We start from the raw sequence: 57,671 nt of genomic DNA, 5'->3' as shown, positions 1-57,671 counted from the left end.
GATACTGTTTATTATCTGGTAGTGAGCGGAAAAAATCATCCAGGTATTTCTCCACTTGTGCTTCTGTGAATATTGGCATAATTCTATTTTCTATTTTTATATAGATTATATATAAAAACTGTGTATGCCTATGCTGAAGCACAGCCATCCTTTTAATGGATATATACTTCTAAAACAGCCGAACTATGAAAGAACAGCAAGAATTAGAAGATGATGTTTATAAGTATGTAACTGACACAGCTACCTACCATATCCGATTCAATAAAGAGCCTAAGATGATGCATAAATGCGGTATACTATGCGCTAAGGATAAACTTGTAGAGGAAGTTCTAAATGCATTAGACCAGGTTAAAGAACCTGAAACTTATGATATCTTAGACATGAAGGCTTGTGTATATGATATCGCTGATTTCGGTGGTACAATATATTTTCTAAGCAGCTACACAGTGGAAGTGGAACTGGTGTCCATGAATAGTGCCGAGCAGTAGAACTTTTAAAACGGAAGTGGAAGTATGGAAGTGAGAATGTTGCTTCCATACTTCCACTTCTCAATTTAGATTGTTTTTCTGTATACAGTTCATTCAAGATATTAGTCTTTGTTAAACAGTACCTATCAGTTTATAATTAATCACTATAATTTAAAATCTGTAATTAGACATATACTGTATTTGTAGGATGGTAATACTTTTGTATTTTACGAATGTATTTAAACCAGATAACATCTTGAATGCTCCCTCCTACATCTAAAACAAATGAGTAAACTGACAGACCATGCTGCACCAGGTCAGGCATTAGGCTATTACTTTCAATTAGAACGAGCCTTATCTTGGTTATCCAAAGCTGATGCAGGTGCAACAGTTGGTATTGAAACCGAGGATGACGTTGTTCTGACTCTTATCTCTGGTGAGAAGATATACGAGCAAGATAAAAGTTCTACATCTTCTTATCCATTCCACCCTTCTCGAAAAGATTTTTGGAAAACTTTAAACATTTGGTTAACAGCAATAAAAGAAGGTGCAATTGATATTTATCAATCATCCTTCTACATGGTTACAAACAAAGTAGACGATAAAGCCTTAGCCAAAGAAATAGGAGATGCGCAGCAGGAAAATGAGATTATTGAATGCATCAACAAAATTAGAGAAGCAGGAAAAAGCCCATCGGAAACTACGAAGACAATGGTCAACAGTGTCCTCTCCTTTACAGATAAAGAACTTGCAGCATTGATATCAAAGATTAATTATGCAGATGGTTCAAAAGTGTTTGGAACTACCTTACGTGAACAGCTTATTTCTGACCTACACCTGGATAATGATGAATTTGCTGAGGGTATCATAAATGAACTATATGGATGGGTGTACAGCCAAGTAGTCGATGCTTGGAGAGAAAGGAAACTTGGGCTTGTAGAAAGAGATGCCTTTATACGACAAAAGAACAATGCAATAAAAACCAGAACCGAACAGCTTTTCAATGATAGTGTGATAGATGTGTCGAAAGTTGGCATAGGCGATACTGAAGCGGAAAGAGGTTCTGGATATGTCAGGCAGCTACAAATTATTAATTGTACTGATGATGAAATTATTGATGCCATTCATGATTACATCAGGAGTTCGATTAGAAAAACCTATTTATCTCAAAAGGGCTATTGCACTCCGAATCAGCTAAAAGAAATGGAAAAGCAACTTGCTAAACGCTGGAAGCATATTTCTAAACGTTTGGTGATAGAGAACAAAAAGAATAATCATTGTCATGAAGATTTGGGGCAACTTATTCTTTTAGAGACTCTAAATGAAAATGTTAAGATAGGTTCTGTTCAGACAACTGATTATGTTTTGTCAAACGGTACTTATCATTACTTAGCAAATAGCTTAGTTGTAGGTTGGCATCCTGATTATACTAAATTGTTAAGTTGAAAGAATGAATGAGTTTCAAATTGTTCAGAATCATGGAATAGCAGCTATTTCCCTGTATCATTTTATCAAGGAGTACTATGCAGCTAAAGATAAGATTGAGGGTCCCTCCCTATCTTATTTGATGCCTGTATTACCCATCGTTTTTAATGAAGAATCTAACAAAAGATTAAGTCAGAATCAAAAGCGTACAAGTTCATTTTATAAGTCTTTGGCTGATGAACGGGCAATACCTGTTGGTCTTCAGAGCAGGATGGAGGACATGTATAAGGATACGCTTGAGGCTATTGACATATGCTTCTATAAGAACATTATTGAATACAGCAGTGAAAGCAGTCAGTTCTATCCAAAATCAAGGATAGAAGTGCCAGACCTTGTATACGATGATAACAAAACGATAATTGCTTCTTCAAAACTGTTGGGCTTTTGGTTTGCTAAATTATCAATAGAAGAAATCTGTATTTCCCTTAATATCAACTTCTGATGGACTTTAAAATAACGAAAATAATACTGTACCCAAAAAACACTTCATTAAGAAGAAGGGAGATTGTGTTTGATACCTCTAAAGTAAACGTTCTGGTTGGAGACAGCCAAACAGGTAAGTCTGCTGTTATACCTATCATAGACTATTGCTTAGGGAGCGGTAAATGTTTTATTCCAGTTGGTCCTATCCGTGATTATACAGAGTGGTTTGCAATACATGTTCAAAGCGGTAATACGCAATTGTTTTTAGCCAGGCGTGAGCCAAGAGACCAGGCACAAACTGGCGATATGTATTTTGATGAAGGTGCAGAAATTAGTATACCAGAAGTCATTTCTGCCAAAAATAGGAATACAACACAGGTTGTAAACCGACTAAATCAATTGGCAAAGTTACCTTCTTTAGATTTCTCAGATGATGATGCCGATAAAAAACCATATGAAGGGAGACCAAGCTTTAAGGATTTTTTAGCCTTCTGTTTTCAACCCCAACACATTGTCGCCAACCCTTATACTCTTTTTTATAAGGCGGATACTTTGGAACATAGGCTTAAATTACAAACAATTTTTCCTTTAGCATTAGGAGCGATAACTAATAGTTCATTGGAATTAAAGAAGCGTATCAAAGCCCTTGAAGATAACCTAAAGATAAAAAAAAGAGAATTAGAAGAACGCTTAAAAGTACTTAAGGCGTGGGAGGTTGAGATAAGAACAAACTACGTAGCAGCACTTGAATTCGGTTTATTAAATGATGCACCACTACCATCAGAGGACTGGAAACTACAAGATTATGTTAGATACCTTAAAAACATTCCAGAAAATCTAAGAAAAACAAGCTTTCATAAGGTAGATGTTGGAGCAACCAATCAAGTTCTAAACTATATCAGCAGGCTGCGTAAAAACGAGGATGAAATCATTTTGGACATTCAAAGTAGAAGAGAAAAATTAGAAGTGATGAAACACTTCAACTATACTTCATCCTCCTTCAAAAAAGCATTCCAGACTCAGCAAGTTAGGCTTGAGGTCGTGAATAGTGGCTGGCTTTCAAACAATTTACAACAAGAACATGACTGCCCTTTCTGTGGTGCAAATTCTGATTCGGCTAAATTAGAAATTTCAAAATTAGTTGAAGTAGCAAAAGTAATTGAAACAAAGACCGAGAAGCTGGATAAGTCTAAAAGTCTTTTAGATAAAGAAGTAACTGTATTAGAAAAGCAAGTAACTGAACTTGAAAATCAATTAAACAGAGTAAGAAAGGAATTATCACAGTTAAGTAAGGAATATAGCAAACTGGAAGACTATAATCAAAAGATTCAGAATGTATTTAGATATGTCGGCAGGATTGAACAAAACCTAATAAATCTTAAAGAAACTGAAGTAGATGGTAGTTTGAAAGAAGCCATTGGTAAAATAGAATTGGAATTGAGCATTCTGAGTAAGCGTTATAGTACTACTTCAGTAAATAATAAACTCCAAGTTGCTTTAAAGACTATATCTAATAATATTATAAACTATAAAAAGATACTAAAAGTAGAGAATTACAGCAATCCTACGGAATTACACCTTAATGAACTTACTCTAAAAATATCATCAAAAAGTGGCAGAGAAGATTATTTATGGGAAATAGGAAGTGGCTCGAACTGGATGGGATATCATTTATCTGCCTTATTAGCACTTCATGACTTCTTCTTGACATTAAATCAAGACAATTATGTACCATCTTTCATGGTATTTGACCAGCCAAGCCAAGCTTATTTTCCAGAGACGATAAAATCTAATAAAACCGATAAGAATGAGGATACTGAGCAACTCTTTAGGTCCTCAGATGATTATGAAAGGGTAAAATCAATTTTTAAAGCTTTCTCTAAATTCAATAAAGACAACTCCAATAAGGCGCAAATTATCGTGCTTGAGCATGCAGATAGAGAAATATGGGGTGATATAGAAAACATGCACTATGTTGGTAATGAAAGATGGACGAAAAATAATGCATTGATACCTCAGGAATGGATTGAGTAGAAAACTATGTAATGCAACTTGTATGCGTAGTTCTGTAAATACTTAATCCCTTTCAGTATCAAACAATGAGCAACTAAAAATATAAAAGCCACATACGAGAGTGGAAGTATGGAAGTGGAATACTGCTTCTATACTTCCATTTTTTATTTTACACTACACACTAAGGTGTAGTTACTACACCCCATGAAACCTACTACACAAAAACCTCTATCCTGGCTCGTTAAGCCACTTTGTAGTAAGTAGTAAGTGTAGTATTTTATTTTAATAGTATGGAAAATGTAAATAAAATGAAGAGGTAGGGATATACATTCTATAATGTTGAAAACATACCTGCTACGCTACTACACCTACTACATGTAGCGAAAATTCCTCTCTATTGCTTCTAAACGCATTTTATGGTGTAGTAGCCTTACATCTCAGCCTACTACAACTTACCTACTACACTACTACGATAAAATAAACAACACCTCATCTTTAAACTTTTTCCTTTTTCAGAATACAATACTTGTCAGGGGGGCAGATTCTCTCTGATATATAATAAAAATGAAAATTGAAAAGATGGAAAAAGTAAACAAGAGCATAAATCACTCAGACAACAAGTACTTCACCTTAAAGATGAACAGGTCGAGTTTTCACCAGTTTGAAAGGCTTCGCACAGAGTTAAGTGAGCAACAGAACAGAATCATAACAAAAGTTGACTTGCTGGACTACCTGCTGGAAGTAGCGAAAAACAAAGCCACAGACTCATGAGACTATTTGTAGATGGCAGCATAAGGGAAGCGTCTGACCAGGAAGTACAGCAAACGCTTAATTTGGATATTCTTCAGCAACACATCTCCGTGTGGAAGCCCAATCTGAAACGCGATGGTTTTAGATTCGTGAACAACATGAAGTTCGCTGAGATGCTAAAGCACATCGCTTATCCAGAACTTCTACATCCAGAAATAAGGAAAAAGGTCGACATGGTAGCTACTGGTGAGTTAGCTAAGACAGAACTGTTTGGTTACTGCGTAGCTACATTTAAACCAGAAGAAAACGGATGGGTAAGGCGTCTGAAGAACAACCACAGCACCTATACAAAGCTGGTGCAGTTAGACCTTGACCTGAAGCACGAGCCTGGCTGTGATGCCGAATACGTGGAGTATGTGTTACAGAGCATCTATGAAGATACAGACCTTGGCAAGCATATCCTCCTATGCGGAAAGTCCATCAGCAGGAAAGGTCTTTACCTGTATCTGCAAACAGATACGGACGACACAGACGTGTTGGAAGTAGTCATAAATAAGGTATATGAGGGGTTAAACATTGGGTTCAAGTTTCAGAACCCTAAAAAGACGCTGGACACATCTGTAACGGACATTATAAGTCGTCTCAGGTATTACGCTCCTGACCAGGATGTGGTCGTGAATCCTGATGTACAGCCAATTGACACCTCACCTATCACGGTTAAAAAGAAGGTGTATAGCAGCACCTATGTATCGCAAGCTGGAAACACATTTAGGGAGTATGAAATCATTAGACAGAAGGAAAACAGGTTCCTGAAAGGCTACAACAAGATTACCTATATCTCAGGGTTCCACAATGATTTCCTGCGTTTCGCAAACTCATGCATTAGCATGGGTGTCAGCAGAGCTACCTTGGAGAAGTACACGCAGCAGCAGTATAGCCAGCTATACAATCAGGAAAAGAGGAAAAATTATTTGCCTGATTTAATGCGAGTTATAGATTGCGCTGAAAAATTTATACTTCGAACTTAAAACAAATTCAAAATCTAATCTACAATAATCGAAAGGTAACTTTCCCTTTCTGTGAAATAATAAAATAAAAAATAATGTAATAACAATGAGTACCAATAGTAAACAAATCAATGAATTAAGAAGCAACTTTAAACACTTTAGCCAGCCAGGAGCAGGTCAAAAGAAATCGCACCAAGAAGAGGAAAAGACTGAGCCAAAATTCAGCATTGCCAAGGCATTTCAATTAAACGAACAGGAGGAAGAGCATGCTTCCACTTCCTCTCAGCCTCGTTCCGAAATAGAAGCGGTTAAAGCATACATCCGCAGCAGCTACGACAGTATTCGTACCAATAGCCTGACGAAGAAGATGGAACTTACCTTAAATGGTAAGACCAAAGAACTGATTGAAAGAGACGTGAACGGATGGTTAGACCACCTATGGAGTTATGTAGCTTTCAAACACGTCGATGGCAGGAATGGCAAGGAAACTGTGAAAAATGTTAACATGACTAAGGACAAACTGTACACAATCATAGACAATGATAGCTTCTCACCTGAATATGACCCTATTCGAGAGTATTTTGAAAAGTTTGCACATCTGGCTGAGAACACGACCAGCACACCAGAAATTGACAAACTATTAAAATGCTTTACGTGCAACAATGACTTTGCAACTGTGGAGCAGTACTTCAAGTCCTGGTTTGCAGGTGTGTTCATCAACTACTTCTCTGAAAGTGATAAGTACGACAGCATTCTTATCATGCAGTCAGACCAAGGCGTGGGAAAAACAACAGCTATCGAACATCACCTTCTCAAGCCATTCAGGGACTATGTGGTGAAGAACTTCTCATGGAACATCAACAACAAAGACGAGATTTTGAAGTTAGCTACATCGCTCTTCATATTTGACGATGAATTATCGGCTACAAAGAAATCTGAGATTGCGGAGTTGAAGAAGATTACATCGCTTACCACCATAAACAATGTGAGACCTGTATACGCCAGAACAACCATGAATTACAAGCGCAGGGCATCATTTATAGGAGCAACAAACAGCATGAACATCATATCAGATGAAACGGGAGACCGCAGGTTTCTAATATTAGAGGTGCTGTCAATAGATTGGACAGCCATAGCCAGCATCAACTACGACTTGTTGTGGAGCGAAGCGTACAATTACTTCCATGTGCAGGGTAATAAGGTAAAGATTGATTCCAGTATGGTGAAAGCTAATAACCAGAAATTCAGGTTTATGTCAGCAGAAGAACAATATTTGGAGAGACATTTCAACTTTGATGAACCAGAAAACGAGTGGATGACGACAACCGAAATCATGGATTATCTGAAAGAGAAAGAACCGAACTTGAATACTACTGCCTATAATTTAGGTAAGGTATTAACAAGTAAAGGTCTTAAAAGTATAAGTAAAAGGATAAACGGCAAAGCAGCTTATCGTTATCCTATGCACAAAATCAATTGGGGAAATATGCAGCTTTCCGTTACAAAAGCCAAGGGCGATGATAATGCAACCACTCAGATGGATTTCGAAGAATTATTTTTTAGTGGAAATTCCGCTTCCGCATAAAACTTATTCTGTTTTTAATATATAATAAATATCATTGTTACTATGTTATTTATTATGCTGAAAAGACCTGTCTGATAATCAGACAGGTCTTTTTTTTTGCTTCCATACTTCCACTTCCAATTAAAGATTTAGAATTAAATTATTAATGTTTGTGCAGGGGATGATATTTTCTCTCGTACCTTTCTCAATAAGTCCTCTGTGGAGTTTTTAACGTATTTTCTAAGTATTTCAGAAGTAGTACTGCCAAGCATCAGAAGTATGTCTCTCTCAGTATATCCAGCTTGCCATAGGCGAGTACAAAAGCCTCGTCTGCCTGAGTGACTTGTTATCAGTTCCCATTTATGATAGTATTCTACAAACTCTTCTGCCAGCTTTTCCTTACGAATCGCAATTTTTAGCTGATTGATTTTGTGTTTTTCGAACAGGTCTTTCAGTATCAGTTTGATGTACTTATTAAATTTTACTTCAGACACCAGGTTGAGTTTATATTTATAAAATTTAAGTATTGTCTCAATTCGTTTATCTAACAGGAGCGGTATATTGTAATTTCCTTTCGTCTTTTTTGTAATGCCTTGTAGAATCCCGTTCTCAACTTTCCATAGACTGCGCTTAACATCAGAATACCTTAATCCTGTAAGATTCTGAAAAACACATATATCAATGTATTTCACAAATTCTGGTTTAACACTTGTTCTGTATTCCCATAGCAGATTAAGTTCTTCGCTTGATAGGTACACTATCTCTTTCTCTTCTTTTAAAACTTTAAACTTTTTATAACCTGGATTAACAGATATATTCTGCTCATTCTCACACCACCGAAGAAAACCTTTCAATTTCTTGACATGATTGCCAAAATTATTGTTGTAGTAATTATGTTTAGGCGAATAGAGTAAGTATTTAGCATAAGCGTTATAAAAGTTATAGTCAAAGACATCAAATCTCAATGGAGTATTAGTTTCAATTCCAAATTCCATTAGTGTCTTTGCCCACGTTTTTAGTTGTTTAATTGTGTTCTTGTTTGGTGTTATGAACTTCTTAGGATACTCTTGTAATAGTCGTTTGAACTCCATTTCATAATAGGATTCAGCCTTTACTCCATCAGCATTATACCCTCGCTGTTTGGCTGCTAAATCATTTAATATTTTAGTATGTTTAGCTATCAACTCCTGAGTTTGTTGAGCAGATAAATAATCATAATTTTCAGCAATAGATAACCTCTCGTTGTTCGTAGGGGCTGTAGTATTTAGTTTTTCTATCCTGTTAAAATACTTTTGTTTAACAACTTGAAACTCTGGAACAGCTAATGAAGCTGCTATTTCTTCTATCATAGACTGAGCGGTTCTGATAGCATTGTTAATCGAGTTGGAATTTTGAAAGTTTGGTTTTGCTATCCCTTTCTTACTATCAAATAGTTCAGGGTGTATTATTAATCCTGTTCTTATTCCATTGGCTTTTCTTTTAAAGGTATAGCGGATGTAGATTGGGGCTAAACCATCTTTATTGAGCTGGTTTGATTGTAAGTAAGCTTTGGTGGTAAACATATAGATATCAAAATAGTGTTAATTCTGCTATCAGATTAGAATCTAAATTTTGACAAAAACACTATACAACATACTATACAACATTTATAAATAGACTGCATGCCGAACATCTCATTTTTATACTCTTACCCCTCAAAAAATAGGAGTGAATGTTTCGTTTTGTGCGCATACTTCCTATTTTTGCACTCGCGCTGCACCCGTAGTTCAATTGGATAGAATATCGGATTTCGGCTCCGAGGGTTAGGGGTTCGAATCCTCTCGGGTGCACCTTACTGGACAAGAGCTTTTTTGGGCTCTTTGTCCAGTTTTTTTTTACACCTAATGTGCTGTTTATCTGATAGATAAGGTGGGCAACCTCGTTCACCCGAGCGGTTCGAACTCTTCCGTCGTCAAATACCAGATTATCCGGAAATATCGAACCGATCAGCAGGCGCTTCTCCCGATTGCTGCTGTTTTCGTACAGGTAGTCCAGGCGCAGCAATTGCTCTAAACCCTTCTTTAAAAGCCCCTTCAAGTCCGTTTCCCGCGCTAAAGCGCTTAGTTTTGCCTCCAGTTTCTCAATGGTGGCCGTGCACGCGGTTTTGATTTCACGAAAGTCGACCGGTTCGATTTGTGCGCTTGCCACCAGGTCCCGGGCATGTGCAATGCGCTGCTCCAGTTCTTTGACTCGTACCAGCAGTTGCTGCCGCTCGCTGCCCTGTGCTTTAGTCTGCGCTTGGAACGCCTCCAGGATCAGGGCATGGTAGAGGCCCTGAAACTCTTTTCGTGGCACGTACCGTTGCAACTCTTGGCTAAAGGCCTCATGCACCGCCTCCGCTTTTGAGCGGAACGGGCAGCCCTTGATGCAGTGGTAGTAGGCGTAGTAGGCATGCCTTCCCTTGGACTTGCTCGCTGTGAGCTTCCGCTCGCACATCGGGCAGAGCAGGTAACCACGGAGCGGAAACTCCTCCCGTGTCTCTACTTTTGGCCGGTAAGTCTGCCCACGCCCATCCAGCACCTCTTGCACCTGATAGAACAGGTCCTCTGAAATCAGCGGTTCGTGCAGGCCTGGTACAAAGCAACTTTCCTCATCCTTATACCTAGGGATGAAAATCTTGCCGCAGTACACTGGATTGCGAAGAAAGCGCCAGAAGTTGCTTTTCTGGCACTTAAGCCCTTTTGCTTTGGCCTCTTTCCAGACCTGCTCGGTATTGTAGCGGCCTGTGGCCAGCTCCTCAAACACCCACTTTATGATGGAAGCGGCGGGCTCTACGGGGGCAATGTACTTATTCCCGCCCTCGCTTACTCTGTTCTTGTAGCCAATGGGGGCAGTTGCCATCCAGCGCCCTTCCTTTTTGGCTTTGCGCATACCCCGTATCACGTTGAGGGCTCTGCGGTCGTTTTCCACCTCCGGCGCAGCCAGGTAGAAGGCAAGCATCATCTTATTTTCCGGTACCGAAAGGTCCAGCGGCTGCTCAATAGCCTGCGGCTCTACGCCCAGCCGCCTGAGAGTGCTAATCATCTGGTAGGCGTCGCCCGCATTGCGGCTGAAGCGGTCCCACTTAGTAAAGAGTACCAGACTCGTTTTCCTCTTCTGCTTCCTGAGGTCCTGGAGCAGGCGCTGCCAGGTAGGGCGGAGGAAGGTCTTGGCGGAATGGTCCTCGTAGAGGACCTGGCGTACGGTGATGCCCTGAAATTCACAGTATTTGCGCAGGCGCTCCTCCTGATCCCGCTGCGAATACCCCTTATCGGCCTGTTCGTCCGTGCTTACCCGGATGTATAAGTCAGCTGTTTCCATTTCTTATCGTGTTGATATATAGGTATATTAATAAAAAATGCCCTTATTTCCAAACAGGTGTAGGCCTGACGGAGGAAGGTGCCCGTAGTTCGGCTTTGGGTAAGAGAAAGTGTTTTGCTAGTACCTGAACGATTCAGATTTGAGTTGATGATATCCAAAGTCAAAAAGTGGAAGTGCTCCATTATACAACGCTGCCTGAGACTAATCAATCAACATTAGTTCAGAAAACAGGACTTGCATAAAGAATACCCATGCAGAAGGAAGGCGTGCTGGTAGGGAGAGTTGGCTCTAGGCCGCGGTGGCTTTGTTCAAGCATTAAAAGCTAGTGTGCGGGCGCGCTTAAATCAATTTCCAAACCAGCGAAGCAAAAGGCGTGGTAGGAGCCGGCCGGCTCTTGTAGCAAGCTGAGGCCGGGAATCGCTTCAACGCAGCCCCTTGGGCAACTAAGTAGATTACCCTATTAAGCCCTACCAATGAAGGGAGATGAAGGCTTACCTGGTGTCCCAGTGGTCAACTTTCCTTCCAACGACACGCCCGTGCTGTTCCGGCTGAGATCTGGTTGGCTAATTCTAACGGTTGTGCTATCTATTTTTGCAACTAATATGCCCGCTTCTGACATGGTACCTTTCTTGACGTCACCATGTCAGAAGCGGGCATATTTCTATTGTTTCCCTGCCCTCGACTTATGTCCTGTGCCTGAACTGGGCAAGGTGTGTTACTTGCGGATAACCAGGTGGCGGAGGGACGGGTCCTGCAGCAGCCGCTCCATTTCTGAGGAAACCAGTTCCTCCATATCCTGCTTGATCTGCCGATAGTTTTTCTGTACAACCGCCTGGTCCAGTTGCCGCACCTGGGGAAGAGGAAGGTAGCTTTCCTGCTCTCGCTGGAGTGCGGCGTGGTCGTTAAGGATTTCGCTGTGAAAGGCTTTACGCTCAATGCGACAGTCTGGGTCATCGGCCACCAGCCCCACGAACTCACCGGAGGAGAGACCTGCAATGCGGGAAGGGGGCAGGGCGGCCTCGAGCTGTGTGGAGCGACTTACAGAAGTATCGCTGCTATTAATTGACACGCTGGCCCTGTCTTGGAGGATACGGCCGATCCGCTCGGAGAGCTGCTTGGCCGTGTCGCCCGTGACCTGTCCGCTGACGACATTGCCCACAATGCCCGCTATCACCTCTGCCTGTTCCCGCCCGTAATCCTTGCGGAGTTGGCTCAGGTCCTGCAAGCCCAAGCAGGTGGCTACCCGGTTGCTGCGTGCCGTGGCAATTAGACTATCCATGCTGGAGAGGTACAGGGTGGGAAACTCGTCGAATATCAAGCTGCTGGGGCGCTTGTCCTTCTGGTTGACTTGCTTCACCAGGCGTGTGACATAGAGCGAGAGCACGGCTCCGTAGACCTGGATTTTCTGTGGATTATTGCCCATGCAGACGATCTTGGGAGCATCGGGGTTGTTGATGTCGAGGGTAAAGTCATTGCCTGAGAGCACGTAATAAAGCTGCGGGGAGGAAAGACGGGCCATAGCGACTTTGGCAGCGGCGATCTGCCCTTCGAGCTGCTCCATCACGTCGTGCAGGTAAGCGTTGACGAAGGGGTTGATGAGCACTTCGATCTCCTTTTCGGTGCGCAGGCAGGTAAACAGGCTGTCATAGTCGAGTTGCATGAGCTCAATTACGTGGGGAAGGGTACAGAACTCCCCGTCCCGATAGCAGCGCAGGTACCAGATCACGGCTGTGAGGAAATTGATAGGCGATTCTACAAAGAAATCTCCCTGCCGTCGAATCCACTCGCGGTTAAGCCCAAGCAGGATGGTGCGAGCGGCTTCAGCAGCATCGGTAATGTCACGCATGGTAGCCGGCTCCAAGGGGTTGCAGCGGTGGCTGCGGGACAGGTCATCGAAATTGATCGTGTAGAAGGCCGGCGGCACAGGGTCGTGTGGTCGCTGCCGCAGCCAGGTATTGTAGGCGATGCGCGAGAGGTCATCGAACTTAAAGTCATAGACAAACATGGTGAAGCCCTTTCGAATGTGCTGGGTGATGACGTGTCGAATGACGAAGTAGCTTTTTCCGGCCCCGGGCGTACCGAGCACGAGCAGCCCGCGGAAAGGATTAATGATGTTGATCCAGCTGCGGCGCAGTTTACCCCTGAGGGTATAACGGGCGGGTAGGTTGACCGAGTAGGCGTTTTCCAGCAGGCGCTCTTCCTGGGGAAAGGCCTCGTTGGCCCGGTTAAAGATATCCGGGCGCTGGAGGCGCAGGCGCACCACGCGGGCGAGCAAGGTGCCACCGGAGAGCATGAGCAGGTAACCGGTGGTGAGCAAGGCCAGGTACCCCAAAGCGGCCTTCGTGACTGGCCACGGGAGGTATAGGAAGAGGGAGCTGGCAGTGTAGAGCAGCAGCCCTGCGGCCAGGCAGGCCCAACCTGTTCGGGGGCGCAGTGCTTCGCTGGGGCGGCCCCGGGTGCCCAGGAGGGAAATAGCCAGAAAGCCCAAGGCCAGGAACTTGGAACGGTGAAAGCCGTCCAACAGGCCGCTGGCCAGCACCCTGTCCAGCAGGCGGTCGAGCAGGGGCCAGGTCAGCTGCCAAGCGGCAAAGGCACGGTAGAGGTGCACGTAAGCGTGCAGGATGAGCAGCGTGAGGCTAATCAGGCGGGTCATGTCGATGATCTTGCGCAGGGCCTGGGCGTTTTCTCCGGTTTGCATCAGTAGAAGTGTTAGGTGTTAGACTGTCCGCGTTTTTTGCGCTTGCGTCGCTGCGTGAGTTGCCGCGGCACATAGTCAAAGGCTTCAGTGGGCTGCAGAACCTCTCCCAGCGCACGGCCGGTTCCCGGCCAAAAGCCATGGAGTGTATCGGGCAGGGTTGGGCCCGGCGCCACACGCTGGGTCAGGCGGGCCGCCAACAAATCGCTGCCCGGCTGGGTGGTACAGCGCTCCAACACGGCTTTGGCACTGTAGCCTTTACCTAGCGTACTGCCGTTGAACACGCAGCGGGTGTGGTGGTCTACATAAGTTAGACCGTAGACCAGTCCTGCGGCGTTTTGCCGGAGCACCAGCTGAATTCCTTCTTGTTCCAGCACCCGCTTCAGGGCGGCAAGGGAGCCTGGGGGGCGGAGCAGGGCCAAGTCCAGCCGCTGGCGCAGCCGCAGCCGGTGGGGTTCCCGCAGGGCCTGGTTGAGGGCAAAGCGCTGCTCCAGGTAAGAAAGGGTATAGTTTCCCCGGAAGGCACTGGCTTTTAGGGGAACCCCAACACCACGACCCTGCTCGTCTACGATACGGTAAAGCAGGCCCCGGTGCCGATAAACACGGGAATTGGCGCTGCCCCGTTCGGCGGCCAGGCGGTAATCCCCCAGCACGGCGTTAAGCTCGGGCAGGGAAGTGTAGCGGTAGTGAGGCAGCACCGCATCCAGCACGGCCTGCATGGCCTGTTTGGTTTCGGTGCGGCCGTAGTGCACGATCCGGGCGGGCACCGCCTGAGAGGGCAGGTCCAGTGCGTGCCTGCGCTCCTGAGCACGGCGCAGGCCATAAGTCTGCTCCAGAGCCTGGCGGGCCTTTTCAGAGGCTTGGCGGCCAATGTTATGCATGTCGATGCGGCTGCCGTCGGCGCGGACCTTGGTCGAGACCAGGTGCAGGTGCGGGTGACCAGCGTCGCGGTGACGGTAGACCAGATAGGGTTGCTCACCAAAGCCGATGCGTTGCATGTAGTCTTGGGCCAGAGCGCACAGCACGTCCGGGGAAAGCTCTTCGCCTGGGGCGAAGTTAAGGGAAATGTGTACACTGGGGCGGGTAACGCGCTCGTTCAGGGCAGTCTGCCGCTGCAGCAGGCGGAGCTTCTGCGCCAGGCTCAGCTCCGCTGCCGCTTTGGGGTAGTTGGCCGCCAGAAGGCACTCGGCCACCCCCGCTGTTACCTTCTGCTCGTTGTAGTACACAACGCGGCGTAGGGAGGTCCCGGTTTTAATCACTGCAACCATCGGTCTGCGAATTGGTTGATGCGGTCCTGGATTTCCCCGGTTTTTGCCAGCAGGGCTTCGCGCCCGGCGTCCCACACCAGTAGCCAGCCCTGGAACTCGGAAAGCTGCCGCAGCGTGTGCAGCTTTTTCACGGCCTGGTTGAAGTTGGAGCCCAGGCTGCTCAACTCCCGGCGCAGGCGCACCAGTTCGGCCATAAACTCATCCAGCGACTGGTTGCGCTGGAGCACTGTCACCGGCCGTCCCAGCAGCTTGCGCCGTGCCAGCTCACTCATCTTGCGGCAGGTGGACTGCTGCAGCTGCGCCTGCAGCTGGCGGTACTCCTGCTCGCTCAGGCGAAGGGTGAGCCAGCGGGTTCTTTTTATAGGTTGTTCACTCATGGGCTTACTATATACAGGTTCTTTTTCGCTTACCGGTAAACCACCGCCCCCGACTCTGGAGAGAAGGGCGGCAAAACGCGGGTGTGTCACAACCGGACATCTTGCCGATTGCGGCAAAGCAGGCAATCCCCTCTGGCTTTGGATAGGCTTTAACTCCTAAATGTATCTCCCAGGAGCACCCGGTCAGTGCTTATTTAGGCACGGGGGCGCAGTTCGGTTCCCCGGTGCACGAGCCAATCGTTGAGGTCCTTTTCCCCGTCATAGCGCGGACGCTCGTCGCTGACATGCGCTCCCAGAGAGAGGGCCTGACGCGTGCAGCGCTCCCCGGCGGCGTCATTGTCCAGGTAGAGGTATACTTGCCTGTAAGAGGTCAGCAGCGGGCGTGCCCGGGCAAAGAAGGCGACCGAATTGAGCACCATGGCGTCACAAGGATCAGCCTGTGGGCACAAGTGCTGCCAGGAGAGAAAATCCAGAAAGCCCTCGAAAACCACCACCTGGTGGGAGCCCCGGCAAAAGGTGGTGATGCTTTTAGGGGAGCTGCTGAGTTTGATATGGGGGCTGCGCAGCTCATAGCCCCCGGCATCGTTGCCAAAGCCGATGGCCCGGTGGCGCTTGCCATACAGCTGGTAAGTCACCTCTATGCAGAAACGCCGGGCCACCTCTAGGGGAATATTCCGTTGCTGCAGGTAACGGCAAAGGGCAGGGCAGGAGAGCGAGTGCCGGGCCACGACCCGCAGGCTAGGGGCTGGTATTGCCGGTGCCGCAGCGACCGGCCGGGGCAGGACGGGCGAGAGATGGCAGTGGGCCAGTTCCTGCAGGCAGTGGCGCAAGGGGCCGCCGTGGTAGCGGAGGGCGAAGTCCACCAAATTGCCGCCTTCCCCCATGCCGTGGTCATACCAGCGGTTCAGGTGGCGGTTGACCTTGAAGGAAGGCACCCGTTCCTCTCGTAAGGGGGAGCAGTACCAGTAGTCCTGGCGCCGGATGCGGGCAGGTGTGTGGCCAAGCCAGGCCAGGTAGGCGACCATGTCCAAATCCCGGGCCTGGCGGCAGGAAAGCACTTGCGTGGGTTTGTCTGTCATATCTTAGCAGTCGGTAAAGGTGTCCTGAAGATAAGCAGGGGACTGCGGCATTCCCATCCTCCACAGTTTTGAAGGAGGATGGAAGTGTCCGGGCCACTCACCGCTGCAGCCAGCGCCGGAAGAGAGGAGTTTTAAGCTGGCTGACGATAACCGGGAAGGGAGGTGGGGCGTGCAGGGTAAGCTCGAGTTTGCCATAGGCGGCGGGTTTGTAGCGCTGGCAGGCTTTGTAGTGGACTACCAGCCGCCGGTTCACCCGAAAGAAGCAGATTGGGTCGAGGACTTGCTCCACCTCATGCAGCGACTGGGACAAGAGGTAATCCTTCCGGTCATAGGTACGCAGGAAGGTATGGCGCCCGTCACGGAAAAAATAGCAGATCTCCTCCACGGGCACAGGCACGCGGTGGATGGCCGTTTGCACGAGGAACACGGTCTGAAAAGGGCCGGGTGCTGGCGGGGAAGGGATAGGTGGCTGTGCCGGGGAGAAGGGGTGCCCTGGCCGGTGTGGGACTGTCAGGCGATAAGCCTGATACGCCAGGGGCAGTGTCAGGGCCAGTCCTCCTGTGCGCACCAGCAGTCGCAAGGTCGGGGTGTCGGGTAGCAAGGTACCCACTGCGGTGAGCAAGGGCAACAGCAGGCTGAGCAGTCCAAACGCATGGCGGAAGGAGACCGGGAAAAAGGGCGGGGTTTGTTTGGAGAAGTGTTTCATAGCGCGAGTGGGTATGGTGTAGAGGTTGATTCGGCGGCAAATAGCAGCCAGCTGCTGACCTTACCAGACCGGATGCGCTGAGGCGTTGGACCGCAAAGTAGCTTGCTTGATGCTATATTGAGATATACTAATTTAAGTATGGTTTGTTAGAAGGAGAGCCGGGGGCTTTTCCCGCCACGTCCGTGAAATTCCCCGTTCCCGCTGAAGGCGCCTTTCACAGAGCGGCCTGCCCACCCCGCCGCTCCGGAGAAACAGAGGCCTGGCCCGGGCCACCTGCCGCAGCCGGAAGGCCCTGCGAACGGTTCTAGCAGGGAGGCGGCGCACGCTTAGAAAGCCCGGCCCTGGAGGGAAGCCAACACAGTGCGCAGGGGCATAACCGCCGCGCAACAGGGGGAGAAGCCCCTGGCGCGCCAGGCGGGAAGGAGTGAACTTTACTCTGGCGGCGGGGGAGGTTTCTGGTGAAAAGGTCGGGCAGCAGGGGGCCGGTGTAGGCGTTCCCTGCGAAGGGCCGCTGTGAGAAAAAAGACAGAAGATGGAGACAGCGCACGTGTTGGAAGCCTTGCAGCAGGCATATGGCCCCTTGCCAGGGGCCTTGCAGGAGTACCTAGGGCAGGTGCTGATCCCCAGGCGATACCCGAAAGGGCAGGTGTTGCTCCGGCCGGGGCAAACACCCCCTTATGCCTGGTTCCTCGGAAAGGGGGCCGCCAGGGCCTACCTGCTGGAGGAGGGCAAAGGGGAAGAGGTGACCCTCTGGTTTTGGCTTCAGGGGGAAACCATGGTGGCCTTGGACAGCTTCTGCCGGCAGGTGCCCGCCACCTTCTACTTGGAGCTGTTGGAGGAAAGTATCCTTTACAGGCTTTCATTTCAGGAGATAGAAGGCATGGCCGCGCGTTTTCCGGCCTTCCGACGGCTAGAGCGTGCCCTAGTGGAAAAGGCCTTGTTTCGGATCACCCGCCACCTGCTGGACCGCAGCCGCTTACCGGCTAGGGCGCGCTACGAGAAACTCATGCAGCAGGCTCCCCAGCTCTTTCACCGGGCCCCGGTCAAGCACATTGCCTCCTACCTAGGGATGTTCCCGGACACCCTCAGCCGCCTGCGCTCGGCAAAGGAATGACCGCGGCCTACGCCTGTCTGTTCGGAATTGTTGCTGAAAAGAAGCCTGTCTTCCTGTTACCTAACAGAAAGAGGCCCGGCAGGCTGCCCTACCTTTACCCCAAGCAACAGAAAGGAGGTGAGCCGGTCAGAAGCATCGCATTTAACTTGTTTGGCAGCGCCCGGGAGGGCGCCGGGGCCAGACCGGGGAATGCCGCTCCCTGTCACGAGAGCAGGCAACACAGTAATTGTTTAACAAAAGTTTTTCGTTTGCTTTTTGATCTAACAAAGCATTCCCAAAGATGAAAAAGTACCTCTTAAGTTTAAGCATCGTGGGCATGGCCGCTGCCGCCATGGCCTTTACCGGGGAGAAAGCCTCGGAAAAACCAGTGCTGATGCAGTACCAGTTCAACGGCGAGAGCCTGGACGAGGTGTATGACCTGAACCAGTGGTCGCAGGTGAGTGGCGGCGGACCTTCCTGTGGAGGTTCTGCCATCCCTTGTGTGGTGACGGTGCAGAACCAGGAATCCCTGGAGGACTGGCTGAATGCGCGCACGCCGCAACAGATCCGAAACGAGGCCTCCTCGCGGAAAGACTAAGCGGCTGCCTTTAACTTGAAAAGGCTGGCGGTACTTGAAACCAGGTGCCGCCAGCCTTTTTTTGTGTACCGCTGGCTTACCGGGGGTTCTGCGGCATACCGGAGAGTTCGATTATCTCTTCGGGCAGGGGCAGGGCATAGCGCGGGTCACGGGGAGGCAGGGTATAGGTCTGGCCGTTGACGGTGCGGGTCAGTGTAATTCCGGCGCCTTCCGAGTTGAGCCGCTTCAGGTCCAGCCAGCGCAGCCCCCGCATGAGGAGCTCCTTGCGGCGCTCCTGCAGCACCAGGTTCAATGCCTCCTCTTTGCCGGTGGCCGAGTAAGGCTCGAAGGTACCCGCTTTCCAGCGTGTGGCCAGCAGCGTGTTCAAATCCGCCAGCGCCTTGTCCACCTGCCCCAGACGGGCATAGGCCTCCGCGCGCATGAGGTACACCTCATCGGTAGCCACCCCGCTGAACAGGTTCAGGCTGCCTTCGTAGCTGCCCCGGAAGCTGTAGGTACCGTCCCCGTTGTCCCGGAAGAAGACCGTCCGGCGCAGGTCTTGGGGGGCATAGGCAGCATAAAGGCTGGGGGTGATCTTCGCCCGGCTTGGGTTCAGAGCCGAAGGCGTCGGCATAATGCTGCGAAACAAGATCTCCTTGTTAAACGGCGGCACGGGGTAGGCGGCCGTGGTGTCGAGCGTGTTGAAGTCAAGCAGCTGGGGGTGGAGGCTAAGGGCCGAGTCTGCGTAAGCGGCCACCTGCGCATAGTTGCCCAAAGCCAGGTGCGTGCGGGCCAGCAGGGCGTAGGCCGCGGGTTTAGACGGGCGCACGGGGTGCACCTGCGTGCGGGGCAGGAGTGCCGTGGCTTCGGTTAAATCCGCCAGGATTTGGTCGTAGGTCTGCTGGACACTGGATCGGGTGGAGGGGGCGTTAAAGTCTGTGCCCCGGCGCAAGGGGATGCCCAAGTCCGTTGACGCTGTAGCCGGATCATAGGACGGAGACCAGAGCAGGGCGATCTGCAGGAAAGAGCGGCCCCGGGCAAAGAGGGCCTGCCCCTTTACATTATCCCAGGCCGCAGTGTTGGCGGCCGTACGCGGCACCAGGGGAAGGGTCTCGAGTACCGTGTTAGCCGTGTAGACGGGGCGGTAGGCGAAGAACCAGTCATTGCTCTGTTCGGCGAACAGGCGATCTTCCGCCCATATGTACATGCGGCGGTCTTCTTCCTGATAGAGGCTTTCCCAGTCCGCATCGGTAAGGTAATAATCATCGGCGCTTACTTCCCCTGCACCCGGGTCGTTCTCGTTTAGGACCGGGTAGTTGTCGAGCAGGGCCTGCAGGTCGGGCAGGGTGGCCGGCACAACCATTGCCTTGTCAGGCTTTTCATCCAGAAAGGTTTCGCACCCGGCCAGCAGGCACAGCAGCAGGAGTGCCTGTATGGATCGTCGTATATTTTTCATGTCAGTAAGGATATGCGGTGAAACATTTAAAAAGATGCTTTCAAACCCACTGCGTAGCTGCGGGCAGGAGCCAGGGCGTAGTAGCCCAGGGCGTAGTCTGGGTCGAGGCCGTGCTTGTTGGCGCGCCAGAGCAGACCGAGGTTGCTGGCGTTGAGCTGCAGCTGCAGGCGCTGGAAAGGCAGGCGCTTATAGCGGCTGCGGTCGAGTGTGTAGCTGGCCGTGATGTACTGAAGACGCACATGGTCACCACGTTCCACGAGGGCCTCGGAGCCGGCATAGAAGCTGTCGCGGCGTGAGACGGCAGGGTACACCAACGAGGGTACGTCGGTGTGGGCCTCATCCCCGGGCTGCTGCCAGCGTTCGGCATAGTCGGCATGCCCCAGGCCGCTGGCAAACAGGTTGCTGTAGCTCAGTGAGGAGCGGCGGAAGTAGTAGCCCAGTTTATAGGTCAGGCGCGCTGTGAGCGAGAAGCCTTTGTAGGAAAGGGTGTTGCCCAGTGATCCATAGAAGGTAGGCAGGGCCGAGCCGTGGTACTTCAGGTCCGAGAGCTGCACCTGGAAGCCGGACAGGGCAGTGTAGTCCTGGCTCACCTGCCCCTCCACGTAGCCTTGTGGGTTGCCCGTCTGCGGGTCCAGTCCCGCCCAGCGGTAGGAGTAAATGCCATAGACCGGCCGGCCGGGGGCGGCTGAGATCGCCGGAACGCTCGTGACAAAGCGGCTGGCCATCTGGTTGCCCTGGAAGTATTCGGTGACCTCGTCCCGGTAATAGCTCGCCTTCAGGTCGGTGGTCCAGCCGAAAGAAGGGGTGCGCACATTACGGCTGCTCAGCGTCAGGTCCACGCCCCGGCCCTGCATGCTAGCTACGTTCTTGACGATGCTCGTTCCGGCCCCGGCCGTGTAGTCGAGCAGCTCCTGGCCGAACAGGTCAGTGCCCTTCTTGCGGAAATACTCCAGGCTGCCAGAGAGCACCTCCCCCCGGAGGCGGAAGTCCAGGCCCAGATTAAGCATACCCGCCCGCTCCCAGGTCAACGCAGGGTTGGCGTAACTGGAGAAGACTGCATAGGTATCGAGCGTGTAAGGGGAGGGCATCAGGTAGGCCATCGTGGTGACGGCGGCCCGTCCAGGGTCTACGTTGCCGCTGTAGCCGTAGGTGGCGCGCAGCTTGAGGTAGGGCAGGAAGTCCAGCCCGTAAAAAGGTTCCGCGGCCAGGTCCCAGGCCAGGCCCGCGGACCAGAGCGGATTCCAGCGCTCACGGGCCTGCACCCCGAACAGGTTCGAGCCGTCCCGGCGGGCGCTGGCCGAGAGGGTGTAGCGCCCGCGGTAGGTATAGGCCGTATTGGCAAAGAGCGAGGCAAAACGCGTGGTGCGGTCATACAGGTTCGTGCCGGCAGGGATAGGGGCCTGGCGGCCGTTGATAAAGGTCAGATAGGCCTGGGTGTAGTCCACGTAGCCGAATGTCAGCACGGACGGGTCGTAGCCGTAGAGGCGGTTGGCGTTGCCTGTGGCGGCCGCGTGGCGCAGCTCCACACCGGCCAGGACCGAGAGCCGGTGGTGGGCCCAGTCACGGTCAAAGCTTAGCTGACCGCGGGCGCTGTGGGCCTGCACCAGGTCCGTGGACAGGTCCAAAATGCCACCTTTCGGAATGGCGTAGGTCACTTCGCCTGTCTGCGGGTCGAGCTGCGTGTAAAGGTTCACCAGGTTTCGGGCCGCGTAGCTCTGGGCGTCCAATAGGCTTTCCCCTGTGGTCTGCTGCCGCTGGTATTGGTAGCGGAGGGTGGCTGCCAGGCCTCCGGGCAGGCGGTAGCTCAGGCCGAGGTTGCCCAGCACGTCCTGCAAGTCCGCGGTGGAGCGGGCGTGGCGGTAGTCCTCCAGCGGATAGTACTGCCAGTCAAGCAGCTTGCCCGCACCGGCCGTGGTGATGTAGGACTGGCGGAAATCCTTGGCAATCGGCAGTGCGTTTCCTGCCTCGTCGGCAAAGCGGGCGTAGGGGTAAAGGCTGCCGCTGGTAGTGCTGATCTGGCCATAGCCGGGCTTACCGCTGTTGCGCTGGCTGCGGGTATAGTACAGGTCTGTGCTGAATTCCAGGTTTTTGACCGGGCGCAGGGTGTGCTGCAGGCGCAGGTTGAGCCGTTCGTAGCCCGCATCCAGTTCGCTTGTGTTGTGGTCATAGCCGGCAGAAACCAGCCAGGCGTTCACCTCGGAGCTGCCCTGCAGCGAAAGGCTGTACTGCTGGTTGACAGCAGACTGGTACATATGCCGGGTAAACTCGTCGCGCACGTCTACCCCGCGCCAGGCGCTGAGCTGCGCGGCGACCTCGTCTTCGCTCACTGTGCCCAGCGCCTGCTGGCGCAGGAGCTCCACCACCGGGGACAGGGCGGGGCGGCTGGAGGAGTTGATTTTGGAGTTATAGTAGCCTTTGCTGAAGAGCAGCTGTTCGACATCAATGTAATCCGAGCTAGCCATCTGGCGGATATACGACAGGTCGGGTTGCTCGGAGACGGTCACATTGCTGTTGAGTTCCATGCGGAAAGGCTGGTTGAAGCGGCCTTTTTTTGTGGTGATGACCACCACGCCGTTGCCGGCACGTGCCCCCCAGATGGAGGCTGCCGCCGCGTCCTTGAGGATGGTGACGCTTTCCACGTCGTTGGGGTTGATGTTGGTGATGTCGCCTTCATAGGGGAAGTTATCCACGACGATAAGCGGAGACTTAGGCCCCTGGATGGTGCTCAGGCCCCGGATCAGGAGGCGTCCTCCGGACTGGCTGGTGCTGCGGTCCACTGTGAGGCCGCTGGCCACACTTTCCAAACGGCTGAGCACGTCGGTGCTGACCTGCTCGGAAAGTTCGGCCTTTGTGAGCTGGGCAAAGGAGCCGGTAGCGCGTTCCTGGGGCAGGGTCTGGTAGCCGGTGGAAACCTCAACCTCGCGCAACTGGCTTTCGCTCTCGGTGAGGGCGATCACCAGGGGCTGGGCAAGGGGCAGGCGCAGGGGGACAGTTTGGGCCTGGTAGCCCAGGAAACGTACCAGCAGGGTGGCTGTGTCGGGCACGGCGGGCAGAGTAAATAGCCCGCTGGCATCCGTTGTGGTGCCCTGGGACGTGCCCCGGATGATAACCGTGGCCCCGGGTAGGGCGGATTGGTCCCGGGCGGCAATGACTTTGCCGCGAAGGGGCTGTTGCGCCTGGCCCGGCAGCATATAGCAGAGCAGGCAAAGCAGGAGTAATATTCTTTTCATGATTGTGATAGGTTAAGGTTAACGAATGGCTTGCACCGTGTCAGGCGCGGGTACTTTCCGGAGCACGAGCAGAGGTACCGTGCGGCGCTGGCGCACCAGGTCCAAACCGTAGCGGCGTAAGTCCCGGCGCAGAATTTCCAGGTCATCAAAGTCGCCCGAAAGGGCCAGGTCTACCGGCTGGGTATAGCCGGTGGCGTCCACGACGAGCAGGCCCAAGGCATTGCTCGTGTTCAGGCGGGCCAGGAGCGCAGAGAGCGGCAGGTTCTGCAGGTAAGGTTTTTCTGGGCGAAAGAGCCGGTTCTGCGGCGTTCCTCCTTTGGAGTGCAGGCGATCCCGGCGGCCACGCCGCACGAGCGCCAGGCACTCGGTCGCCCGTGGCTCCCAGGTAGCCCGGTAGCCAGAGTAGCGGTGGAGGTCCTCCCAGAGATACCGGTAAAGGCTGTCGGCCTGGCCAGGGGGGAGCTGCAGGTCATAACTGTACAGGTGTTGGGCCTTCCAGGCCTCAGGAGGCAGCGGGGACTTTTCAGGGAAAAAATCGGCCGAATCGACTTTGGAAAGGATCCAGCCGCGTTCCCCGTAGGCCGGGTAAAGCTGCCATTTGGCTACATCGTAGAGTGCCAGCACCGAAAGGTTGGTGAGCACGGCACCGCTGATCTGGCCCGCCTTGTAGCGGAGGCGCAGGCCTGCCGGGGCGCCGGCCAAATAACCATGGTGCAGGAAAGAGTACTGGCGTGTGTGCCCGGGTAGCTCTTTGTTTGCCCAGAGCGGGGCATCCAGGTCGTAGTGCCGCATGGAAGGAGGCATGTGTCCTTCCGCGAGCGCGCGCCGGATGTTGGCTTCCGTCACTTGCTCCGGGCCGGTGAGGGTGCCGACCTTACCGTCGGGGGTAATCCAGGCAAAGTGCGGGATGTGCTCGTGCGGGAAAAGCGGCACCAGGCTTGTGTCCTCCACTACAGAGGGCAGGGCATAAGGCTGCCCGTCAGGGCGGCGGTGCTCTGTCAGGAAATTCTCCACTGTCTGTCGTGTATCGCGGGCGGCGGGGTAGCTGACCAATAGAATTTGCAGCTGTTGGCCAAAAATGCGCTGCAGGGAGTCCAGCCGGGGCATGACGCTGCGGGAGGTGGAGCACCAGGTGGCGTAGAAGTCGAGCAGCAGCAGCTTACCGCGAAAGTCCGAGAGGCGAACTGAAGAGCGGGAGGAGTTAACCAGCTCGGGCAGCAGCAGGTCCGGCAAAGGTTGGCCGACCTGGAGGCCTGGCGCCGACGCAGGGGGATTCTGAGCCTGCGCCAGTGAGAGCAGCCAGCCCGGCAGGAGCTGGAGCAAGAGTACGAGCAGAAGCAGCAGCAGGGGCAAGAGCAGCCCGGGGAAATGTTTTTTCGTTGGCATGATGTATTCAGTAAAAGGTAAAACGTCGTTCTGGCAGCCTTCCGAGAGGAAGGGGCGCAACATAGGTGCGATGACCCACTTACTCAGGCGGACAGATGAGCAGGGCCCAGGAGGAAAGGAATGGCTTTCTCATGGTGCTTCTGCTGTAGGGGGAGGACCCGTTTCCCCGCCGCCCTGCCGGGTGTGGTGCACGGCCTGGAGCAGGAGTTCCAAGCCTTCATAAAACGCAATCAGTTGGTTGGTATGGGCTGCGTCTTGGGTCTCAAAGCTATCAAGGAAAACAGGTAGGGCAAGCTGCCAGAGCAGGCGTTGCGCCTCTTGGGGCGGGTAGGTCTGGCAGAAGTCAGCCAGCACGCGGCCCGGGGGCAGGAGGGGCGGAAAGGGGCGGAGTCGGAGGTGTTGCATGGGGAAAAGTTTTGCTTGAAATGAGACAATAGGAATCAGGGCCACTCAGCACAGGCCGAGCGGCATAAGAGTCAGAAACAGCAGGAAAGGAGGTCCTATAGCCAGCGACAGCTGGTGTTAGGAGGTCTTAGCATGTGTTCAGTCGGGCGGGCAAATGAGTAGTACCCAGTCCTGGGTGAGCTGCTCGTGCAGGGTGTCCAGGGCTTGGGCAATGGAGCTTTCTTTTTGGTCTGGATAGGGTGTGGTGTAGAGCGCAGGCAGTAGCCGCTCCAAATGCTCGCAGAAGGCGATGAGGCGGGCGCTGTTTTGTCCTGAGCGCAAAGCGGCAAGGAGACAGGGCTGCAGGCATTGCCAAAGCAGGATCTGTGCCTCTTCCAGAGAGTAGGTCTGACAGAAGGAAAGGGAAGGGGAGACTTCCTGCGGTGGGGTATGATTAAAAGAAGACGTTGTTTTCATACCAAAAGGGTAAACAGGTAAACAAGATGCTGCCGCTGTGGTAGGCGGCAAGCGGGTACATCTGTGCAGTATTCGTAACTCTTTGTCATGCCCTGATAAACAAAGCTGCTAAGAAATGCAGAGAGGGGCAGTACAAAGCACTAAAAGTACAGGCGAGCGCTAAACGGCAAAAGGATGTTCCTTTGCAGCTAAGGAGAGCAGTAGCCATATACGAAGGTGCAGTTTTGGATACTTGTATAAAAGGTGGTACACTTGTATTTCACAAGCATAGCTTTGTGAAATACAAGCAGAATTATATTGTAAAATAGCTAGAAATTTAGTATATTAATTCTATGGAAACAGCAGCCAGAAAACGACCGATTCACCTGGGCGATCACGTTCGTAGAATGCGCACCGCTTTGGGCGTGAAACAGTCCGCCCTAGCCAATGAACTGGGTACGACCCAGCAGAACATCTCCCGCATTGAGCAGGAAGAAGAGGTAGATGATGTGACGTTGGAGAAGATTGCCGGTGCACTTGGGGTATCTGCGGAAGCCATCAAGAATTTTACCGAGGATGGTCCTGTTTTTCATATTCAAAATATGAATGATAATTCTGGGAACTTTAACCAGTATAACTTCAACCCAATTGAAAAAATTGTAGAGCTTTATGACGCATTGCTTAAGAGCGAGCGTGAGAAGGTGGAGTTACTGGAGCGTATGCTGAAGGATCAGGGAAACAGAGACTAATTTTGAATCCTTATCATTAGCTGCCAAGGAACATGTTTGTGGGAGTTTAGGTGCATTAAAACCTTAGGGAGCCAGCTTGAACTGGCTCTTTCCATTTCCGCTTCGTAACTACATACTTTACTCACTTACTTCATCGACTGTGACTGAAAAGTATAAAATGCTGCGGGGAGATCATTATGACTCTAGAGATCCGGAGTTGCTAGAGATGTATCACCGCGCAAGAAAACTCATGAGGACGTATAACAATTTTGACTCGGAATTGAGTAATGAACGGGAGCACATTCTTGCGGAGCTTTTGGGTTATAAAGGTTCTGGTGTTTGGATTGAAGCCCCGTTCTTCTGCGATTATGGAGAAAACATCTCGATTGGGGTAAACACCTTTGTAAACGCGAATTGTATGTTCCTCGATAACAACAAAATCACAGTTGGTGAAAATGGACTCATAGCACCTAGTGTACAGATTTATACGGCTTCTCACCCTTTAAAGGCCTCTGACCGAATCGTGCAAAGTGTGAGTGGCACTCGCTACCTCACCTCGTCAAAACCAGTGGCCATTGGCAACAACGTGTGTATCGGGGGTAACTCTGTCATTTTCCCTGGCGTAACGATTGGGGATAATGTCACAGTCGGAGCTGGAAGCGTCGTAACAAAAGACATTCCTGACAACACATTGGCTTTTGGTAACCCTTGTGAGGTAAGAAGGGAGCTCTAGGACATGCTAATGCTAAGTTCCTAAACTATTCCGTGTGCTTCAGCTTTTCCCCGGATGTGGCGTTGCTGAGATTGCTCTTTTGTTCGTTCGTCGGCACTGGAATGAGAGCGGGCAGGTGCATTTGAATATTAAAAGTTAGGTATCGGCTTGCCACTTAAATTTCGCTCTCATAGCCTCTGCCAAAAGAAAGCAGCGACCTCCGTTAACATCTGCTTGCACACCCAACGCTTTGTCTGGAAAGTTAATTTTAACACTTTTGTTCTATAATAGTAGAACTGTAATGTTAACTCATTTATTAGTTAACTCCTTTCAATATCAAGAGATTCCTGGTTTTTGCTTTCTGAGTGTATCCTAATCATGTTTATGAATCTGAAAGCACTTTTGTATTTGCCCGTAATTTTTACTGTGAGTAGAACATATTGATAAATGTATAACAACTTCTAAAGGTGCGTTTGTAAAACGTTATAGGTACACAAATATGTAAAACTCTCTGCTCGGACAGGCATTTTAGGAACTCAAAGGGTTAAAGGAGGATAGATAGTCAAAGGGTCAACCCATCCGGTAGCGGCAGGGGAGAAGAGTTGTTTCCCCGACTCGTCCAGCAATTAGGTAGATGAGATAAAGCTTCGGAAATGCACCAAGAATACTTCAGAGAACGCAGTTTGGTTCTTATGCATCTATACTAGGTTTTCTTGGTACACACCTTAAATACAATAATCCTACTTCTATATCTTCTTTGCACTGTTCTTACTGCTGTTCAGCGTCCCAGCTAAATAGCTAAACAGTGTACAACTGCATCAGTCTAGTGAGAAATTAGCTGGAATCATCTTAGCACTAGTAAAGCTGTGGAAAAGAAAGATAACTACTGCTCTACAGCTTTAGGCTTGATAAATTTTTAGCGTACATTTTTTTGTTTCCCTCTTACCCGAGGAGGCATAGGCATTTATCCAAGCCTCTATACCAAAGGGTTTGGTTCCCAAGACCATCATCAGCGGTTTTGTCAACCTTGCCTCCTTATAATTAGCGATTTTAAGAAGAGTGCTTTGATCTCGTTCGCTCAGGTAAGCGCCTGACTTCGGATGGGTGTGCCAGTCACCCAGATATGTTTCTGTCCTATCCGATTTCAGATATGCTTTCTCGATTTCCCTCACATGATGGGTATTATCAGGAACAAACGAATGCCTCTTGTGAACAGCCAAGGAACCTGGCCCTATGACGTCAGTAACCACAGCTTCATATAGGTTCCCCCAGTACCCGATTAGGACGCCTCCCGTCTCACGGGGCATAGCCTTTATCGCCTCCACAAGAACAGCATTGTAGGCCGACTCCCTTAGCCATACCACATACGTAGAGCTACTGTGCATTGCAGTAGTCGCATTTGGAGTGTGAGTCTAGAGTGTAAGTAGACCACTTAGGTGCAACAGGCCTGCCTTCGGCGTCTGCTAAGTTAAGCACCCCCACATCCCAATCCATATCAGGATACCCTCCCTCCTCCCCGGAGCAGAGTGTGGCGACTGCCAATCTTACACCTGCCAGGGAAACGTTTTGCAGGTCAAATCCTGCCCCCGTAAAGGTTAGGTCCCCGCAGCCGGCTGTTTGGATGTCCCCCGCCGGATCTGCTATGGGTACGGGAACGGTGTTGTCAGTCTTTGCGTGCTGCAGGCACATCCAGCAGCCTTTGGTTTTGCCTGGAACGACACGCATGGTCAAACCGCCCCAGGCTCCCGGTGTTGCGTAAATCGAAACATAGGGAATACCTAGCCTTTTGGCTTCCTCGGATAGAAAATGGTTGACGCCCACCTCTGCCGAGGCATCAAACAGTAAAGAGGCTCCGTCAAGCAGCTGCTCTAGAACTTGCTGCTCAGAAGGCTTTTTGCTTTGCGCATGAACCGGCGGAACACCCCCAATCTTATGATCAAGTGGCGTAACCACTGTTGTTGGATAATGCTCATCTATGAAGGCCTTGACAGCCTCCGTCTTCAACAGGCCAGCGGATGCGAGGCCCAACGGCCAGCGCACAGTAGGCCCTGGCTCTACCACGTCATAATCCAGGATTCTTAACTGCCCTACCTGGTTTCTAGCAAACTCTATTGCAGCGGGAGCGCCAAGGGACCCTAAGCCCACAAGCGCTATAGTTTTGCTCTTCAGTTCACGCAGCCTAGGCACCCTAACCTGGAGGTCCCTTTCCCCGGCTCTAAGGGCCTTGGCATAGTAGGCGATAGCTTTCTCACTGGGACGGCCCTTTTTGCCACTGAGGCTTTTCGTCTCCTGAACTACGCCAGCCACGAGGAACAGCCAGCCCATTCCCGGAACCCCCGGCTTAACCTCCTCAGGGAAGTTTAATCCGATCACATGAGTGATTCTTATCCCATTTTTCAGATAAAGTGGCTTTTGGGCTAAGTTATAGATACCCTTGCTTTCAGCAAGTTTGGAAAGCTGCTTCAGGTCCTCAAGAGGATTCTCCAAAGAAGGGCGCTCACGCAGCCGTAGCAGGGTTCCCTGTAGCTTCTGTTGGAAGTGCTTATTGAGGGATGAGGGGAGCTGACCAACTTTTTTACCGGAAGGATTCGTAGTCTCCAGCACGACCATTCTTGTCTGGAAGCTTGCCATTTCAGGGACACCTACAAGAGTTCTGCCTAGCAAGACAATATCATCACCTTGATCAGGTATTGTCTCGGCCCAGGAGCCGTCAAAAACCACAGGGTGGAATGGATCTGCTATGTACTCGCTCACGGGCTCTGCCTGCTCATGCGGATCCTCTGCGAGCAGCGCAGGATCTTCAATGGACCCTTTCTCCAGCACTTTCGGCAGTTGGGACTGCAGGAAAGTGAGCAGCGTCCACTCTGGCTCCCACTCGGCCGTCGACCTTGGCAGCAGGCAAAGGTTCTTACCAAACGGGTTCTGATGCCGCGGCAGGACCAAGCCGTCTGCATAGACCTCAGGACGGAAAAACGGGTAGTTGTCTGGGAAAACTGCTGTGAGCTTAATAGGGGCGTATTCTTTAGGTAAGCTGAATACTGCGCTACTGGCCTCATCAATGATGAGGTCTATTTGCATGATGCCCTGACTGCCGGCTGTCGAACTAATCTTGTGTTCAACTCCAGCGGCAGTCAGGGCATCTACTTCCTTCTCAAGTAAGTGTGGTTTGGCTTCAAACCAGGGTAATTGGGCCATTTTTTAATATTCTCTTGTTCGTACAGCTAACCTTATCCTACAGGTCTGTCCCCAGGAGGTTTTGGCGGGTTCTTCGGGCCAGGCTCTGGCCTTCCCGGGGGGCTTCCCGGACCTGTCGGGTTGCCTGGGGGGGTGGGGTTTCCTGGAGGATTTGGGTTACCAGGATTGTTGTTCTTTTCCATGATTTCTTACTTTTAAGTTCTTGCTAACAATCTACGTAACATACGCGACATTTGCTAAATATTTGAGATAAAAAATTAAAATATACTAATCTTGTTAGACACGTGCGCTCTGCATGTCTCTTTACCTTTTCTATTTTAATGCTACATTGACTGCGCTATTTCTCTTCGCGGCTATTTTTTGGGTGCCAACAGTAGCAAGAGCGTTACCTCGGGAAACTCAAAATCTTTAGGCTCATCTGAGGGTGAATGCTATCTAAGTATGTGTACTTTTGAGAAAAGCACCTTTAGGGCAATAGGGGGGATGGTTCTCGGTATTAGTACCGTGACCAGTTGTTGCCTAGCCAGTCCATCACATTCCTCCTGCTTCTGATACTGCCCGGCATGGCTCGCAGCATCTTCTCTATCTTGTGCCCGGCCACCCCGCCGTCTGGCTTCCAACTGTACTTTTGAGCGACCTGGTTGATCAGGTACAACACCTCATACCCTTCATTTCGATCTAGCAAGGCATTATCTGGGAAGCCTGTTACAATTGGGTTGTCGTTCTCCTGCCTTGCTTTCCAGGAGTAGTCGTAGAGCAGATCTGGTGAAGTATGCCATGGTTAAATACGCTAAAGTTTAACTCCTCCTGTAAACGTTCTCCTCGGCTGTTTTGGTTTGGAGGCAGCCGATTTGGGCGGTTCTCCGATCCTGCTGCAGCGGATTCCTTTTGGGCAAGCTTAGTTAGTGTTTCCGTCAGCTCCGGTATGGCAATTGCAACTGGTTTAGTTAAAGACTGATGCAGCACTTGTAGTGAATATGGCAATGTGAGGCTGCAAACGCAGAGGCCGTGGGATCGGGGCTTACAAAATATTTACGCACTGTATGCGATTTTCGACATCCAGTGCAGACGAGATTTCAACAACACTACGTAATTACTAAGAAAGTCACTGCCAATGGCAATGCCTTTCTTTTTGTGGCTCCTAATTTCCTTGTCCGGTGGGACAGTTGGTACCTAACTTCTCTCCCTCAGCTGCGGGATTTGGCCTTGCCTTGCAGCTAGCTTTTACCCTTTGGTGATCCTGCCTATGAACAGCTTCTGTTTGCATCAACAAAATCATGAAAGCAGTTCCCAGCTGCTAAGTCCTTTTATATTAAATTCAAGATTGTGTCCAGACTAGATATTTACAGGGTCATTTACAGGGTCATTTACAGGGTCATTTACAGGGTCATTTACAGCTATAGCTGTCCCTATACACTCCACGCTCAACTGCGACTGTTCCTTAAAATCTCCCTCAACTCCTCCGTTGGCATATAATGACCAGACTTTGGCGGTCCCACGAAGTGAATCAGCTTTCTATCCCTCAGCACCTTTAAATCCCTCTTGGCCGTTTTCTCCGAGACACCTATAAATTCAGCTATGACAGCGGTAGTCGCTTGGGGATGCTCCAGCACGAAGTCCAGAACCTTGGCTATTCGCTCGCTTACCTTAACGTTATGCTCGCCTAGCAGTCCTTCGCTAACGCCGTGTACACTGCCTTCAGCCATCGCATGGTCTAAAGGGATTTCTATCCTGAACACATCACCGTCATCGAAAGTCGGTACCCTGCCAGGGGAGTAGAGGGGCAGGAAAAGGTGCACGTTGCGCACTCCAGACCCGAGCTCGTCAACCCTGCCCAGCTGGATAAAAAACTTAGCGATAGTCGGGTTCTTAGGGAAAGGGGAGAACTGCCCCGGGACAAGCAGTCCGTGATGCTGCGGCCGGTTGGCGTTTTCCGTGATTACCCTGTCCCTATAGATGACCAAGGTGGCAGGCAATGCATTGGTATACTCACGGTGCACAATAAGGTTGGCCACGACCTCACGGAAAATCTTTGTCCTCAGGCTGACCCGAGTATCGCCCTCCATGTGAAACCTGTCTGGCAGATGCTTGGCTATGAAAGCCATGAGCTGTTCGTAGGCCTCAATCAGGTTCGTCTGAATATAGGCTCTGTCGTCATAGCGGTCCAAGTCCTCGCGGCGGACCAGGGCATCTATCTTATAGTGCGGCAGCACCTGCTGAATTACCTCGTCGCGACCGAAGACAAGCGCCGCGGCCAAGGTGTAGCCCTCTTGGTTAGTGGCAAAGTCCCGACGGTAGAAGCCTGCTGTTCTCAACAACTGCTCATCATCCATGGCCAGCCACGGGTGTCCAGGATCCCGGCTGTAGATAAGGTTCCTAACCTTCGGGAAAAGCTCAGGCTTGAAATCATCAAAGCCCAGATACGGATAAATGGTATTCTCTGTAAAATGTGCCCGCTTCCTGTTATAGAGTTCAGCAACTTGGCCGTGGTTGTTCAAGCGGTAGTCTCCGTCCTCGCTTCTGTCGAATATGGCGCCGTTGGTCCTGTGTACCTGCGAGCTCTCAGGCACCTGGATGTGCAGGATAGCCTTACCATCGAGCTCATACTCCTCCGGAAAAAGGATGAACGGAGGCTCCAGCTTCTGGGCGTTGTTCGACAGGTTGGCAAGATCAGTCTTGAGCTTTCCCACGCTTGCTGGGTCGACGCCGAGCACGCTACCGTCATCGTCAACGCCCAGGAAGATGCTCCCGCCTGCACGGTTCAAAAAAGCGCAGACGGTTTCAAACAGGTTCTTAGGCAGGCTGGTGCTGGCTTTCTTGAACTCCGTTCTCAGCCCTTCACCTTCCTGCAGCAGCTGGAGTATCCGCTTATCGCTCATGGTGTAGTTTACTCAAATACATTTCAGCGTAAGTTATGAAATTGCCCGCTACCGAAAAAGGGAGCGTACGCCCGCAGGTACTCGTATGGTGGGCACAAGGTAAAACATGGGCAAATGACGGTGGTGCCTTTTGTGTAGCGGCTTTAACATTAAGTAGACTGTGTAAGGCACCCTGTAAGAGGTTACATTGGATTAACAGCAGGCTGTGGAAGTCAAAAGAACCAGTAGTAGCCTTAGGTCCATATCTCATGAGACAAAAACAACAAAACTGGTACTTGATTCGAAGTACATATACCATCGTGGCACATGTTCCCCTGTCGGTGAGGGCTAATTAACGCGTGAGAATTATTTATATAATATTAATTTATATATATATATAACATATAAATTAATATTACTATTTTGCTTTCCAGATCTTAAACCTAGCTGTGAGAGCAAATGCGATACGTCCCTAATCTAATTCCAGGCCATGCCAAGGTCCTTCCTGCCTACTTCAAAGGTGACCCCTACACCTCTAAGCCGGGTAATATTCTTTTGCAGATCCTTTCTTACATAGGAGCCTTCTTCTTCCTGTTAGCGGCATTGGCCTTCCTCCAACACCCTATCGTCACCTGTCTATTAGGCGCACTTGGCTTCATACTGCTTCCTCAGGGCCAACGGTGGCTGGAGCGCAAAGGCAGGTTCCGCATGAAAGGGAAAGTGAAGGCTATTCTGGGAGGAACTTTGTTCCTGATTTCTACTCCATTTATTAACCACTACTCAGAGGTAGACACACGCCAGGCACATGAACTGCAGTTGAAAGAGGAGAAAGCAAGGCAAGAGCGCTTGCTGGCTGAGCAGAAGGAACAAGAGCGCCAGGACAGCCTGGCTTACTACGTGACGGAGAGTATTCGGCTTCGTAATGCCGACAAAACAGACCAAGCGCTGGCAGTGCTCTTGCATGCGGATACCTTCTCTCTGCACCAAACAGAGAAAGACACCCTTCAAGACATTAGAACCGGCATTCTGTCACTACGAGCCTTCTCCCTAGTGAAGGCCTCCAAGTATAAGGCAGCCTTGCCTGAACTAACTTCCCTGCTTAAGCAGCGCCCCTCGGATGACGCACTGCTTTACAACCGCGCCGTCTGCTACAGCAAAATGGGTCAGACAAAAGAGGCCGTGCAGGATCTAAAAGCGGCAATGGCAGCAGGCAACAAGGAGGCCGAAAGACTGCATGAGCGCATCAACCCGCTAAAGAGAAGGGTGGCCTACTATGTGACCCGTTGTTGCGACGGCTCCACCTCAAGCGCGAAGGGCAGGGGAGCCTGCTCCCACCACGGCGGCGTGTGCGACTGGAACGACCCTGTCTATGAAGAATACAGAAAGTACTAGCTATGAACAAACAAATATTCAATGAGGCACCTCTGCTGAAGAGAAGCTTTATGCAACGGATCCTGAGGCAGCATCCGGAGGAAAATGCTGTGATCGAGATCAACAACCTGCTGGCTTCAAAGCAGGTACGGGAAATTAACAGCATGGAAATCGATAGGATAACACGGACCTATAAAATAGATGCTCTGCACCAGTTCAGGCTCAACATGGAGGAGTTTTATGCCGTCTACCTCAATCATTGTTTTGAGGACTGTGTTCTGAGTGAGGAGGAGCTGCAAGACCTAAGACACCTTCGACAGTTGCTGCAACTCGAAGAGCGGACCGTAAACTTTCTCCATTCTGAAATAGGACAGAAGGTGTACAAGTCTTCTTTTGAGAGAGCCATCGCTGACGGCAGGTTGACGGAGGAGGAAAAGGAGTTCCTCAACAAGCTGGAGGCGGACCTAAAGCTACCGGAGGCGCTTGTCAACAGCATTTCGAAGGAGGTGAGGAGTGTTTTTGTTCAGAGCTATGTCTCCAGCATCATCGCAGACGAGCGGCTCTCCCCAGAAGAGGAGCGGGAGCTGGAGGCCATTGCCGCCAATCTGAATGTCACGCTAGAGACGGACGAGCAGACAAAGCGCCAGTTGCAGCAGCTCAAGCTCTACTGGGCACTTGAGAACACAGAGTTGCCTGCCATACAGCCCGACATCCTGCTTCAAAAGAGTGAAAGGTGCTTTATCTCCATACCTGGCGTAGACTGGCACGAGCTGCGGACCGTAAGACACCGGACCAGTTACAGTGGCTACTCCACCAGCTTCCGGGTAGCCAAGGGCTTTTACCTGCGCAGTGGGTCCTATACGCCGCGCAGCTACAGTTCTGATGAGATGAAGCTCATCGACTCCGGCACGGTCTACCTCACCAACAAGCGCATCATCTTCACCGGGGCAAAGAAGAATTCCAACATTCGCCTGGACAAGATACTCCATATTACGCCCTACTCAGATGGGGTGGAGATCGGTAAGGAGACAGGCAAGAGTCCGCTCCTGCAGCTGCCAAACAGAGCAGATGTTTTCTGTATTATTCTGGAACGGCTGCTCCGGGAAAGGGTGTGAACGCACCTTTTCAAGTACTTGACCATTTCTAGGATACTTATTCACTATTCACCCAAGATTTACTTATTATGCTTCTCAAGCTGCCTAAACTTGAACGAAAGGCTTACCAGAAGGTAGGAACCAAAAATATAGCGCGGCAACTGATTCAGCCAGGAATAGAACTAGATGTAGTTAAAGCTTCTAGCACAAGGAGCGGTATGACAGTTTCATGTGGCCAAGACCAGTATTACCTGACCTGTAATAAAGGTGACTGTCCAGCTGATAAAGGTTTAGTCTTACTTACCAACATCAGGCCAACTGAGGAGCGCATCGCAAATGGCGAAATCAGGGTTAAAGGATGGCTAAAGCATCCAGCACTACAGGATACTTTAACACCGGAAAGCATCATAAAGACATGGACAAACCGCTTCTCTTACCGTGAAGAAGATCCGGAGAGTGACAGTCCAGGACTAAGGCAACCACAGATCGGGGCACTGCATATGATTATGGGGCACCTGAAGATGCCCCTTGATACAGCCACGGTTGTTATGCCGACTGGAACCGGTAAGACTGAGACGATGCTCTCAGCGCTTATTGCAAACAAGTGCAGGAGACTTTTGGTGATAGTGCCTTCTGACTCTTTGCGAAGACAAATTTCTGCGAAATTCACTACGCTTGGTCTCCTGAAACAATTCGAAATCATTGCAGAAGAAGCAGCCTATCCTATCGTGGGGGTTATGAGCCAAGCCTTTAAAACTGTTGAAGAGCTTAATGAGCTTACCCAAGCTTGTAACGTAATTGTGACGACCATGCAGATCTTGACAGGTCTTTCAGAAGAGCAAACACAGTTCCTGGTAGAGAACTGCTCCAATGTCTTCATTGATGAGGCACACCACGTCAAGGCGAGCACATGGAACACTTTTAAGGAAAAATTTCCAGCAGAAAGAATCATACAGTTCACAGCCACACCCTTTAGAAACGACGGCAAAAGGCTGGACGGTAAAATCATCTTTAACTTCCCACTTCGGGAGGCACAAAGACAAGGATACTTTAAGCACATCGAGTTTCTTCCTATTCGGGAGTTTGACCCTGATGTAGCTGACAAAGAGATAGCTGAAAGAGCGGTCGAAAGACTTAGACAGGATAGAGCCCACGGCTATAACCATCTTTTGATGGCTAGGTGCAGTACCAGAGAAAGAGCTAACAAGGTATATGAAATTTATAAAGACTATGCCGACCTCAACCCTGTCATAATCTATTCGGGCGTACCCAACTTCAGGGAAACATATGACAGGATAACCAACAAGGAAGCCAAAATAATAGTCTGCGTTGACATGCTTGGAGAAGGGTTTGACTTACCAGAGCTGAAAGTCGCAGCCTTCCACGACATTCGGAAGAGCCTGCCGATCACCCTGCAGTTTGCAGGTCGATTCACGAGAACCAAACATGATGAAGAACTGGCAGATGCATCATTTATTGCCAACATCGCAGACTTAACCGTGCGGGCTGAGCTGGAAGATCTATACGCTAGAGACGCGGACTGGAACCAGCTACTCTCAGACGCAAGCTTCGGGAGAATCAATGAAGAGGTAGAGTTCAAAGAACTCATGGATGGGTTCACAAAGCTTGGAAGCTCAAAAATCCCCCTGCAAAACATAAGAACGAAGCTTAGCACCGTCATCTACAAGAACAAGACAAACGAATGGTCTCCTAAGCAGTTCTACAAGGCTATTCCAGGATACGATGAGCTTGAGTTTAAATTCCACGATATAAACCGTGACGAGAACATGCTCATCATCATCACTGCTAATAAAGTTGATGTGGAGTGGGTTAATCATAAAGATATTTACCTGGTCGACTGGAAATTGACGGTGGTTTACTGGGAGACAAAGAATAACCTCCTCTTTATAAATAGCTCCGATAACTCTAGCCTTTATACAGATCTTGCGCAGGCTATTATAGGAGAGGAGGCCGAACTAATACGGGGAATTGATGTTTTCAGGGCATTTCACAACATAAAGCGGATAAGACTTCAAAATGTGGGCTTGAGGTACTTTCTCGGCAAGAACGTCCGGTTTAGAATGATGGTGGGAAGCGATGTGGCGGAGGCGTTGAGTATCGCAGAGAGACAAAAGGGAGAGAAAGCTTTTGTGATGGGCATAGGCTATGAGAACGGCAGCCCCGTCAATATTGGTTCGTCTTATAAGGGAAGGATTTGGACAAAGCTGGACGGAGACTTGAAGGGCCTCAAAAGTTGGTGCGACAGCCTTGGTGCTAAATTCTCTGACCCTAATGTGGACCCTAACCAAATACTGAGGGAAACGCTTATACCGACACAGGTGGTGGAGGTTCCGGATGTACACCCCGTGTATATAGATTGGGCCGTAGAAATGTATCTCAGCAGCGAGACAAGGTTCAGGTTTGAAATTGACGGCGTTGTGTTTGACCTTTCTTCCATTGAGTTAGGATTAAATGCCCGTCCTGCTAACGACGTAATCTCTTTTGCCCTTGAATCCGAAACAAAATCCGTAGTTTTTGAGCTACAGCTTTTTCTAGACACCGCCTCGGAAGAGCCTTATCCTGACTTTAGGGTTATACAGCCAAGTGGAAATACTGTCATGGTAAGGTACGGAAGCAAGAGTGTTGATGCCTGCAGATTCTTTGAGGAGTTTACCCCAACCATATGGTTTGCCGATGGTTCCGCGTTAACCGGGAATGAGTATGTGGAGCTGAAGCACAGCATTAACGTCTACCCAAGAGAAGAGATTATCGCTTGGGACTGGACAGGTGTTGATCTGAGTGCGGAATCTCAGCATGTGGCGCCCCTCATCACCAACTCTATTCAATATAAGGTAATCAAAGAGCTTAAAAGCCGTGACTACGACATTGTTTATGACGATGATTACTCTGGAGAAATTGCGGATGTTGTGGCAATTAAGCTTGATAGCGAAAAAATCAAGGTTGACTTGTTCCATCTCAAATACGCAGTAGACGGTGTGGTTAGCAACCAAGTTAAGAACCTATACGAAGTGTGCGGGCAAGCACAGAAATCAATACATTGGAAACACAAAGCAGGAAATGAATTCTTCAACCATCTGTTGCGGCGGAAGGAGAAAAAGAGAAGGGGGAACTCGCGTTCTAGGCTAGAGAAAGGTACAGTACAGAATCTTGAGAAACTGCTTTCAATCGCAAAGAAAGAGATTCCTATGGAATTTGAGGTTTATATTGTCCAACCTGGCGTTTCAAAAAGCGCAGCATCGCAGGAGATCCTCACTCTGCTCGGTGTAACGGAAAACTTCGTTAAAGAGGTCGCTGGAGTCAATCTTTATGTTATTTCCAGTCAATGATAGTTAATATTCTTTATGTTATTTCCAGTCAATGATAGTTAATATTAGCTGTGATGTTTTCCCTCAGTGATTATAGTGTTATTCTATCGTGAGTTTTGCCTTCTTTTCTCCTCCTAGTATAGCGGACATCGGTAGCTAGACTATCTTTTTGCATTTAAATTATCAAAATTGCATCCTAAACATGAAGCAACTTTTACTAATTACATTATTACTTTTTTTACCGTTCTCATATTCTAATGCACAAGAATCTGTTGTCGTTACAGAGTCCACTTTGAAAGTGGCTGGCCTGGGGGAGGAAGCTTTTTACTACGGATTCGCCAAAGGAGACGAAATTGGATTCGACTTCAGCGAGGCGAACGGCAAGGAGCTAAAAGAGCTTGAGATAATTGAGTTGCCATCCTCTTCAAAGTTCTCGGACTACAAAGTAAAAAAGGTGCAGGACAAGAGGATTAAAGTGACTAAGACAGGTATTTACAAGTTCCGTCTTTCTAACTCTTCATTGGGCGGCAGGGTCTGTAGGCTTAAGATACAGCGCATACCGGCTAGCGAGAACACCAGGATCTTTGACTCCAGCGTGTACTGGAGAACCGTGCAGGACACCACCTACACCACAAAGCAAGAAAGGTACCTAATGCACGCCGACACAGCTATCGTGAAGATGACAGATCAGGTGGCGCCTGTGTCGTCCACCTCCGCGATGAACGGCAACCCCAACAAAACAGTAGTTGAGTTCACGCTGCCAGAAGGGACAGTCTCCTGGAGCTATTACATCGGAGTGGGAGCGACTGGGGAGAAAGCCTATGACGGAGCCAGAGACAAGTTCGTCAACACGGCGGCGGCCTCCGTGGCAAAGCTGCCGGGCCTGGCCCTTTACGGCATCAACTACTTCAGCAAGGCCCAGGGGGAGGACAACGTCAAGTACTGGTTCATTGCCGACTGGGATAACGTGCTGCTGTTTAAGGCTGGTAAGCAGTTCTACCAATATAAGTCAGGAGATGTTATCAACGAAGCCTCGCAGATGAAGGCCCCAAACAGGGGCAAAGTTTACCTCGGGTTACTGAATGATAATGTCATGGACCAGATCCAGGTCAATGTTCATGCCACCGCCATCACTGTCACTCCTGTTTGGGGAACCCGCCAGGTCAGCCAGATGCACGTTCAGGCAAGGCAAGAACCTTATTTGAACGCATTAAAGTAAAAAGCTTTGGCTGTGTTGCTATAGATGCATTAGCTGTCTGAAGCACTCTGCTGCCCCGATAGAACACATTACTAGTAAAACAAAGCCCATTATAGTAGTAAAAGAGGCAACAAGAGTACTCAGCGTTAGTGAATGGAAGAGGCTCCATTTTGGTCAGTGGAGATATAGAACCCAAAGCCCATTTTAAGGCCGCTCTGGAGATTTTATCCGGCATAGTAGGTCCTCTTTCACAACTTCTTGGCTTGGATAGTAGGCTAAGTCAGATGGATATAAACCATTGAATATGTCATATATAATCAGGAACTGCACGTGTTCCTTACTTGACATGGAACTAAGGGCATTGTAATACATTAGCGCCAGTTCGTAACGGGAGAGCTGAGCCCGGAAAATTTTAGCATACTTTTGCGGCTGCTCAGAGCCATCAATAATTTCCAGGGTATAATGAATGTTACGGAAATAATGCCCCAAGTGGTGCCCATGATCATGATAGAATTTTGAGTGGACCTCTTGGATTGCTTTAAGCCGTTGGGTTGATGACATTTTTTCAAAAAGTAAATAACCGACTTTTTGCAAAGAACTATTTACCTCCGGAGGTGTATCTATAGGATTACCTAGCAAACCTTTAGTAAGTTCCCAGGTGTCGTCGCTTGATCCATATAAAGCTTTTAGTTCATCAACTTGGCTTTGACTTCCAGTGAAGTGCACAGGCTTATGATATAATAAGGCATAGGGTTGCCAGATTATATCATATGCTTGATAACTAAGATTCGCCCAATTGTGTGAAATTTCTCTTCGCGCTATCATACTGAATTCTTCTTTAAGAAGCTTATTGTATTCAGTCGTATAGTTCTTAAATGCAGAGAAACTTTCTACTTTTTTCCCACTTGCTATTTGAAAGGTAACAGAATCAACCTTTTTATTGTGGAGAGCAATCATATTAAAAAAGGTATTATCGTCCGTTTCTCTTTTAAACTGTGTAGCTTGCTCTTTATTTGCTTTAATTTGGGCTTTGAAGGAAAGATAAACAAGGACCCCAGCCACAAAATTTATGATTGGGCCTGTAATTCCACCAATAGTATCACCTATTTGCCCCGCATTATGTTTTATCCAATCTCTAGGACCAAAGGGCTCTGTGAGGGCAAATACGGCTAAAATGCAAACGCTAGGAACTAATATAAAAATCACTAGAAAACCTAGTATCGAAAACCAATCGGTATTACGGTTTATATTCACTAAAAGGAGAGACTTAAAATTTGAAATTAATTAATAATTTCAAAGGAAATCTTAAAAATCAAACAAGGTTCTTATAAAGTAGGAATGTTAATTATAGATCAACTTCATTGTGTCCATAAGCATGAAACTAATCCATTAGTAGAAACTGGGAAGCACTGTTCCCATAATTGCCAATCTGGCTCATCTTTAAGTTTGAAATCTGAAGGAAACCATTCAATTGCATCCACCTTTTCCGGCTTCGCCTCTAAACCCTTATTATTAAAATAATCTCCTGCTACTGTATAGACGGGCACCTTTCCATTAATAGGTAGCCATTGAAAAGGGAAATCAGAAGAGGACTGTTTCCACTTAACGATGCCATTCTCCAGGTATATTACCATAATTGGAAAATCACCCAAATCCTTATACTTTAAGAAAGCAGCCGTTAGGGATACTCCAAAGTACGCTGCTGTTTGTTCAATTAGAGATAAACTAAGTCTCTTACCCGCTACCTTGGATTTAAATAACTCTGATGGCATTAATAATTCCGAAGCAAATTGATTGGCCTGTTGTTCCTGGGGTCCGTTCTTATACCATTCGGATAAGGTCTTATCATTATCTGCGTAGAAAGGAGTTAATTCATTATGTAAGATAAAATGACCGATCTCGTGAGCAATGACAAAATTCCTTTTGCTTGGATATGTAATATTGGAGTTTATAGTAATGATTGCGTTACTTCCTTTCATGAGGATGCGACCTTCTGCTCCTTCCATGGGGCTTTCTTTCAGAACCCCTCCCAGCGCAAATACCATTTCATCTAACGAGATGTCACCCGGTTCCCAGCAGCCCAAGTGGTTTCGTAGGTCGTTAGCCGCTTTTATAGGATTAATTCCCAGCATTCTCGTCTAATCGATTTTTCAGTATTTCCATTAATCTTAAAACCTCTTGATCTTCCAATATGGATGCTTCATCTTCTGGGGTTAATCCCTCAAACTTTCTAAAAAGAGGTTGCAGTTCTAACTGATCATGAAAAGAAAGTAACTTTTTAAGTTCTTCCAACCCCTTTTCTTTGAGTAACTTTATTTGATCTAGTGCCTCGGTATATTTCCTTTTATTTGCTACGGCCCGCAGTTTGGTTGAAAGTTGTTTTACTAACCTAAGATGTTTTTCAACAAAAGGATCCGTATTATTTTGCAATTCATTTAGAGTCTCTTCTTCTGCCTGATGATAATTGATTTCCATCATCAGGCCGTATAAGTTCTTTAATGATTCTTTTGGGTTTGTAGCTGCCATATCTGTTATTTATTAGAGGGTTGTAAGGCACTAACCCTTCGCAATAATTTTTCTTTCACTTTATCCAATTGCTTGGGAGTGATTCCAAGATGTTCAGCCATGTCACTTCGCTTGTAACCGGCCTGAACAGCTTCCCAAAAATCTTGCAATTGCTGATCACCCTGTACTGCATCCTCTATTACTTGAACTTGTCGTTCATACTCCTGCTTTTCTTCCCGGTCTGATTGGTCAGGGCAGTCCCCTAAATCATAAAACTCAACCTCAATATCCCGATACTCAATTTTGAGGTTCTCTGATTTTTGGGTTTTTACCCGCTCTACCTCTTTCGAAATAAGACTATCTATAAGGCGGATGAGCTGTTGGGATAAAGAAAATTGTGTTTGCCACTCCCAACTCCCGGCTAATATTTTTTCAAGCGCTAAGCTCAAGTAATACTCCTTCGGGTCGGCTCCTAAGTTAGCAGGCGAATGGGCTCCGAATAATGTTTTTTGTTTCAGCTTCCAGTTAAGATGTTCTTTACATTTTTTAATGGCGGCACGCCAATCATTATCTGTTAGAACATTGAATCTTCTCTGGTTTGCTTCATAGTACTTACCTAATTCCATAACTGTATTAACCGGAAAATATTTTTCTTACCCCATGGGGGAGTTTTCTACGAACCCGGTTAATACTCTTATGAATACCCACTAACAGGTTCGGCATATCTCTACCAAATTTACAAATTTAAATTATACAGAGGGAAGTAATGGGCAGAAGGTTAAGGGGAAAAGTATAAAATATTAAAAAACAGTAAACTATGACAAGAACATTACCAGTAGAAAACTTGGTTATTGAAGCAGGAAGAACTAATCCTTATTCCCATTCCAAACCAATAAGATTAAATGCCGGCTGTCAGGTCTTTTATAAGGCCATTACCTGCCTGCTTTTTATATTCCTATCATTTTGCTTACCAGCTTCTGCTCAGCGCACATCGGCGACAAGTACAAAAGTTATTGAGCGGATAAACAGTATCGAGCAGGAAAATCAACGCCTGAAAGATGATATTACCGAATTAGAAGAAGAGCAGGGTGATTTAAAGGAAAAAAACAAGGATTTAGAAGCTAGCCTGAAAGAGTACGAGCCATTTAAGTTCTGGGCCTGGATTTTGGGTGGTCTGGGCTTTACCAGTATAATAGGCATAGCTTTTTTATATTTCAAGGTTATTCCGAGTAAGGTTAATAGCCAGGTGGATGCTATTATAACTAAAATTTTAACAGACCGCCGGGAAGACTTTTTAGGGTTACTGAAAGAATATGATTTCGAGAAATCAGTAAAGCAACGTCATCAAATAATTCTTCTTTCGCACCGGAACGGGAGTGATGATTACCACCACCGGATGCTTAGTAAGAATGGGTTTCAGGTTACAGCCTTAACCAATTTAGACCAACTCCAGCAGGCAGTTTTCAATCCGGACGATATTCTCGTTATAAATAATGATGGTGGCCACTGGCCAACGGACCAGATACAGGACTTTATCGACGCCCATCCCAATTACTGTTTCTATTTCGGTAAAGGCATGATAAATCCGGCAAGTGCCCGCCTGGACCGGTTTGCCGCCGCCAACTTCCGCACGCAGTTTATAGGCAATCTAATGAATGTGTTAAAATATTCTCATCACCAAAATTAAACTAATTAAAACTATGTCAACAACATCATACTTTAACACATTCTTATCTAATATCAGGTTAACAAAAAGTCAATTAGAAGATTTAATAACCGGTCATACCACTTTGCGTGACCGGCTTGCTAATGATGCCGATTTGTCTAAAATTATCGTTAGCACCTTTCTGCAGGGTAGTTATAAACGGGCCACAGCTATAAAACCTAAAAATGGAAAGCGGGCGGATGTTGATATTATCGTAGTAACTAACTTAGACCAGAATAAAACCACTCCTCAACAGGCGATTGATTTATTTATACCCTTTGTAGAAAAGCACTATAAAGGGAAGTACCGAATTCAAGGCCGTTCCATAGGAATTGAGCTTTCTTATGTAGACTTGGATATTGTGGTAACGTCTGCGCCATCAGAGGCAGAACAAGCCTTGCTGCGGTCTGAAAGTGTGCTTACTACCTTAGCTTTGGAAGATATGGGTAGCAATTGGAAATTGGTCAGAAACTGGACGGAACCAGCAAAACAACAATATTGGACTTCGCTGATGTTGGAATCTTTTCGATCTGAAGCCGAATGGAAATCAGCGTCACTTTATATACCTGACCAAGAAGCAGGTTGCTGGGTTGAAACTAACCCGCTGGAGCAGATCCGCTGGACCCGGAATAAAAACAAGAATACTAATAGCCATTACATTAATGTAGTTAAAGCTTTAAAATGGTGGCGGGTGGTAAATTTAACTGACCTTAAACACCCAAAGGGCTATCCTTTAGAACACATGATAGGAGATTGCTGTCCTGATTATATTACTTCGGTAGCAGAAGGGGTCGTAAAATCGTTGGAAGCAATTGTTTCTAAATATGCCTGGTATAGAGAACATGAGATTACCCCAGTATTGCCAGACCGAGGTGTTACTTCTCATGATGTCTGGAAACGAATATCCAAAGAAGACTTTGTAGCCTTTTACGATTATGTAAAAGGTGCAGCTATTACGGCCAGGAAAGCCTTTGATGCAGAACTGTTGAGTGATCAACTAAAAGAATGGCGTAATTTGTTTGGTTCGGAATTTCCGGTAATGTCAGAGGAAGAGGCCCGTAGCGAAAGGCTCGATCACAAAGCAAAACTGCTGGAATCAGGAGCTGCTACCATCGGCAGTAGCATTAATATTATTAGAAGTACAGCGGGCGTTTCAGTACCCAGAGAGCGAAACCACTATGATCCGACCAATTTATAAAGAGAGGTACTCAGCCTTAGAACAGTATGTTCAGCAAATTATGGTTCAACAGCTTTTCCCGGGTTGTAAAATCAACGTAAAAAACCAAATTCTTTTGGTGGATTTTACCATTAAAGATCCTGACTATAAGGCTGAGTACCATCTACAGGTTCAATATATTTCGCAAAGCTGGTTTAAAGTCTTTGTATTAAAGCCTAAAATAATAGGTTCGGTTGCTATTCATATGTATCCGGATAATAGTTTGTGCTTATACTATCCGCCTGATATTTCACCCTTCAGGCGGCTATGGGTAGGTAAAGATTTGATTCCAATGGCCGCGTTATGGATTTGTCACTATGAACAATGGTTGATAAATGGAAATATCTGGAAGGGCAGGGAAGCGCCTGGCCATGATCAATTATTAGCGCAATTCAACAGTAGGAGTCAATCTTAGTGCTAACGCGAAAAAAATAAAATAATTTTAAATAGCTTACCCTTAAATAATTTGTTTCTACAGATAACTTAATTAAGTATCGCTATTGTACTTTTAATTTGAGTAAACTATAAATTATGGCTGTTTTCATATATCCAAAAGGTTTAACCATTGCTCAGCTTTTTTTGAATATAGAAGAGAAGACTAAATCAGAAAGCTCACCTACTTGGGAGGTACAAGAAAATCGCATCATACATACTGCTAGTTCCGGTCAATGGAACGAAGGAGGATATTTAACACGAGCTGAATTAAATAATATAAATTATTTAGCTTACTACTTTAAAACCCTATCAGGCTCGCAACCGAGGTCAGGAACTTATGGTGTATACAATGGAAGGTTTGTAGAGTTTCTTATGAATCAATTTGCAAATCATATTGAAAAAATAGAGGTGAAAGACCTCCGTAAAAAATAAACTTTTGCAATATTAAAGTTAAGGAATTGTAAACTCCTCATTTATATTTAACATAAGGTAAATTATAGGCGGATGTCTGATACTTCTGGCGTTAATAAATTTTACCATACTTCTCCAGTTATTACCGTGCAGTACTTGATAAGATAGTCAGTGGAATCCTGTATTATTAACGAGTACCTGCCGTCAAAAGGCACGAGCAGGTAGGTTTTCCGAAGCATCGTGGTCTTTTTAAAAACGTTGCCTATACGCAGCAACCTTACCTTTTACATAGCCCTGTCAAAGCAGGAGGGGCTGTAAAGGAGAACGAATGAACTTCGATAGGTTTATTAGATAGAGGGCTTTAACCGACGAGTGTGGCTAAAACAGTTAGGGGGAGATTCAATTAATAGATGTCAAAAAATTGAGCCTTGTAACTACTAAGCAAGCTCCTTTAGCATTTTATTACCATGAACAGGTGCCTGAGCTTTGTTTACCTCAAAATCCGCATAAGTCTCGTTGAGGTGGAGCCGTATCGGAGGTAATGTTTTGGACAACTCATACAAAAGCTTTGATGCGTAGCCATAACACTGCCTAGCATACACGTAGTACGCTGAAGCTACATTCTTCTGCCTCTGCTTAGCTTATATTTTCTTAATGTCGCTCACTTTACGTGCCGGAGGGCGTACACCACCAGCCCGGTGCGGGAGGCGACCTCCAGGCACAGGAACTTTATTTTACGTGCACAGAGTGTCGCCTCCCGAGCACGGATTCCCCTCCAGTCGGAGGCAGCGACAGGCCCAGGTGCTGGCACCGGAGCAGGGGACTTGCTTGGCTAATGCAAATAGTTTTACTAAAAAAATTAGTAATAAATATAGCCGTTTCCTAATTTGCCACCGTAAAAGAAGGCGATATGAAAGAAGCGAGCGTTATTCCCCTGTTTCCCATTCTCTGGCCGAAAGTCCTCCACCTGGACCTGGCAAGCGAGATCACCCTGCTTTTGGTGGGGGCTACCGTGCAGGCGGGCTTCCCGAGCCCGGCTGACGACTACACTGCCGGGCGCATCGATTTAAACGCCTACGTGTCCTCCAATCCGACTGCCACATTTCTGGTGAGGGTGGAGGGCGACTCTATGATAGGCGCTCATATCATGCCGGGAGACCTGGCCGTGGTGGACAAGGCAAGAAAAGCAAAGAGCGGCGACATCGTGCTAGCCTACGTGGAAGGCGAGTTCACCATCAAGCGCTACGAACTGCGGCGGGAGGCGGCCTACCTGGTGGCCGAGAACTCCGCTTACCCGCCCATCCCCGTCACCGACGCCGAGGGCGGGCGCATCTGGGGTGTGGTAGTCGGCACCGTAAGGAGCCTGGCATGACCTCGCTCTTCGCCCTGGTGGACTGCAACAACTTCTATGCGAGCTGCGAGCGCGTTTTCAACCCCACGCTGGAGGGAAACCCTATCGTGGTGCTTTCAAACAACGACGGCTGCATAATCGCCAGAAGCAATGAGGCCAAGGAGCTGGGCCTGAAGATGGGCCAGCCGCTGTTTGAGGTGCGGGAGCTGGTGGAAAAGCATAGGGTGCAGGTGTTTTCTTCCAACTATGAGCTCTACGGCGACATGTCGGCACGCGTGGTGGAAACGCTCTCCCGCTTCAGTCCGCACGTAGAGGTGTACTCCATCGATGAGAGCTTCCTGGACTTGGGCAACTTCTTTCAGGTGGACCTTCCGGCCTACGCCCGGGAAATCCGGGAGACCGTGCGGCAGTGGCTGGGCATGCCGGTGGCCGTGGGCGTGGCCCCCACTAAGACGCTGGCCAAGCTGGCCAACCGCATCGCCAAGAAGTCCCCTAAGGCCGACGGGGTGCTGGTGCTCACCGAGGAGCGGCACATTGAGGCGGCGCTCAAACGCACCGCGGCCGGGGACGTGTGGGGCATCGGCGGCCGCTATGCTCGGAAGCTGGCGGGGCTAGGCGTGCACACAGCATGGGACCTGCGGCACGTCACCGACGCCTTCGCCAAAAAGCACCTCACGGTAGCAGGCCTGCGCACGGTGCGCGAGTTGCGGGGAGAGGCCTGCATCGACCTGGAGCTGGTGCCCGCGGCCAAGCAGAACATCTGCACCTCGAGAAGCTTCGGCGTGGGTATTTATGAGCTGGAGGAGGTCGCCGAGGCGCTCACCACCTACGTGGTCAGATGCGCCACCAAGCTTAGGAGGCAGCAAAGCAAGGCCGGGGCGATGACCGTGTTTGCCATGACCAGCCGTTTCGGTGCAGAGGGGGAGACTTACGCCAACTGCCGCACCGTCACCTTCGACACGCCCACCGACTCAGAGCCCGAACTCATCCGCCACGCCCTCAAGGCGCTGCGGGAGATCTTCCGCCCGGGCTTTCGCTACCGCAAGACCGGCCTTCTGTTGCTGGACCTGGTGCCCAACAGTTCGGTGCAGCTGAGCCTGCTGGACACGGTGGACCGCGAAAAGCATGCGCAGCTCATGCAGGCGCTCGACGGGCTCAGGGAGCGCTTCGGCCACGGAGCGGTCCGCTATGGGGCGCAGGGCACCGAGCAGACGTGGGGCCAGCGGCAGGAGCACCTCTCGCCCTGCTACACCACCCGGCTCGAGGACCTGCTCCGGGTAAGGTAGGGGCGAGGCCGGTGGCGTTCCCCCCTGCTTTTGATGCCGCGGGCCCAGTACCTACAAGCAGGGGTGTTCTCTGTTGCTGCGCTATGTTTACAGGGGGAATTGTTTACCTTTGCCCAAATGTTTAATCACTGGGTAAGGGCGCTGGTGTGTGCCGGCGCTTTTCTTTTCCGCCCTGCGGCCTAATGCCGGGTCACGGCGCGGAAAACCTATGATCAGCCAGTACACTAAACCATACATTCTCATGGATCCTATCTTACCTGAGCTGCAGGCGGCGGCGGCGGGGCTGCTCTTCCGGAGCGAGTCCGACTATCCCTTCGAGACCGTGGACCTGGGCCGCGCCAAATACCTGGAGCCAACCCCGGCACAGCTGCTCGAGATGCTGGACCTACCGGTCGGTACCCCGGCCCGTACCGTGGATCTGGCGTACTTCCTGCGCAACATGACCCGCACCAGCCCGGAGCAAAGCCCTGCGATGCAGGAGGAGGCTGCCCGTTTCCAGGCCCTGGAGCGGCTTTTTGTCGAGCGGCTCGCGCACGTGCAGGTGATCCGGCTGGGGGAGGTGCAGGTGGAGGCCTTCCTGCTGGGCAGCACCCCGACAGGTCGCCTAGTGGGGCTGAAGACCCGATTGGTGGAGACCTGAGCGGGACTTTGGTAACAGTTCGGTAACACGGACGCAACAAAACGGGAACATGGGATGCGTAGCTTTGCGATTGGTCGGCGGGGTATGGGAAAATTACCTATCTTCGTCTTATCAATCCAATTTTTCATCCTTACAACCGTTACATGTTACAACTCTACATGCGCGGCAGGAAGGCCCTGGCCCTCCTGCTCCTGATGCTCTGGAGCGCGTCGGCGACCTCCTGGGCCGTACCCTTCGCCGCAACTCCGGAGAACTTCCCCGAAACCTTTGAGTCCGGCTCTAAAAGCAGCTACGCCACTGGCACCGTCCAACTGGCCAGCGGCACCTGGATCCTGGACGAAGCCCTGATCGGCAGCACCGACAACGACAAGAAAGCCGGCAGCCAGTCGGTGCGCCTGCGCAACGCCGGGCGCCTGGCCATGGACTTCTTCCTGCCGGAAGGGGCGGGCACGGTGAGTATCCGCCACGCCATCTACGGCAACGACCCGGGCAGCGGCTGGGAGCTCTGGGCCCAGACCCAGGTGGCCTCCTGCGGTTGCGAGAAGTGGTACAAGGTCGGCCAGACCGTCATCACCTCTACCTCCGGGCTGCAGACAGCCTCCTTCACGGTGAACACCACCGCCCCGGTGAAGTTCGAGATCCGTAAGGTCTCCGGCGGCACGGCCCGCCTTAACATCGATGACTTCTCCGTGGATTCCTACGACCCGACCGTGCCGGCCTACCCGGATAACGACCACCTGGCCCTGGGCAACCCTAGCATGGCCATCCCGGACGTAAGCAATCCCAATAACTACCTGATGCGCAAACCGCAGTATGCCCTTTCCTACAGCCGTGACCGCGGCACCCCGAATTGGGTGAGCTGGCACCTGGATGCCTCGGACCGGGGCGGGGCAGACCGCCAAGACAACTTCCGCGAAGATCCGGCGCTGCCGGCCGGCTGGTACCGCGTGAACGAGAACAGCTACCGCGGCAGCGGCTTTGACCGGGGCCACAACGCGCCTTCGGCCGACCGCACCTCCTCGGTGGAGGCCAACTCGGCCACTTTCCTGATGACCAACATGATCCCGCAGGCCCCCAACAACAACCAGAAGACCTGGAATAACTTTGAGCAGTATACCCGCTCTTATGCCGAGTCCGGCTACGAGGTGTACCTGATCATGGGCAACTATGGGGTGGGCGGCTCCGGCTCAAACGGCGGCACGACCAACACCATCGACAACGGCCACGTGACGGTGCCGAACCGGGTGTGGAAAGTGGCGGTGATCCTGCCGGTAGGCGAAAACGACGTGTCCCGCATCACGGCCGCTACCCGCGTGATCGCCATCGACACGCCGAATGCCAACAGCATCAACACCGACTGGGGCGCCTACCGCGTGTCCATCGATGAGATTGAGGTGGCCACCGGCCTGGACCTACTCTCCAACCTTCCTGCTGGGGTGCAGACCCAGATCGAGGCGGCCGTGGACAACGGGCCGACCAACTAAGGCTATTTCAGGAACGAGAACGAAACAGACATGAGACATCGCGAGAACATCACGTATATTTTCCGCCAGGGCGTCCTGCTCCTGGCACTGACCCTGCTGCCGCTGCTGGCGGCGGCACAGGCCAAAGCCCCTTACCGCCTTGCCGGCGGGAATTACACGCAAACCTTTGACGCCATTTCCGGGTGGACGACCGACTTCGCCGCGGGCGAGGGGGCGAACCCTTTTCAGGTCGCTACGCCCAGCCCGACCCTACCCTCGCAGAACAAGGTGTTTGTGAGCGGCTCCACCGGGGGTGTGCAAATGGGAAGAGACACGACGCCTCTTGGACCTGAGAGCATTGTGCTGCTGGCCACCGGCGCCGACGGGGCCAACGCGGCAGCCTTTGACCTGCTGCTGGACTTCACCGGCACTGAGGCGGGCACGCTGAGCCTGGACTGGGCCGAGGTGAACAATTCCTCGGGGAACCGCCAGGCCACCTTCAGTGTCCAGGCCAACACCGGCACGGACGGAGCCTTCGAGGAGCTGCCGGGCACCACGGTAGTGCTGACCAACAACGAGGCGTCCAGCGGCGCTCTGGCCAACATCGCCCTGCCTGCCGCCTTCAGCGGGAAGACAGACGCGAGGCTGCGCTTTTACCTGGTGACCTCTGCTTCCGAGGGAGTCTCCGGCAGCCGTCCCAAAATCAATCTGGATAACCTGGCCATCACGGCCACGGCGAGCGAAGGGGAGCCAGGTCCGGGAGATCCCGGTACCGGTGGTCAGGCTCTGGTGCTTTCCACCGCCGCGCTTCCTGATTTCGGAAATGTGGAGGTAGGCAGCGTCTCTGCCGTCAGATCTTTTAACGTGCAGGGGGAGGGGCTGTCAGGCAATGTTACCATCACACCGGCCCCAGGCTTTGAGATCCGGGTGGGTGACAATCCCTTTGCCTGCTGTGCCATTACGCTTTCGCCCGTGGCCGGCAGTTTGGCCGCGACCACGGTGGAGGTGCGCTTTGCCCCGTCGGCGGCGGAGGCCTATGTCGCTGGCATCGCCGTATCCGACGCAGGGGGGCCGGCGATGCAGGTAGCCGTAAGCGGCACGGGCATCGCCCCGGCCTATCCGGCCACGCTGGCCAGCACAGCTGTCACCGACGTAGCCACCAATAGCGCCACGGCGGGCGGGGAGATCTCCTCGGACGGCGGCAGTGATGTGATGGCCCGCGGCGTGGTGTGGTCCACAGCGGCGAACCCGACCCTGGCCGACGCCAAAACAGCCGATGGCACCGGTACCGGCGCCTTTACCAGCCAGCTCACTGGCCTGGCCCACAGCACCACCTATTACGTACGCGCCTACGCCACCAATGCCGTGGGCACGACCTACGGCCAGGAACGCTCTTTCACAACGGTTGCGATTGCGCTGGCCGCAGAGCCGACGATTGCCTCCACGATCGCAATCAGCGAGGTGACCGGCAACTCCATGAAACTGACATTAGCTGGTGGCGACGGCGTCAGACACCTGGTGCTGGCGCGGCAGGGAGGCGCGGTGGACGCGGTACCGGAAGACGGGCTGCGCTATACGGCAGATGCCGCCTTCCGTCAGGGCCAGGAGCTGGGCACGGGTAACTTTGTGGTCTACAGCGGAACGGGCAACGAGGTGACGGTAACCGGCCTGCGCGGCTCAAACACCTACCACTTCGCCGTGTTTGACTACAACGACAACGACACGGAGTTCGCCGAGAACTACCTGACCGAAACGGCCGGCCGCGCCAGCGAAAGCACACCGGCGGCGGCAGCCTTTCTGGCCCTGGAAGAGAACTTTGACTATACAGCGGCCAGCCTGCTGACCGATAACGGCTGGGCCGCGCACAGCGGTGGTACGACCAATGCCATCCCGGTGGTCGCCGAGGGGCTCGCCTACGAGGGCTACCCGTCCGGCGGCATTGGCAACAGTGCCCAGCTGGTGGCCAGTGGCCAGGATGTGAACCGTGGCTTTGAGCCGGTGAGTGCCGGCACGGCAGTCTATACGGCCTTCCTGGTGAAGGTGAGCGCAGCCAGCGCGGGCGGGGATTACTTCCTGCACCTAGCGCCTGCCAGCATGGGTACTACCTTCCGTAGCCGCGTGTACGTGCGTGCGGCCGGGGAAGGCAAGGTGCAGTTCGGCATTAGCGGCAGCGGTTCGGAACAGGTGTATACCACCGAGTCCTACGATCTGAACACGACCTACCTGCTGGTGACCAAATACACCTTTGATGAGACGGACAATACCACTACGCTGTATGTGAACCCTGCGGCGGCAGAGCCGGCGACGGGGGCGGCCACGATCACCGAAGGCGGGGACCGCTCGCCGTCGGACATCGGCACGATCGCCCTGCGCCAGGGTTCTTCCTCCCCTGCGCTGACCTTGGATGGGATCCGCGTGGCGACCTCCTACAACCTGGCCCGCGGCGCGGCGGCCTGCACAGAGCCGGCCATACCGGCCGTGGTGACCGAGGGCATGGCGCTGCAGGTGACCAGCCCGGTGGCAGGGGCTACGTACCAGTGGTACCTGAACGGCACGGCGATCGAGGAGGCAACGGCGGCGGCCTACACGGCGACGGCAGCCGGCTCCTACACCGTGACGGCAAAAGTAGGGGAGTGTGTTTCTGAGGCCTCCGCGGCCGTGATGTTCACACCGACCGGCGTGCGGGACGAGCAGCTGGCCACAGGGGTGGCTGTGTACCCGGTGCCGGCCACGGATAGGCTGCGCGTCCAGGCCCAGGAGACTGGCCAGGGCACGGCGCAGGTGCTGCTTCTCGACCTGGCCGGTCGCCAGGTGCTTTCGCAGCGGCTGCACACGGCGGGCACCCTGGATGTGACCCTGGCGGTGGGGCAGCTGCCACGCGGTGTGTACGTGCTGCTGGTGCAGACGCCGAAAGGATTCATCTCCCGGCGTGTGGCCCTGCACTAGCAGGTCACGCAAGCCTTTTCCAGAGCAGGTGGTGTCGCAAGGCACCACCTGCTTTTTTTATGCCTGTTGGTGGGGTGGAGCGGCATCAGGATTTGTTTTGGAGAGGAGACAGCACGCGCAAACTGGCAGGAAGGTTTATCGCATTTAGCAAGAGGTTCGTTAGAAGCGAAACACCGTTTACAGCCTTCAGGAGGGGCAAGAGGTTTCGTGCTTTGGCGTGTTGCACAAAGTCTGTGCTTACTTGTAGCTAAAACTAAAATACCCTGTCTTGTACGAGCAAGTTATAAGGTGCAGGAAAACCTGTGCGGCAGGCACTGTGTCCCCAACCGCGAGGCGTGCCCATGCCTTAAGACGAATTGCAAAACAGAGATAGTGGTGGGAGCCTAGTTACTACCGGTAGGTTCCAAAAGGAGGACTAAACAGAGACTCAGGGTTTCCTCGTTGGACAAGGTAAGGTGGGAGGTATAGTTAACGGTACCTCTCTTGGCCGTCATGAACATCATCCCTGCCACAAGGCAAGAACCCTTGCTTCATAGGTAGTTATCCTGCTACCTGAGCTTTCTGCTTCCTAGTCAAGCACAAAGCAGAGAGCCGGAGAGAACTACCCTCAGCACCCAGTGGGTATAGCTACTACCGGCCTCTACTTCATGTTTGTTAGGTCATGGTCTTAGGACCAATGAATGGTAAGATAGTGGAAATAGTTATAGTGTGAATAACTATTTTAAAGATTTAAAAGGGCATGGTACCAATTGTAACTCAGTCGTACTGAAAGAGAGGGTAAAGCTAATCATGCGTTATGCTGAAGTATTTAATGACCGTACTGGCTAAAGGCTGAGGAAAAAAACACGAGGACCTGTATCATACTCGCCCTGTCCAAGGCACGGGCCAATTCTGTAGCACTCAGATCAGGCATTTGAAGGTCCGGAAAAATTAAGACGAAGGGCTGTTGATGGATTCCCTTCAACGCCTCTATGGCGCTGGAATAACGGCCTTCAGGCTTTACGTGTGGGGTCTGTTCAATAAAGGAACAAGGACTGCACACCGACCCACTGAGCAGGCAGAATTGCGCTGCCCTTTATCCTTCCGGCTTTGAAAACACACTGCCGAACACTTTCCTTAACTCAACCTCTTGTTCCATACGGGAGAAACACATTCGTTCACACATTCCAGTACATAACACCCAACCCTTTATTTCATTAAGGAATATTGTCGTAGCCAGGGCTCGGCGCTGGTTCTGTTGTTGAAAACCCTGACCTCAAATGCGCTGTTGCTTGCGTGGAAGTTCGATGCGGAGGTCCCGGCAAAGGTATCGGGAGAGATTATCAGGGCAAAGTGCTTTATTCCAGCAGCAGCGGCTTTGGTTGCCCATTCATTGAGAACCCACTCAAGAGAGTGGTCCCAGCTCCCAAGGACCTCGCTGGTGTCGTTGAGTACGCAGCTGAACCCTGTCGCCTTTATTGCATCCGTGTATGCCAGAGCACCTGCTTTGATGTTGTCCTGTGTCAGGTAGCCGATCCAGTTGGTGTGTACCCACCTGTTTTCGTTGTCTACGGTTATCGTGATAAATACTTTTCCGAATATATTCTTAAGTTCCTGCCTCATCTGATAAAAACGGTTCGTATTCTAACTGGTGCAAAAGTTTGCGAACTTAATGTAAATTGATGAATCACCGTAAAATTCCCTGTTCTCTTTTTCTAGCATGGTAGGTTGTTAGTGGCTTTGGGTAGGGGTAGCGGCCTTGCTCCATTCTGTTTCACCTCTTGCTGTTCTTTGATTTGAGCGGACAGCAACCATAAACAACTTCCTGGTACTATATACGGCTTAAGCATGCCAAGCTCCCGGTCTGATACCTTAGTATGCGCACACCTTCTGCGCATGGGTAAAGCTGACAACGAAGCGTAGGATGGTAAGGAGCTGTTTCTAAAGATGGAAGCATTAGACTAAAGGGGAATACATCTGCAACAGGAAATAATGAAGACGAGTCCTTGGGCAACCTTGTCAAAGCTTTGGAGGGAGCCTGTAAGAGTTTGATATGGACGTGAGAATTTACTAAGTAGAGACCTCTTCATTTGCCCATTGTTGAGTTGAGTGGCTTCAGTTGGAGATGAGGCAGGGATAACTTTCAGTAGGGTTATATCATATCGTTAGAATTTTATATACTGCTGCGGGAAAGTAGAGCTTTGAGTAGTGCTGGTCCTAAGCTTTGGTTGTAGACTGCCGGTATCTTGGGCTTAGACAAAAACAGAAAGCCCCAAAGATAGGTAACTGAAGAAAGCCTGGAGCAGCTTTTGGGGGCAAGCGAAACTAAACCGTGATATTAAAGCTTACAATCATGCAGCGCCAGCTGTGAGAAAGCTTGAGTATGATAAAAAGCAGGCAGTCAATAGTATGACCAGTATGCAGAAAGATATGTCGGTTATCTTTTTTCCTTTTACATTTGCATGCAATAAAGAAACATGTATCCCAACCATAGCTGAAAACCAGCAGCGTAGTGCTTGCTGCCATATGTTAGCCCTTTTATGAAAATCTTTTTAGTGTTGCTGCTCTTGCTCGCCGGTCCGCTCCAGGCGCAGCGCGCCTTGGAAGACAGCCTGAGAGCCGAGTTGGCCCGCGCAACCACGGACTCTGCGCGGGTGAGGCTGCATTGCGGGCTGAGCGAGCAGTACCTACTTGCTGACCCGGCAAAGGCCAGGATGCACGCGCAGGCAGCCAACAAGTTGGCGCTGGCCGCGGGACTGGTGGCCGGGAGGGCCGAGGCCGTTCACCTGCTCGGGAGGGCGCACCTGGCCCTGGGGGAGTACGACCAGGCCATGCGTTGCCACCTCAGCGCCCTGCAAGCCAGGGAGCAATTGGAGGACACCGCCGGCGTGATTACTTCCCTGCTGAGCCTGGGGAACGTGTATATTCGAATCGAGGACAATGAGCGGGCGCTGCGCCACTACCGCAGAGCCCTAGAGCTGGCCAAAACTACCAACGACGTGCTGCGGCTGAGCAAGACCTACAATAACCTGGGTAACGTGCACGAGGTGAAGGGGCAGTACCGGCAGGCACTACGCTGTTTCCAGCACGCCGCACGGCTCCAGAAAGAAATCGGTGATCGTAGGGCCTGGGCTATCAGCCTCCATAACATCGGCAACGTGCACGTATACCTGGGGCAGCCGGAACAGGGGTTGCCCTTCCTCTTCCAATCCGTTCGCCTGAACGAAGAGATTGGAAATGAGATGATCCGGCTGTCCTCGCTGGTGAAGATTGCCGACATCTACCATGCCGTGGGGAAGCAGGGGCTTGCCCGACGGTACGCTCTGGAGGGACTGGCGATAGCCGAGCAGACCGGGTCCAGCAAGAAGATCGCCGAGGCGGCCCAGGGGCTGCACGCGATCTACGCTGCCATGGGAGACTCTGGTCAAGCCTACAGTTACCTCTCCCTCTACACCCGGCATAGCGAGCTATTGAACGCTGAGCGCCGCAAGGAGCTG

46 protein-coding genes, 1 tRNA gene and 1 pseudogene (2 of these 48 only partly in view) are annotated in these 57,671 nt (G+C 50.4%); 26 read left to right on the top strand and 22 right to left on the bottom strand.

Going from position 1 to position 57,671, the window contains the following annotated elements; genetic code table 11:
* A protein-coding gene (locus CA264_RS10440) for a hypothetical protein (RefSeq protein WP_157593688.1) crosses the window boundary here: on the bottom strand, positions 1-79 show its 5' end (the start). 140 nt of this gene lie to the left of the window's left edge; 79 of the gene's 219 nt are visible here — the first part of the coding sequence; its start codon is at positions 77-79; its stop codon lies beyond the left edge, outside the window.
* Positions 80-185: 106 nt separating this feature from the next.
* Here CA264_RS10440 and CA264_RS10435 point away from each other — a divergent pair, with 106 nt between their 5' ends.
* The 7 genes from CA264_RS10435 to CA264_RS10405 all read left to right on the top strand — a co-directional run bounded on the left by CA264_RS10435 (position 186) and on the right by CA264_RS10405 (position 7,730).
* Entirely contained in the window at positions 186-488 is a 303-nt protein-coding gene (locus tag CA264_RS10435) for an iron-sulfur cluster assembly protein (RefSeq protein ID WP_025606938.1), read from the top strand.
* A 264-nt stretch (positions 489-752) separates the two neighbouring features.
* Entirely contained in the window at positions 753-1,913 is a 1,161-nt protein-coding gene (locus tag CA264_RS10430; RefSeq protein WP_025606936.1) for an ABC-three component system protein, read from the top strand.
* Positions 1,914-1,917: 4 nt separating this feature from the next.
* Complete coding sequence (locus CA264_RS10425; RefSeq protein ID WP_025606934.1) at positions 1,918-2,394, top strand: three component ABC system middle component; 477 nt, start codon at positions 1,918-1,920, stop codon at positions 2,392-2,394.
* Positions 2,394-4,409 carry a DUF3732 domain-containing protein gene (locus CA264_RS10420; protein ID WP_119570440.1) on the top strand — a complete coding sequence of 672 codons (2,016 nt, stop codon included), beginning with the start codon at positions 2,394-2,396 and terminating at the stop codon, positions 4,407-4,409. Before CA264_RS10425 ends, CA264_RS10420 begins: the two co-directional genes overlap by 1 nt.
* A gap of 543 nt (positions 4,410-4,952) precedes the next feature.
* On the top strand, positions 4,953-5,159 hold the full coding sequence (locus tag CA264_RS10415) for a hypothetical protein (RefSeq protein ID WP_025606930.1): 207 nt from the start codon (positions 4,953-4,955) through the stop codon (positions 5,157-5,159).
* Complete coding sequence (locus CA264_RS10410) at positions 5,156-6,166, top strand: hypothetical protein (RefSeq protein ID WP_025606928.1); 1,011 nt, start codon at positions 5,156-5,158, stop codon at positions 6,164-6,166. The genes CA264_RS10415 and CA264_RS10410 overlap by 4 nt, the downstream gene beginning before the upstream one ends.
* A gap of 85 nt (positions 6,167-6,251) precedes the next feature.
* Positions 6,252-7,730 carry a VapE domain-containing protein gene (locus tag CA264_RS10405; protein WP_025606926.1) on the top strand — a complete coding sequence of 493 codons (1,479 nt, stop codon included), beginning with the start codon at positions 6,252-6,254 and terminating at the stop codon, positions 7,728-7,730.
* A 134-nt stretch (positions 7,731-7,864) separates the two neighbouring features.
* Here the strand turns inward: CA264_RS10405 and CA264_RS10400 are convergent, their stop codons facing one another.
* Entirely contained in the window at positions 7,865-9,271 is a 1,407-nt protein-coding gene (locus tag CA264_RS10400; RefSeq protein ID WP_025606924.1) for a hypothetical protein, read from the bottom strand.
* A gap of 193 nt (positions 9,272-9,464) precedes the next feature.
* On the opposite strand from CA264_RS10400, the gene CA264_RS10395 reads away from it, so the two are divergent.
* Positions 9,465-9,538 (top strand) — tRNA-Arg (locus tag CA264_RS10395).
* Positions 9,539-10,313: 775 nt separating this feature from the next.
* On the opposite strand, the pseudogene CA264_RS22225 reads toward CA264_RS10395, so the two are convergent.
* From CA264_RS22225 to CA264_RS10365, 6 genes and pseudogenes are all read right to left on the bottom strand, one after another.
* Positions 10,314-11,048: pseudogene (locus tag CA264_RS22225) on the bottom strand (recombinase family protein); the annotation flags it as partial.
* Positions 11,049-11,763: 715 nt separating this feature from the next.
* Positions 11,764-13,746, bottom strand: a complete 1,983-nt coding sequence (gene mobC, locus CA264_RS10385; protein WP_025606919.1) for a conjugal transfer protein MobC — start codon at positions 13,744-13,746, stop codon at positions 11,764-11,766.
* Positions 13,747-13,757: 11 nt separating this feature from the next.
* Positions 13,758-15,011, bottom strand: coding sequence for a relaxase/mobilization nuclease domain-containing protein (locus CA264_RS10380; RefSeq protein WP_025606917.1), 1,254 nt, complete (start codon positions 15,009-15,011; stop codon positions 13,758-13,760).
* The gene (locus CA264_RS10375) at positions 14,999-15,388 is read right to left on the bottom strand and encodes a plasmid mobilization protein (protein ID WP_025606915.1); all 390 of its coding nucleotides are present in this window, start codon (positions 15,386-15,388) and stop codon (positions 14,999-15,001) included. Before CA264_RS10375 ends, CA264_RS10380 begins: the two co-directional genes overlap by 13 nt.
* Positions 15,389-15,582: 194 nt before the next feature.
* On the bottom strand, positions 15,583-16,467 hold the full coding sequence (locus tag CA264_RS10370) for a toprim domain-containing protein (protein ID WP_025606913.1): 885 nt from the start codon (positions 16,465-16,467) through the stop codon (positions 15,583-15,585).
* 97 nt (positions 16,468-16,564) lie between these two features.
* On the bottom strand, positions 16,565-17,173 hold the full coding sequence (locus CA264_RS10365; RefSeq protein ID WP_025606912.1) for a LytR/AlgR family response regulator transcription factor: 609 nt from the start codon (positions 17,171-17,173) through the stop codon (positions 16,565-16,567).
* Positions 17,174-17,705: 532 nt separating this feature from the next.
* Between CA264_RS10365 and CA264_RS10360 the strand changes: the two genes are divergently transcribed.
* Together CA264_RS10360 and CA264_RS10355 are read left to right on the top strand one after the other, a co-directional pair.
* Positions 17,706-18,287, top strand: a complete 582-nt coding sequence (locus CA264_RS10360; protein WP_025606911.1) for a Crp/Fnr family transcriptional regulator — start codon at positions 17,706-17,708, stop codon at positions 18,285-18,287.
* Between the two features lie 280 nt (positions 18,288-18,567).
* Positions 18,568-18,864: a hypothetical protein gene (locus CA264_RS10355; RefSeq protein ID WP_025606909.1), complete on the top strand. Its 297-nt coding sequence runs from the start codon at positions 18,568-18,570 to the stop codon at positions 18,862-18,864.
* Between the two features lie 76 nt (positions 18,865-18,940).
* Here CA264_RS10355 and CA264_RS10350 read toward each other — a convergent pair whose 3' ends face one another.
* The 5 genes from CA264_RS10350 to CA264_RS10330 form a co-directional block, all read right to left on the bottom strand.
* Positions 18,941-20,299: a RagB/SusD family nutrient uptake outer membrane protein gene (locus CA264_RS10350; RefSeq protein ID WP_025606907.1), complete on the bottom strand. Its 1,359-nt coding sequence runs from the start codon at positions 20,297-20,299 to the stop codon at positions 18,941-18,943.
* A gap of 26 nt (positions 20,300-20,325) precedes the next feature.
* Positions 20,326-23,529: a SusC/RagA family TonB-linked outer membrane protein gene (locus CA264_RS10345; protein WP_036776039.1), complete on the bottom strand. Its 3,204-nt coding sequence runs from the start codon at positions 23,527-23,529 to the stop codon at positions 20,326-20,328.
* Between the two features lie 18 nt (positions 23,530-23,547).
* Positions 23,548-24,915, bottom strand: a complete 1,368-nt coding sequence (locus CA264_RS10340; protein WP_025606904.1) for a TlpA family protein disulfide reductase — start codon at positions 24,913-24,915, stop codon at positions 23,548-23,550.
* Between the two features lie 129 nt (positions 24,916-25,044).
* Complete coding sequence (locus CA264_RS10335; RefSeq protein ID WP_036776037.1) at positions 25,045-25,320, bottom strand: hypothetical protein; 276 nt, start codon at positions 25,318-25,320, stop codon at positions 25,045-25,047.
* 138 nt (positions 25,321-25,458) lie between these two features.
* On the bottom strand, positions 25,459-25,776 hold the full coding sequence (locus CA264_RS10330) for a hypothetical protein (RefSeq protein WP_025606901.1): 318 nt from the start codon (positions 25,774-25,776) through the stop codon (positions 25,459-25,461).
* 332 nt (positions 25,777-26,108) lie between these two features.
* Between CA264_RS10330 and CA264_RS10325 the strand changes: the two genes are divergently transcribed.
* Entirely contained in the window at positions 26,109-26,504 is a 396-nt protein-coding gene (locus CA264_RS10325) for a helix-turn-helix domain-containing protein (RefSeq protein WP_025606899.1), read from the top strand.
* Between the two features lie 139 nt (positions 26,505-26,643).
* A complete protein-coding gene (locus CA264_RS10320; RefSeq protein WP_025606897.1) occupies positions 26,644-27,216 on the top strand; it encodes a sugar O-acetyltransferase in 573 nt (190 codons plus the stop codon).
* 878 nt (positions 27,217-28,094) lie between these two features.
* Here CA264_RS10320 and CA264_RS10315 read toward each other — a convergent pair.
* From CA264_RS10315 to CA264_RS10300, 4 genes are all read right to left on the bottom strand, one after another.
* Complete coding sequence (locus tag CA264_RS10315) at positions 28,095-28,580, bottom strand: Mov34/MPN/PAD-1 family protein (protein ID WP_025606895.1); 486 nt, start codon at positions 28,578-28,580, stop codon at positions 28,095-28,097.
* Entirely contained in the window at positions 28,570-30,390 is a 1,821-nt protein-coding gene (locus tag CA264_RS10310; protein ID WP_025606894.1) for a ThiF family adenylyltransferase, read from the bottom strand. Before CA264_RS10310 ends, CA264_RS10315 begins: the two co-directional genes overlap by 11 nt.
* Before the next feature lie 496 nt (positions 30,391-30,886).
* Positions 30,887-31,075, bottom strand: a complete 189-nt coding sequence (locus CA264_RS10305) for a hypothetical protein (protein ID WP_025606892.1) — start codon at positions 31,073-31,075, stop codon at positions 30,887-30,889.
* 739 nt (positions 31,076-31,814) lie between these two features.
* Positions 31,815-33,269 (bottom strand): RNA-binding domain-containing protein, encoded by a 1,455-nt coding sequence (locus CA264_RS10300; RefSeq protein WP_025606890.1) that lies wholly within the window; start codon positions 33,267-33,269, stop codon positions 31,815-31,817.
* A 438-nt stretch (positions 33,270-33,707) separates the two neighbouring features.
* Here CA264_RS10300 and CA264_RS10295 point away from each other — a divergent pair, with 438 nt between their 5' ends.
* The 4 genes from CA264_RS10295 (at position 33,708) to CA264_RS10280 (ending at position 40,258) form a co-directional block, all read left to right on the top strand.
* Entirely contained in the window at positions 33,708-34,640 is a 933-nt protein-coding gene (locus CA264_RS10295; RefSeq protein ID WP_025606888.1) for a tetratricopeptide repeat protein, read from the top strand.
* A 2-nt stretch (positions 34,641-34,642) separates the two neighbouring features.
* Positions 34,643-35,734 carry a hypothetical protein gene (locus CA264_RS10290; RefSeq protein WP_025606886.1) on the top strand — a complete coding sequence of 364 codons (1,092 nt, stop codon included), beginning with the start codon at positions 34,643-34,645 and terminating at the stop codon, positions 35,732-35,734.
* 68 nt (positions 35,735-35,802) lie between these two features.
* Positions 35,803-39,060: a DEAD/DEAH box helicase gene (locus CA264_RS10285; protein ID WP_025606884.1), complete on the top strand. Its 3,258-nt coding sequence runs from the start codon at positions 35,803-35,805 to the stop codon at positions 39,058-39,060.
* 271 nt (positions 39,061-39,331) lie between these two features.
* A complete protein-coding gene (locus CA264_RS10280; protein WP_157593686.1) occupies positions 39,332-40,258 on the top strand; it encodes a hypothetical protein in 927 nt (308 codons plus the stop codon).
* A gap of 183 nt (positions 40,259-40,441) precedes the next feature.
* Here the strand turns inward: CA264_RS10280 and CA264_RS10275 are convergent, their stop codons facing one another.
* From CA264_RS10275 to CA264_RS10260, 4 genes are all read right to left on the bottom strand, one after another.
* Entirely contained in the window at positions 40,442-41,443 is a 1,002-nt protein-coding gene (locus CA264_RS10275; RefSeq protein WP_162912074.1) for a putative phage abortive infection protein, read from the bottom strand.
* Between the two features lie 152 nt (positions 41,444-41,595).
* On the bottom strand, positions 41,596-42,369 hold the full coding sequence (locus CA264_RS10270) for an ImmA/IrrE family metallo-endopeptidase (protein ID WP_025606879.1): 774 nt from the start codon (positions 42,367-42,369) through the stop codon (positions 41,596-41,598).
* Complete coding sequence (locus CA264_RS10265) at positions 42,356-42,763, bottom strand: hypothetical protein (RefSeq protein WP_025606878.1); 408 nt, start codon at positions 42,761-42,763, stop codon at positions 42,356-42,358. The genes CA264_RS10270 and CA264_RS10265 overlap by 14 nt, the downstream gene beginning before the upstream one ends.
* A 5-nt stretch (positions 42,764-42,768) precedes the next feature.
* Positions 42,769-43,368: a hypothetical protein gene (locus tag CA264_RS10260; protein ID WP_025606877.1), complete on the bottom strand. Its 600-nt coding sequence runs from the start codon at positions 43,366-43,368 to the stop codon at positions 42,769-42,771.
* 191 nt (positions 43,369-43,559) lie between these two features.
* Here CA264_RS10260 and CA264_RS10255 point away from each other — a divergent pair, with 191 nt between their 5' ends.
* The 9 genes from CA264_RS10255 to CA264_RS10215 all read left to right on the top strand — a co-directional run bounded on the left by CA264_RS10255 (position 43,560) and on the right by CA264_RS10215 (position 54,195).
* Positions 43,560-44,429: an NARF domain-containing protein gene (locus CA264_RS10255; protein ID WP_025606876.1), complete on the top strand. Its 870-nt coding sequence runs from the start codon at positions 43,560-43,562 to the stop codon at positions 44,427-44,429.
* 13 nt (positions 44,430-44,442) lie between these two features.
* Positions 44,443-45,645 carry an SMODS domain-containing nucleotidyltransferase gene (locus CA264_RS10250; RefSeq protein WP_025606874.1) on the top strand — a complete coding sequence of 401 codons (1,203 nt, stop codon included), beginning with the start codon at positions 44,443-44,445 and terminating at the stop codon, positions 45,643-45,645.
* Positions 45,626-46,078, top strand: coding sequence for a type II CBASS E2 protein (locus CA264_RS10245; protein ID WP_157593685.1), 453 nt, complete (start codon positions 45,626-45,628; stop codon positions 46,076-46,078). The genes CA264_RS10250 and CA264_RS10245 overlap by 20 nt, the downstream gene beginning before the upstream one ends.
* A gap of 116 nt (positions 46,079-46,194) precedes the next feature.
* Positions 46,195-46,530, top strand: coding sequence for a hypothetical protein (locus tag CA264_RS10240; protein WP_025606871.1), 336 nt, complete (start codon positions 46,195-46,197; stop codon positions 46,528-46,530).
* Positions 46,531-47,419: 889 nt separating this feature from the next.
* The gene (locus tag CA264_RS10235) at positions 47,420-47,881 is read left to right on the top strand and encodes a LexA family protein (protein WP_025606869.1); all 462 of its coding nucleotides are present in this window, start codon (positions 47,420-47,422) and stop codon (positions 47,879-47,881) included.
* Positions 47,878-49,146, top strand: coding sequence for a Y-family DNA polymerase (locus tag CA264_RS10230; RefSeq protein WP_025606868.1), 1,269 nt, complete (start codon positions 47,878-47,880; stop codon positions 49,144-49,146). Before CA264_RS10235 ends, CA264_RS10230 begins: the two co-directional genes overlap by 4 nt.
* A 241-nt stretch (positions 49,147-49,387) precedes the next feature.
* Entirely contained in the window at positions 49,388-49,786 is a 399-nt protein-coding gene (locus tag CA264_RS10225; RefSeq protein WP_025606867.1) for a nuclease A inhibitor family protein, read from the top strand.
* Positions 49,787-49,929: 143 nt separating this feature from the next.
* A complete protein-coding gene (locus CA264_RS22220) occupies positions 49,930-51,270 on the top strand; it encodes a DNA/RNA non-specific endonuclease (protein WP_071784586.1) in 1,341 nt (446 codons plus the stop codon).
* Positions 51,271-51,300: 30 nt separating this feature from the next.
* Positions 51,301-54,195: a T9SS type A sorting domain-containing protein gene (locus tag CA264_RS10215; protein ID WP_025606864.1), complete on the top strand. Its 2,895-nt coding sequence runs from the start codon at positions 51,301-51,303 to the stop codon at positions 54,193-54,195.
* Between the two features lie 1,188 nt (positions 54,196-55,383).
* Here the strand turns inward: CA264_RS10215 and CA264_RS10210 are convergent.
* Positions 55,384-55,797, bottom strand: coding sequence for a hypothetical protein (locus CA264_RS10210; RefSeq protein WP_025606863.1), 414 nt, complete (start codon positions 55,795-55,797; stop codon positions 55,384-55,386).
* A gap of 917 nt (positions 55,798-56,714) precedes the next feature.
* On the opposite strand from CA264_RS10210, the gene CA264_RS10205 reads away from it, so the two are divergent.
* A protein-coding gene (locus CA264_RS10205) for an ATP-binding protein (protein WP_025606861.1) crosses the window boundary here: on the top strand, positions 56,715-57,671 show its beginning. 1,020 nt of this gene lie beyond the right edge of the window; the window shows 957 of its 1,977 coding nt (coding positions 1-957); the start codon lies at positions 56,715-56,717; the stop codon falls past the right edge of the window.

This window comes from Pontibacter actiniarum (assembly GCF_003585765.1).
Taxonomy (GTDB): Bacteria; Bacteroidota; Bacteroidia; order Cytophagales; family Hymenobacteraceae; genus Pontibacter; species Pontibacter actiniarum.
This window is presented reverse-complemented; position numbering and strand designations above follow the sequence as displayed.

What these genes read in the sequence shown, in the direction of transcription:
- CA264_RS10435 (WP_025606938.1), top strand. Translation starts at nt 186, where the DNA reads ATGAAAGAACAGCAAGAATTAGAAGATGATGTTTATAAGTATGTAACT.
- CA264_RS10430 (WP_025606936.1), top strand. Translation starts at nt 753, where the DNA reads ATGAGTAAACTGACAGACCATGCTGCACCAGGTCAGGCATTAGGCTAT.
- CA264_RS10425 (WP_025606934.1), top strand. Translation starts at nt 1,918, where the DNA reads ATGAATGAGTTTCAAATTGTTCAGAATCATGGAATAGCAGCTATTTCC.
- CA264_RS10420 (WP_119570440.1), top strand. Translation starts at nt 2,394, where the DNA reads ATGGACTTTAAAATAACGAAAATAATACTGTACCCAAAAAACACTTCA.
- CA264_RS10415 (WP_025606930.1), top strand. Translation starts at nt 4,953, where the DNA reads ATGAAAATTGAAAAGATGGAAAAAGTAAACAAGAGCATAAATCACTCA.
- CA264_RS10410 (WP_025606928.1), top strand. Translation starts at nt 5,156, where the DNA reads ATGAGACTATTTGTAGATGGCAGCATAAGGGAAGCGTCTGACCAGGAA.
- CA264_RS10405 (WP_025606926.1), top strand. Translation starts at nt 6,252, where the DNA reads ATGAGTACCAATAGTAAACAAATCAATGAATTAAGAAGCAACTTTAAA.
- CA264_RS10400 (WP_025606924.1), bottom strand. Translation starts at nt 9,271, where the DNA reads ATGTTTACCACCAAAGCTTACTTACAATCAAACCAGCTCAATAAAGAT.
- mobC (WP_025606919.1), bottom strand. Translation starts at nt 13,746, where the DNA reads ATGCAAACCGGAGAAAACGCCCAGGCCCTGCGCAAGATCATCGACATG.
- CA264_RS10380 (WP_025606917.1), bottom strand. Translation starts at nt 15,011, where the DNA reads ATGGTTGCAGTGATTAAAACCGGGACCTCCCTACGCCGCGTTGTGTAC.
- CA264_RS10375 (WP_025606915.1), bottom strand. Translation starts at nt 15,388, where the DNA reads ATGAGTGAACAACCTATAAAAAGAACCCGCTGGCTCACCCTTCGCCTG.
- CA264_RS10370 (WP_025606913.1), bottom strand. Translation starts at nt 16,467, where the DNA reads ATGACAGACAAACCCACGCAAGTGCTTTCCTGCCGCCAGGCCCGGGAT.
- CA264_RS10365 (WP_025606912.1), bottom strand. Translation starts at nt 17,173, where the DNA reads ATGAAACACTTCTCCAAACAAACCCCGCCCTTTTTCCCGGTCTCCTTC.
- CA264_RS10360 (WP_025606911.1), top strand. Translation starts at nt 17,706, where the DNA reads ATGGAGACAGCGCACGTGTTGGAAGCCTTGCAGCAGGCATATGGCCCC.
- CA264_RS10355 (WP_025606909.1), top strand. Translation starts at nt 18,568, where the DNA reads ATGAAAAAGTACCTCTTAAGTTTAAGCATCGTGGGCATGGCCGCTGCC.
- CA264_RS10350 (WP_025606907.1), bottom strand. Translation starts at nt 20,299, where the DNA reads ATGAAAAATATACGACGATCCATACAGGCACTCCTGCTGCTGTGCCTG.
- CA264_RS10345 (WP_036776039.1), bottom strand. Translation starts at nt 23,529, where the DNA reads ATGAAAAGAATATTACTCCTGCTTTGCCTGCTCTGCTATATGCTGCCG.
- CA264_RS10340 (WP_025606904.1), bottom strand. Translation starts at nt 24,915, where the DNA reads ATGCCAACGAAAAAACATTTCCCCGGGCTGCTCTTGCCCCTGCTGCTG.
- CA264_RS10335 (WP_036776037.1), bottom strand. Translation starts at nt 25,320, where the DNA reads ATGCAACACCTCCGACTCCGCCCCTTTCCGCCCCTCCTGCCCCCGGGC.
- CA264_RS10330 (WP_025606901.1), bottom strand. Translation starts at nt 25,776, where the DNA reads ATGAAAACAACGTCTTCTTTTAATCATACCCCACCGCAGGAAGTCTCC.
- CA264_RS10325 (WP_025606899.1), top strand. Translation starts at nt 26,109, where the DNA reads ATGGAAACAGCAGCCAGAAAACGACCGATTCACCTGGGCGATCACGTT.
- CA264_RS10315 (WP_025606895.1), bottom strand. Translation starts at nt 28,580, where the DNA reads ATGCACAGTAGCTCTACGTATGTGGTATGGCTAAGGGAGTCGGCCTAC.
- CA264_RS10310 (WP_025606894.1), bottom strand. Translation starts at nt 30,390, where the DNA reads ATGGCCCAATTACCCTGGTTTGAAGCCAAACCACACTTACTTGAGAAG.
- CA264_RS10300 (WP_025606890.1), bottom strand. Translation starts at nt 33,269, where the DNA reads ATGAGCGATAAGCGGATACTCCAGCTGCTGCAGGAAGGTGAAGGGCTG.
- CA264_RS10295 (WP_025606888.1), top strand. Translation starts at nt 33,708, where the DNA reads ATGCGATACGTCCCTAATCTAATTCCAGGCCATGCCAAGGTCCTTCCT.
- CA264_RS10290 (WP_025606886.1), top strand. Translation starts at nt 34,643, where the DNA reads ATGAACAAACAAATATTCAATGAGGCACCTCTGCTGAAGAGAAGCTTT.
- CA264_RS10285 (WP_025606884.1), top strand. Translation starts at nt 35,803, where the DNA reads ATGCTTCTCAAGCTGCCTAAACTTGAACGAAAGGCTTACCAGAAGGTA.
- CA264_RS10270 (WP_025606879.1), bottom strand. Translation starts at nt 42,369, where the DNA reads ATGCTGGGAATTAATCCTATAAAAGCGGCTAACGACCTACGAAACCAC.
- CA264_RS10265 (WP_025606878.1), bottom strand. Translation starts at nt 42,763, where the DNA reads ATGGCAGCTACAAACCCAAAAGAATCATTAAAGAACTTATACGGCCTG.
- CA264_RS10260 (WP_025606877.1), bottom strand. Translation starts at nt 43,368, where the DNA reads ATGGAATTAGGTAAGTACTATGAAGCAAACCAGAGAAGATTCAATGTT.
- CA264_RS10255 (WP_025606876.1), top strand. Translation starts at nt 43,560, where the DNA reads ATGACAAGAACATTACCAGTAGAAAACTTGGTTATTGAAGCAGGAAGA.
- CA264_RS10250 (WP_025606874.1), top strand. Translation starts at nt 44,443, where the DNA reads ATGTCAACAACATCATACTTTAACACATTCTTATCTAATATCAGGTTA.
- CA264_RS10245 (WP_157593685.1), top strand. Translation starts at nt 45,626, where the DNA reads ATGATCCGACCAATTTATAAAGAGAGGTACTCAGCCTTAGAACAGTAT.
- CA264_RS10240 (WP_025606871.1), top strand. Translation starts at nt 46,195, where the DNA reads ATGGCTGTTTTCATATATCCAAAAGGTTTAACCATTGCTCAGCTTTTT.
- CA264_RS10235 (WP_025606869.1), top strand. Translation starts at nt 47,420, where the DNA reads ATGAAAGAAGCGAGCGTTATTCCCCTGTTTCCCATTCTCTGGCCGAAA.
- CA264_RS10230 (WP_025606868.1), top strand. Translation starts at nt 47,878, where the DNA reads ATGACCTCGCTCTTCGCCCTGGTGGACTGCAACAACTTCTATGCGAGC.
- CA264_RS10225 (WP_025606867.1), top strand. Translation starts at nt 49,388, where the DNA reads ATGGATCCTATCTTACCTGAGCTGCAGGCGGCGGCGGCGGGGCTGCTC.
- CA264_RS22220 (WP_071784586.1), top strand. Translation starts at nt 49,930, where the DNA reads ATGTTACAACTCTACATGCGCGGCAGGAAGGCCCTGGCCCTCCTGCTC.
- CA264_RS10215 (WP_025606864.1), top strand. Translation starts at nt 51,301, where the DNA reads ATGAGACATCGCGAGAACATCACGTATATTTTCCGCCAGGGCGTCCTG.
- CA264_RS10210 (WP_025606863.1), bottom strand. Translation starts at nt 55,797, where the DNA reads ATGAGGCAGGAACTTAAGAATATATTCGGAAAAGTATTTATCACGATA.